General features: G+C 70.8%; 50 protein-coding genes. 11 read left to right on the top strand and 39 right to left on the bottom strand.

Annotated elements, in window-relative coordinates:
* Both IE140_RS34890 and IE140_RS34885 read right to left on the bottom strand, forming a co-directional pair.
* Nucleotides 1-250: carboxyl transferase domain-containing protein (locus tag IE140_RS34890; RefSeq protein ID WP_280118053.1), on the bottom strand; the 250-nt coding region annotated here is incomplete at its 3' end.
* Nucleotides 251-513: 263 nt separating this feature from the next.
* On the bottom strand, nucleotides 514-4389 hold the full coding sequence (locus IE140_RS34885) for an endo-alpha-N-acetylgalactosaminidase family protein (RefSeq protein ID WP_189461035.1): 3876 nt from the start codon (nucleotides 4387-4389) through the stop codon (nucleotides 514-516).
* Between the two features lie 389 nt (nucleotides 4390-4778).
* On the opposite strand from IE140_RS34885, the gene IE140_RS34880 reads away from it, so the two are divergent.
* Nucleotides 4779-5990, top strand: a complete 1212-nt coding sequence (locus IE140_RS34880; RefSeq protein ID WP_189461037.1) for a glycoside hydrolase family 64 protein — start codon at nucleotides 4779-4781, stop codon at nucleotides 5988-5990.
* 176 nt (nucleotides 5991-6166) lie between these two features.
* Nucleotides 6167-6850: a peptidoglycan-binding domain-containing protein gene (locus tag IE140_RS34875; protein ID WP_150193744.1), complete on the top strand. Its 684-nt coding sequence runs from the start codon at nucleotides 6167-6169 to the stop codon at nucleotides 6848-6850.
* 55 nt (nucleotides 6851-6905) lie between these two features.
* Here the strand turns inward: IE140_RS34875 and IE140_RS34870 are convergent, their stop codons facing one another.
* Entirely contained in the window at nucleotides 6906-7430 is a 525-nt protein-coding gene (locus IE140_RS34870; RefSeq protein ID WP_088572828.1) for a hypothetical protein, read from the bottom strand.
* 248 nt (nucleotides 7431-7678) lie between these two features.
* Between IE140_RS34870 and IE140_RS34865 the strand changes: the two genes are divergently transcribed.
* Nucleotides 7679-8302 (top strand): YceI family protein, encoded by a 624-nt coding sequence (locus IE140_RS34865; RefSeq protein ID WP_150193743.1) that lies wholly within the window; start codon nucleotides 7679-7681, stop codon nucleotides 8300-8302.
* An 80-nt stretch (nucleotides 8303-8382) separates the two neighbouring features.
* Here IE140_RS34865 and IE140_RS34860 read toward each other — a convergent pair whose 3' ends face one another.
* The 4 genes from IE140_RS34860 to IE140_RS34845 form a co-directional block, all read right to left on the bottom strand.
* On the bottom strand, nucleotides 8383-9414 hold the full coding sequence (locus IE140_RS34860) for an iron-siderophore ABC transporter substrate-binding protein (protein WP_150193742.1): 1032 nt from the start codon (nucleotides 9412-9414) through the stop codon (nucleotides 8383-8385).
* A gap of 125 nt (nucleotides 9415-9539) precedes the next feature.
* Entirely contained in the window at nucleotides 9540-10394 is an 855-nt protein-coding gene (locus tag IE140_RS34855; protein ID WP_150193748.1) for an ABC transporter ATP-binding protein, read from the bottom strand.
* Nucleotides 10395-10488: 94 nt separating this feature from the next.
* Nucleotides 10489-11574, bottom strand: coding sequence for a FecCD family ABC transporter permease (locus IE140_RS34850; RefSeq protein WP_150193741.1), 1086 nt, complete (start codon nucleotides 11572-11574; stop codon nucleotides 10489-10491).
* A complete protein-coding gene (locus tag IE140_RS34845) occupies nucleotides 11571-12644 on the bottom strand; it encodes a FecCD family ABC transporter permease (protein ID WP_109180237.1) in 1074 nt (357 codons plus the stop codon). Before IE140_RS34845 ends, IE140_RS34850 begins: the two co-directional genes overlap by 4 nt.
* Before the next feature lie 287 nt (nucleotides 12645-12931).
* Here IE140_RS34845 and IE140_RS34840 point away from each other — a divergent pair, with 287 nt between their 5' ends.
* Nucleotides 12932-13510, top strand: a complete 579-nt coding sequence (locus tag IE140_RS34840) for an MSMEG_1061 family FMN-dependent PPOX-type flavoprotein (RefSeq protein ID WP_150193740.1) — start codon at nucleotides 12932-12934, stop codon at nucleotides 13508-13510.
* Here the strand turns inward: IE140_RS34840 and IE140_RS34835 are convergent.
* From IE140_RS34835 to IE140_RS34825, 3 genes are all read right to left on the bottom strand, one after another.
* Complete coding sequence (locus IE140_RS34835; protein WP_150193739.1) at nucleotides 13497-14198, bottom strand: hypothetical protein; 702 nt, start codon at nucleotides 14196-14198, stop codon at nucleotides 13497-13499. The genes IE140_RS34840 and IE140_RS34835 overlap by 14 nt on opposite strands.
* Before the next feature lie 352 nt (nucleotides 14199-14550).
* A complete protein-coding gene (locus IE140_RS34830) occupies nucleotides 14551-15195 on the bottom strand; it encodes an SMI1/KNR4 family protein (protein WP_229827056.1) in 645 nt (214 codons plus the stop codon).
* On the bottom strand, nucleotides 15186-15590 hold the full coding sequence (locus tag IE140_RS34825) for a VOC family protein (RefSeq protein WP_150193738.1): 405 nt from the start codon (nucleotides 15588-15590) through the stop codon (nucleotides 15186-15188). Before IE140_RS34825 ends, IE140_RS34830 begins: the two co-directional genes overlap by 10 nt.
* A 288-nt stretch (nucleotides 15591-15878) precedes the next feature.
* Between IE140_RS34825 and IE140_RS34820 the strand changes: the two genes are divergently transcribed.
* Nucleotides 15879-16175 (top strand): hypothetical protein, encoded by a 297-nt coding sequence (locus tag IE140_RS34820; protein ID WP_150193737.1) that lies wholly within the window; start codon nucleotides 15879-15881, stop codon nucleotides 16173-16175.
* Between the two features lie 30 nt (nucleotides 16176-16205).
* Here IE140_RS34820 and IE140_RS34815 read toward each other — a convergent pair whose 3' ends face one another.
* Nucleotides 16206-16814 carry a GNAT family N-acetyltransferase gene (locus tag IE140_RS34815; RefSeq protein WP_024264019.1) on the bottom strand — a complete coding sequence of 203 codons (609 nt, stop codon included), beginning with the start codon at nucleotides 16812-16814 and terminating at the stop codon, nucleotides 16206-16208.
* 101 nt (nucleotides 16815-16915) lie between these two features.
* Here IE140_RS34815 and IE140_RS34810 point away from each other — a divergent pair, with 101 nt between their 5' ends.
* Nucleotides 16916-17389: an NUDIX hydrolase gene (locus tag IE140_RS34810; RefSeq protein WP_150193736.1), complete on the top strand. Its 474-nt coding sequence runs from the start codon at nucleotides 16916-16918 to the stop codon at nucleotides 17387-17389.
* A 50-nt stretch (nucleotides 17390-17439) separates the two neighbouring features.
* On the opposite strand, the gene IE140_RS34805 is transcribed toward IE140_RS34810, so the two are convergent.
* The 5 genes from IE140_RS34805 to IE140_RS34785 form a co-directional block, all read right to left on the bottom strand.
* Nucleotides 17440-18963 carry a catalase gene (locus tag IE140_RS34805; protein ID WP_150193735.1) on the bottom strand — a complete coding sequence of 508 codons (1524 nt, stop codon included), beginning with the start codon at nucleotides 18961-18963 and terminating at the stop codon, nucleotides 17440-17442.
* A gap of 137 nt (nucleotides 18964-19100) precedes the next feature.
* Nucleotides 19101-19367: a GlsB/YeaQ/YmgE family stress response membrane protein gene (locus tag IE140_RS34800; RefSeq protein ID WP_006127827.1), complete on the bottom strand. Its 267-nt coding sequence runs from the start codon at nucleotides 19365-19367 to the stop codon at nucleotides 19101-19103.
* 190 nt (nucleotides 19368-19557) lie between these two features.
* Complete coding sequence (locus tag IE140_RS34795) at nucleotides 19558-20163, bottom strand: dihydrofolate reductase family protein (RefSeq protein WP_150193734.1); 606 nt, start codon at nucleotides 20161-20163, stop codon at nucleotides 19558-19560.
* Between the two features lie 96 nt (nucleotides 20164-20259).
* Nucleotides 20260-21213, bottom strand: coding sequence for an NAD(P)/FAD-dependent oxidoreductase (locus tag IE140_RS34790; RefSeq protein WP_150193733.1), 954 nt, complete (start codon nucleotides 21211-21213; stop codon nucleotides 20260-20262).
* Between the two features lie 96 nt (nucleotides 21214-21309).
* Complete coding sequence (locus IE140_RS34785) at nucleotides 21310-21723, bottom strand: ATP-binding protein (protein WP_150193732.1); 414 nt, start codon at nucleotides 21721-21723, stop codon at nucleotides 21310-21312.
* 114 nt (nucleotides 21724-21837) lie between these two features.
* Between IE140_RS34785 and IE140_RS34780 the strand changes: the two genes are divergently transcribed.
* Both IE140_RS34780 and IE140_RS34775 read left to right on the top strand, forming a co-directional pair.
* Nucleotides 21838-22677: a helix-turn-helix domain-containing protein gene (locus IE140_RS34780; protein ID WP_109196323.1), complete on the top strand. Its 840-nt coding sequence runs from the start codon at nucleotides 21838-21840 to the stop codon at nucleotides 22675-22677.
* Nucleotides 22674-22886: a DUF397 domain-containing protein gene (locus IE140_RS34775; RefSeq protein WP_150193731.1), complete on the top strand. Its 213-nt coding sequence runs from the start codon at nucleotides 22674-22676 to the stop codon at nucleotides 22884-22886. The genes IE140_RS34780 and IE140_RS34775 overlap by 4 nt, the downstream gene beginning before the upstream one ends.
* A gap of 72 nt (nucleotides 22887-22958) precedes the next feature.
* On the opposite strand, the gene IE140_RS34770 is transcribed toward IE140_RS34775, so the two are convergent.
* The 3 genes from IE140_RS34770 to IE140_RS34760 all read right to left on the bottom strand — a co-directional run bounded on the left by IE140_RS34770 (nucleotide 22959) and on the right by IE140_RS34760 (nucleotide 25244).
* On the bottom strand, nucleotides 22959-23201 hold the full coding sequence (locus tag IE140_RS34770; protein ID WP_150193730.1) for a hypothetical protein: 243 nt from the start codon (nucleotides 23199-23201) through the stop codon (nucleotides 22959-22961).
* Between the two features lie 197 nt (nucleotides 23202-23398).
* Complete coding sequence (locus IE140_RS34765; RefSeq protein ID WP_150193746.1) at nucleotides 23399-24271, bottom strand: AraC family transcriptional regulator; 873 nt, start codon at nucleotides 24269-24271, stop codon at nucleotides 23399-23401.
* Nucleotides 24272-24296: 25 nt separating this feature from the next.
* Nucleotides 24297-25244, bottom strand: a complete 948-nt coding sequence (locus IE140_RS34760; protein ID WP_150193729.1) for an NAD(P)-dependent oxidoreductase — start codon at nucleotides 25242-25244, stop codon at nucleotides 24297-24299.
* Between the two features lie 150 nt (nucleotides 25245-25394).
* Between IE140_RS34760 and IE140_RS34755 the strand changes: the two genes are divergently transcribed.
* A complete protein-coding gene (locus IE140_RS34755; RefSeq protein WP_150193728.1) occupies nucleotides 25395-25982 on the top strand; it encodes a TetR/AcrR family transcriptional regulator in 588 nt (195 codons plus the stop codon).
* A 67-nt stretch (nucleotides 25983-26049) separates the two neighbouring features.
* Here IE140_RS34755 and IE140_RS34750 read toward each other — a convergent pair whose 3' ends face one another.
* Nucleotides 26050-26283, bottom strand: coding sequence for a hypothetical protein (locus tag IE140_RS34750; protein WP_032780529.1), 234 nt, complete (start codon nucleotides 26281-26283; stop codon nucleotides 26050-26052).
* 79 nt (nucleotides 26284-26362) lie between these two features.
* Between IE140_RS34750 and IE140_RS34745 the strand changes: the two genes are divergently transcribed.
* The gene (locus IE140_RS34745; protein WP_150193727.1) at nucleotides 26363-27370 is read left to right on the top strand and encodes a YdcF family protein; all 1008 of its coding nucleotides are present in this window, start codon (nucleotides 26363-26365) and stop codon (nucleotides 27368-27370) included.
* Nucleotides 27371-27468: 98 nt separating this feature from the next.
* Here IE140_RS34745 and IE140_RS34740 read toward each other — a convergent pair whose 3' ends face one another.
* The 19 genes from IE140_RS34740 to IE140_RS34655 all read right to left on the bottom strand — a co-directional run bounded on the left by IE140_RS34740 (nucleotide 27469) and on the right by IE140_RS34655 (nucleotide 52146).
* Nucleotides 27469-28851 carry a hypothetical protein gene (locus IE140_RS34740; protein WP_150193726.1) on the bottom strand — a complete coding sequence of 461 codons (1383 nt, stop codon included), beginning with the start codon at nucleotides 28849-28851 and terminating at the stop codon, nucleotides 27469-27471.
* Between the two features lie 58 nt (nucleotides 28852-28909).
* Nucleotides 28910-32011 carry a glycoside hydrolase family 3 N-terminal domain-containing protein gene (locus IE140_RS34735; RefSeq protein WP_150193725.1) on the bottom strand — a complete coding sequence of 1034 codons (3102 nt, stop codon included), beginning with the start codon at nucleotides 32009-32011 and terminating at the stop codon, nucleotides 28910-28912.
* Between the two features lie 68 nt (nucleotides 32012-32079).
* A complete protein-coding gene (locus tag IE140_RS34730; RefSeq protein WP_150193724.1) occupies nucleotides 32080-33495 on the bottom strand; it encodes a GH1 family beta-glucosidase in 1416 nt (471 codons plus the stop codon).
* Between the two features lie 32 nt (nucleotides 33496-33527).
* Nucleotides 33528-34514: an ABC transporter ATP-binding protein gene (locus IE140_RS34725; protein ID WP_150193723.1), complete on the bottom strand. Its 987-nt coding sequence runs from the start codon at nucleotides 34512-34514 to the stop codon at nucleotides 33528-33530.
* Nucleotides 34511-35515, bottom strand: a complete 1005-nt coding sequence (locus tag IE140_RS34720) for an ABC transporter permease (RefSeq protein ID WP_150193722.1) — start codon at nucleotides 35513-35515, stop codon at nucleotides 34511-34513. The genes IE140_RS34725 and IE140_RS34720 overlap by 4 nt, the downstream gene beginning before the upstream one ends.
* 3 nt (nucleotides 35516-35518) lie before the next feature.
* Entirely contained in the window at nucleotides 35519-36499 is a 981-nt protein-coding gene (locus IE140_RS34715; RefSeq protein ID WP_150193721.1) for an ABC transporter permease, read from the bottom strand.
* Entirely contained in the window at nucleotides 36496-37629 is a 1134-nt protein-coding gene (locus IE140_RS34710) for an ABC transporter ATP-binding protein (RefSeq protein WP_032780540.1), read from the bottom strand. The genes IE140_RS34715 and IE140_RS34710 overlap by 4 nt, the downstream gene beginning before the upstream one ends.
* A 42-nt stretch (nucleotides 37630-37671) precedes the next feature.
* Nucleotides 37672-39348 (bottom strand): ABC transporter substrate-binding protein, encoded by a 1677-nt coding sequence (locus IE140_RS34705; protein WP_150193720.1) that lies wholly within the window; start codon nucleotides 39346-39348, stop codon nucleotides 37672-37674.
* 86 nt (nucleotides 39349-39434) lie between these two features.
* Entirely contained in the window at nucleotides 39435-40409 is a 975-nt protein-coding gene (locus tag IE140_RS34700; protein ID WP_100561670.1) for a LacI family DNA-binding transcriptional regulator, read from the bottom strand.
* Between the two features lie 301 nt (nucleotides 40410-40710).
* A complete protein-coding gene (gene cimA / locus IE140_RS34695; RefSeq protein ID WP_150193719.1) occupies nucleotides 40711-42318 on the bottom strand; it encodes a citramalate synthase in 1608 nt (535 codons plus the stop codon).
* A 308-nt stretch (nucleotides 42319-42626) separates the two neighbouring features.
* The gene (locus IE140_RS34690) at nucleotides 42627-43241 is read right to left on the bottom strand and encodes a TetR/AcrR family transcriptional regulator (RefSeq protein ID WP_150193718.1); all 615 of its coding nucleotides are present in this window, start codon (nucleotides 43239-43241) and stop codon (nucleotides 42627-42629) included.
* Between the two features lie 50 nt (nucleotides 43242-43291).
* Complete coding sequence (locus tag IE140_RS34685; protein WP_189461033.1) at nucleotides 43292-44323, bottom strand: agmatine deiminase family protein; 1032 nt, start codon at nucleotides 44321-44323, stop codon at nucleotides 43292-43294.
* Nucleotides 44324-44488: 165 nt separating this feature from the next.
* Nucleotides 44489-45592, bottom strand: a complete 1104-nt coding sequence (locus tag IE140_RS34680) for a branched-chain amino acid aminotransferase (RefSeq protein WP_030714822.1) — start codon at nucleotides 45590-45592, stop codon at nucleotides 44489-44491.
* A 255-nt stretch (nucleotides 45593-45847) separates the two neighbouring features.
* Nucleotides 45848-46891 carry a 3-isopropylmalate dehydrogenase gene (locus IE140_RS34675; protein WP_150198421.1) on the bottom strand — a complete coding sequence of 348 codons (1044 nt, stop codon included), beginning with the start codon at nucleotides 46889-46891 and terminating at the stop codon, nucleotides 45848-45850.
* A 127-nt stretch (nucleotides 46892-47018) separates the two neighbouring features.
* Entirely contained in the window at nucleotides 47019-47147 is a 129-nt protein-coding gene (locus tag IE140_RS36485) for a hypothetical protein (RefSeq protein WP_010056400.1), read from the bottom strand.
* Nucleotides 47148-47486: 339 nt separating this feature from the next.
* The gene (locus IE140_RS34670) at nucleotides 47487-48035 is read right to left on the bottom strand and encodes a GNAT family N-acetyltransferase (RefSeq protein ID WP_150198424.1); all 549 of its coding nucleotides are present in this window, start codon (nucleotides 48033-48035) and stop codon (nucleotides 47487-47489) included.
* A 184-nt stretch (nucleotides 48036-48219) separates the two neighbouring features.
* Nucleotides 48220-49287 carry a S1 family peptidase gene (locus IE140_RS34665; protein ID WP_189461030.1) on the bottom strand — a complete coding sequence of 356 codons (1068 nt, stop codon included), beginning with the start codon at nucleotides 49285-49287 and terminating at the stop codon, nucleotides 48220-48222.
* A 247-nt stretch (nucleotides 49288-49534) separates the two neighbouring features.
* Complete coding sequence (pruA, locus tag IE140_RS34660; protein ID WP_032783883.1) at nucleotides 49535-51166, bottom strand: L-glutamate gamma-semialdehyde dehydrogenase; 1632 nt, start codon at nucleotides 51164-51166, stop codon at nucleotides 49535-49537.
* Between the two features lie 53 nt (nucleotides 51167-51219).
* Nucleotides 51220-52146 (bottom strand): proline dehydrogenase family protein, encoded by a 927-nt coding sequence (locus tag IE140_RS34655; protein WP_088572859.1) that lies wholly within the window; start codon nucleotides 52144-52146, stop codon nucleotides 51220-51222.
* Nucleotides 52147-52337: 191 nt separating this feature from the next.
* Here IE140_RS34655 and IE140_RS34650 point away from each other — a divergent pair, with 191 nt between their 5' ends.
* Nucleotides 52338-53486: a PucR family transcriptional regulator gene (locus IE140_RS34650; protein ID WP_150197010.1), complete on the top strand. Its 1149-nt coding sequence runs from the start codon at nucleotides 52338-52340 to the stop codon at nucleotides 53484-53486.
* The last annotated feature ends 137 nt before the right edge of the window (nucleotides 53487-53623 follow it).

The following is a 53623-nucleotide window of genomic DNA, read 5'->3' as shown; positions in this document are numbered from 1 at the left end:
TGTAAGGCTTCTTGGCCTCCAGACCGAACCCGGTCGCCCGGTGCCGGCGCAGCTGCTCGACCTCCTTGAACGAACCCGCGTCCAGCAGCAGCTCGATCCGCTCCCGGGCCGTCAGCTTCCCCTTGGCATGCTGCGCCTCGGTCGCCCGCTCGCTCGGTCCGCGCCGCGCCTGCTCGCGCAGGGCCAGCAGTTCGGCCACCCGGCCTCGGGCGTCGGTCGGCTCGCCCTGGGTTTCGTCCACAACGGTCATGCATCGACCCTACGAACCCCGACCCAGAAATGGCGCCGTCGACTCCGTACAGTCTCCTGCCCGGTTTCGTGGTGGGAGTGAACAGAACCATGCCGCCGCGCACGCGATCCACCAGCGAAACGCCGACTCCGGTTGTGGAGACTCCACAAGTGAAGGGTGTGCGGTGGGCCACACGCCCCTGAGGGGGCCCGAAGGCCCCCTCAGTATGGCGCAGCGCGGTCCCCCGACGTCCGCCGCGCCCCGGGAAACTGTCCGGCAGGCGGTCAACCTCCGCAGTGGAAGCGGGCGTTGCCCCAGTCGGCGTGGTCGTTTCCGTTACCGTCGCCGCCGTCCTGGACGACCAGCTCGACGTACTTCGCGCCGGTGACGTCGGCGGTGAGCTCCCAGGCGGGGTCGGCCGCCCCCAGTACGGGCGACGCCACCTTCTCCGTACCGTCGGCGGTGACCGAGAAGCGCACGCTCCCCCGGGTCGTCTGGACGTCGTCCACGCCCACCTCGGCGGTGAAGGAGGTGCACTTCCCGCCCAGGTAGTAGCGGATCTTCGCCGGGGCGTGCGTGCCCAGGCCCTTGTCGTAGGCGATGCCGCCGATCTTCAGCGGTCCGCCGTCCCCGGCCCCGGCCTCCCCGTTGGACCGGTCGCGCTCGACGGGTCCCCAGCCGTTCTGCGAGGCGGTCCAGTCCAGGTCACTGGCCCAGCCGTCCTTCGTGGGCGGCGGCGGGAGCGTACGGACGGTGGTTCCCGCGCCGAGCGTGCGACCGGCTCCCTCGACGGCGTACGTGGCCTTCGCCTCCAGCGCGTACGTGTCGTAGGGGGCGTCCACCGGCGGGGTGACCCGCCAGCTGCCGGTGACCTTCGCGCCCGGGGCGACCGAGTCGAAGGCGACCGGGGCCGCCGGCTCGGCCTGCCAGCCCTCGGGCACGGTCAGCGCGAGCTTCACACCGGTGGCGGCGCTCGCCTCGTCGTTGCCGAAGGTCGCCTTCACGGTGTTCGGGACGCCGGGCTCCAGGGTCTCGGCGTCGGCGGCCACGCCGAGGGTGCCGCAGACGGCCTCCTCGCCCGCCGGGGCGGGGCCGAGGTCGGTGACGGTGAAGCCGTCGAGCACGAAGTCCGCGCCCTCGGGTGCTCCGGGCAGCTTGCGCAGCCCGGTCCAGGTGTCGCCGCAGCCCGCGGTGAGGGTGCGGCTGAACTGTCCCGTGGTGCGCTGCTGCCCGATCGGGGTGGCCCGCGTCTCGGTCGAGGCGCCCTTGCCGTCCGCGACCCGGTCGTAGCCCTCGACCCAGCTGTAGGCCCCGGCGTGGCTGGACTGGTAGGCGAACTCGACCTTGTACCGGTGGCCGTCCTTCATCGGGACGGTCCAGGGGGCGGTGCGGTAGACGAGCCCGGTGTTCTCCTCGTGGGACTTCAGGGACTCCTTGCCCCCGAGCACGTCGTCGATGAGCTTCCCGTTCCAGCCTGACCGGGTGTACGGCGCGTTCAGCTGGGAGATGTGGGTGCGGGGGTCGGTCGAGCCGCCCGCGTCGCCCTTGAGGAAGGGGCCCCAGCCCTGGTCGACGGCCTCGAAGTCCTCGTACGCCACGGTGCCGGTGCGGGTCGCCGGGGCGTTCTCGACGATCCGTACGTCATCCGCGCGGACCTTCACCGCGGAGCCCGCGGCCGCCTCGATGCGCAGGGTGGTGCGGCCGTTCGCGGGGGCGGTGAAGTTCACCTTGGCGCGCTGGAAGGAGGTGCCGTGCCAGTCGGAGGCGGCGACGTAGTCCTTCGCCGTGGACCGCTCGACGGCGACCGACGTCCCGCCGGCGCTGAGGGTGGTGCGGCGGCTCTTGCCGGGCTCGACCTCGATCAGGGCGGAGGCCGTGTAGCGCTTGCCGGGCTTGAGTCCGCGGACGGTCTGGGAGAGCGCGGTGGTGGAGGTCCCCGAGAGCTCGGCGCTGTTGCGGCCCTGGTCGTCGGTGTCGCGGACGGCCGTGCCGGTCTTCGTCCAGCCCTTCAGGTCCCGGTCGTTGAAGCCCGGGTCGGTGACCCCGGACCCCTTGCCCCAGTCGGCGGAGGTCTCCTTCGGCGCCCGGTCGGGGTAGAGGACGTACGCCTGTCCGGCGGTGGCGGTCAGCGTGATCCTCCCGCCCGAGGGACGGACGGTGGAGACCTTCTCACGGCCGTTGTCGGTCAGCTCGTAGAGCGTGTACGCGCCCTTTCCGGGCACCTCCCAGGTGCTGGTCCCGCCGGTCTCGCTGTAGTGGTAGAGCTTCCTGCCGCTGTCCCACGGGAGCAGGTAGTCGGTGCCGCTGAGCACCTTGCGGCCCTGGTCGTAGAAGGTCCTCCTGCCGTCCTCGACCGTGCCGCGCACCCCGCCGGTGAAGGTGATGTCGTTGCCGTCCCAGCGGGTGATCCTCTGCTGCTGGAGGTACTTGGCGGGGAGGTTCTTCTGCCAGATGTTGGCGGTGAAGGCGTTCCAGTCGGTCTCGCCGGTCCAGCCCTCGAAGTCCTCCAGGGCACTCTGGCCGAGGACCGGGTGGTTGTTCCAGATGTCCTTCTCGCCGTTGCGGATGAACCGGATGATCTGCGAGTTGAGGCCCTTGTTGGTGGCCCCGCCGTAGTTGAGGTCGTTGGCCCAGTGCGACCAGAGCGAGGCGCGCTCGAACTTGTCGGCCCACTCGGTGCCGACGGTCCAGCCCTGCTTCTGCACGGCCTGGATGGTCTTGTCGGCGATCCAGCCGTGGCTGTAGTAGACGTCGATGTAGAGGAAGTCGAGGTTCTTGTCGGTCTCGTCGCGCAGCTGCTGGAAGCGCTCGGCCAGGTCGCCGCTGTTGATGTCGCGGCGCTGGTCGATGTAGTAGCTCTGGTTGAGCCAGTTCCAGCCGGGCTTGGTCTTGTCGACGAGCTGCTCGGAGAAGGCCTTGGCCTCGGGGTAGGACTCGGTGGCGTTGACGTGGACGCCGAAGTCGGCACCCCACTTCCCGCCTTCCTTCAGCAGCGTGTTGAGGTCCTTCAAGCCCCCGGCCCGCTTGTTGTAGTTGCCGCCGTAGTCCGGGTGGGCGGAGTCGTGGCCCTCGGAGCCGTACCCCTTGAGGACGGCGAGCTGACCGAGGCCGTCGGTGGCCTTCGAGATCCGCTTGACGTCGTCCAGGGTGCGCAGGAAGGGATGGGTGGCCTGGCTGGCGAAGTTGAACGGGATGTGGGTGACGACCCGCTTCGCGGTGTCCTCGCTGCCGGGCGCGGTGACGCCGATGGAGCGGAAGGCGATGGCCCCGTCCTGCCAGTCGACGGCCTTGTCCCCGTTGGCGTCCGGGGTGACGACGACCTTGGCCCAGGGCAGGTTCTCACCGCTCTCGGGCTTGGGCGCGCCCTCGCCCCGGTAGGTCCACTGGCCGGACCAGACGCCGACCCGGACGCCGCCGTCGTCCTCGGTGCGCGCCTGGTGCCAGAAGCGGGCGTCGTCGCCGCCGATGGCGCCGGAGGGCTTGTCGTACGAGGAGTTGGACTCGATCGCCGCGGCGAGAGACCCGGTGTTGAGGATCGCGTAACTGGCCCCGACGGGCGCGGAGTCGGGCTTCGTCTCCCCGGTGACCTTCGCGAAGACGTCGGCGGTGCGGGTGGAGTCCGGGTCGAGCTTCGTGAACGCGGTGGCGGCGCCGGACTCGGCGGACCCGACGGAGACCAGGTCGTGCCCCGGGATGTCGATGGTCCCGACCCGGAAGGCGGACGTGTCGCGGACGGCGGTCACCTTGAACGTGGTGGCCCGCCCGGACACGGTGAGCGAGGCGTCGATCTCCACGCCCGGCAGGGAGTCGAAGAGGAGGGTGTAACGGGCGGCGGAGCCCGTGACCTTCGGCGCGCCCTTGAGCTTCACCGGGTGGGCGGTCCCGTTGAGGGTGACGGCGGTGACCGGCCGGGTGGAGCCGAGCAGCTGCTCGCCGCTCGCCCGGTCGGTGTACGACAGGACGCGCGGGAAGTCGTCGGCGACGGCGACGGCGAGCCGGTCGGACCGGATGACGGCGGACCCGTCGGCCTTGGCCTCTCCGGCCGGCGTGGTGGGGGGCGAGGGGGCGGCGGCTGCGGCGGGGAGGGCGGCCCCCACGAGCGCCAGGACGGCTGCGGAGGCCGCGGCGACCAGGCCGGGGCGAGGGAATCTTGGCGACATGGCCCCTGAGTAGTCGTCGTGTCCGGACACCGTCAACGAACTTCGAGCCAGGGGGCCGACTCCGTCCAACAACCCCGATGCGTTAGTCCAAGTCGGGTCTGCGCGGTCCGGCACGCGGTCTCGTTCACCTCTTGGCCGGGAATGCCCCTCTCCGGTCACGGTTCGCACCCGCTCGGTTCCGGCAAGTACCGCTTCGGGGCGTCGAGTTGTGAAGACTCGGAATTTTTGAGAGCGCTCTCAGTCACAAGTATTGACGCTCGTGCCGGGCCTCGCGAGAGTGGTGCGCACCCCGCAGGCACCCCCACGGTTCCTGACCCTCCCCGCGCCACCCCCCACCCCCGCCTGCGGCCCCCCACCACCTCGGGAGTCCCCTCGTGATTTCACGCCGAATGTTCCTGACCGGCGCCGCCGCCTCGGCCGCGGCGCTCACGTACCCCGCCTGGGGCACCGCGCTGAGCCCCCGCGCGTCGGCGGCCCCCGCGACCTGCGAAATCGCCCTGGAGAACAAGTCGTTGCCGGGCACGGTGCACGCGTATGTGACCGGCCATGAGCTGGGCACCGACCGCTGGGTGCTGCTGAAGCCGGACGGCGGCGTCTACCGCCCCGACTCCCCCGGCGCGCCGCAGACCCCGCTGCCCGTCGACTGCGCCATCCCGCTCAAGGGCGCGGGCGCGGGGCCGGTCGTGCTGACCCTGCCGCAGATGTACGGGGCGCGGGTCTACTTCGTCCGCGACGACAAGCTGGACTTCTTCCTCAACCCGGGCCCGTCCCTGGTGGAGCCGGCCTTCGCGACGCCGACGGACCCGAACTACGGGCGGACCTGGGCGTTCGCCGAGTTCACCTTCAACACCGAGCAGCTGTACTCCAACATCAGCTACGTGGACCTGATCACCGCGCTGCCGATCGGCATCACGCTGGAGGGGGACGCCACCCATGTCGTGGCCCCGCACCCGGAGGGCGCGGTGGAGCGGATCGCGGAGGATCTCGCCGCCCAGGCGGCCGCCGACGGTCAGCCCTGGGACAAGCTGATCACGCGGGGCGACGACGGCAAGGTGCTGCGGGTCGTCTCGCCGCAGAACATCATGGCCCCGTACTTCGACCGGCCGGACGAGATGCCGTTCCGGGGCCTGTTCGAGGCGCAGATCGACGAGGTCTGGGAGAAGTACCGCTCCGAGGACCTGCGCATCGACCTCCAGGGCGGCCGGGGCACGCTCGCGGGCCGGGTGAGCGGCGACGTCCTCACCTTCGAGGGCGGCCACACCTTCACCAAGCCGCAGACGAAGGACATCTTCACCTGCAACCACGGGCCGTTCACCAACAACCCGGACGACTCCGACGACAAGAAGGCGATCCTGGCCCGGCTGGCCGCGGGGTTCAACCGCTCGATCATGCTGAGCCACCCGAGCCAGCCGAACGGCACGTCCACGGGGGACTACTACAGGACCGCGGTCACCAACCACTGGTCCCGGGTGGTCCACGCGAACAGCCCGATCGGTTACGCGTTCCCGTACGACGACGTACGCCCGGACGGTGAGCCGGACGTCTCGGGCGCGGCGCACGACGGGAACCCGCGCCGCTTCACGGTGAGCGTGGGCTCCTGACGCCTGCCCGGCAGGTCTGCGTGTGCCCCCGCCCCCTGGAATTCGCCCGTCCGGCGGGGGCACACGCATGTCCGCCCTCGGGCCGGTCGCGAGCAGAGAACCGATACCTCATCAATTGACACGATGTGCGGTGTTCTTGACTTCGTCCCACCACCCCGGGACGGTGCCGTATGCGAATGAACCGACTCCCCGGCCGACTCCCCCTCCGGCTGCTCACGGCCGTCGCCGCCGGACTCCTGCTGACCGCCGCGGCCCCGGCGCACGCGGACCCGGCCCCGCCGCCGTCACCCGCCCCGCAGGCCTCCGGCGCACACGGTCTGCGCGCGTTCCAGCAGAGCTACGGCCTGCCCCCGACCGGCCGGGTGGACATCACCACCGCGCACCTGCTCAAGACCGCCCCGGACAGCGAGCTGCGGACGTACTTCGCCGCCCCGTCGGACCTCGGCCCTAAGCAGCTCGCCCACGCCAGGACGGTCATCGGCGTCGGCAAGGGGGCGGAGCTCTCCGAGAAGGCCCAGGTCATCGCCCTGATGACGGCGATGCAGGAGTCGAAGTTCGTCAACTACACGTCGCCGGTCGACCATGACTCGCTCGGCGTCTTCCAGCAGCGCCCCAGCATGGGCTGGGGCACGCCCGCGCAGATCACGCACGTACCGACCGCGTCCAAGTCCTTCTACGGACTGCCCTCGCCCAGCGCCAATCCGGGGCTGCTCCAGATCGACGACTGGGAGTCGATGGAGCCGGGCGATGTATGCCAGGCGGTCCAGCGGTCGGCGTATCCGGACCGGTACGCGCAGTGGGAGGACTTCGCCCGGGACCTGCTGGAGCAGGAGGGCCCGGACGCCGAGCCGATCCCGTAGACCCTGAGGAGCGGGGGCCGCCCCTGCGCGCGACGGCCCCCTCGGCGTCCGGCTCTCAGCAGCCGCCGCAGTTGTAGTACGTGACGTCCCAGTGGTTGCCCTCGTCCGCGTAGATGTTGCCGGAACCGGACTGGTACTGGCGGGCGCCGTCACCGCGGGTGCCGATGTAGGTGAAGGTGCCGGTGACGTAGTTGTTCACGCAGGTGCTCTTGGCGAAGTCGAGTTTGTAGCCGTTCCAGTGGGAGTACGTGCCGCCGGCGTGCCCGGTCTCCGTGCCGCCGGTGATCCTGAGCGCGCAGCCGGTGGCGCTCTTGAGGGTCTGCGCGCCCTGGGCGCTGGTCAGGTTGAGCTGGTCGAACGACGTGCAGGTGGGGTTGTTCCGGTTGGAGCAGCCACCGGAGGACGACCAGGTGATCCCGGACGAGCTGAACCGGGAGGTCGCCTGCGCGTGGGTCAGCTTGGTCACGGCGTGCGCCTCGGTGGCGCCGCTGCCGAGAGCGCCGATCCCGGGCACGAAGAGCGCGCCGAGGACGAGGGCGAGGGCGGTGAGGGCGGAGCGGAGTCGTGGACGGGTCACCATGGGGGGATTCCTCCTGCTCATGACAAATCAGCGGGCGCACGGACACGGGTGTGCGCACCGGGGGCAGAGAGATAGTGCCCGAGTTCTACGCGCGTCGCCAGAGGGCGGAGGCACCCCTGGGCACCCCCGCACCCACCCGCGCCACACCCGCACAGGCCGAAAGGTTGAACTTTGAACAAGATGGAGTTACAGTCAATCTCGTTGAAGGTTAAACAACCTCCATACACCACGTCCCCCGAGGAGGAGCCATGGCTCTGTTCAACCGCAAGTCGACCGCCACCGCCCCGACCGCCGTCGCCGAGGCCCCCGCGGTGGACCCGGCGCTCGCCGCCCTGACCGGCACGTACACCCTGGACCCGGCGCACAGCAGCATCGGCTTCACAGTGCGCCACGCGATGGTCACCAACGTGCGCGGCTCCTTCGGCGAGCACGAGGGCACCCTGGTGCTGGACGGCACGGACCCGGCGAACTCCTCCGCCTCCATCGACGTGAAGATCGCCAGCATCGACACCGGCATCGCCGACCGCGACGGCCACCTGGTCAGCGGCGACTTCTTCGACGCCGAGAAGTTCCCGCTCATGACGTTCCGCTCGACCAAGGCCGAGCAGCTGGGCGGCGAGGCGTACCGGATCACCGGCGACCTCACCATCAAGGACGTCACGCGCCCGCTCTCCATCGACCTGGAGTTCAACGGCTCCGCCACCGACGTCTACGGCAACGAGCGCGTCGGCTTCGAGGGCAGCACCGACATCCTGCGCTCCGACTGGGGCCTGACCTGGAACGCGGCACTGGAGACCGGTGGCGTGATGGTCAGCGACAAGGTGAAGCTGACCTTCGACATCTCGGCGATCAAGGCCGCCCCGGCAGCCTGACCCCCTCCCCGCACACGCGCAGCGCCCCGCACCCGGATCTCCGGGGACGGGGCGCTGCGCGTGTGTGTACGGGCTGCCGACTACTTCGCGACCTTCTCCGCGAAGAGCGGGACGACCTTCTCCAGCGCGTACGAGACGGACAGGATCGAGTCCGTCGCGAACGCCTGCGAGATGCCCTTGTCGTCGAAGACGATGGCGTTGCCCGCCTTCACCGACGGGACGGCCTTGTACAGCGGGTCGTCGCTGATGTCCGTGGCCGGGATGCTGATCGGGGTCATGACCGTCAGATCCGCGTCGAGCAGGTCCAGGTTCTCCTTGGAGACGGACACGGAGAAGCCCTCGCCGGCCTGGGCCTCGGCCTTCGGGTTGTTCTTGAAGCCGAGCCGCTCGACGAAGTCGATGCGCCCGGTGCCACCGACGTAGACGCCGAAGCCCTCGGACGTCCGCGAGCCGACCGTGATGGTCTTGTCCTTGAACTCGGGGTGGGCCTTCGCGGCGGCCTCGAACTTCTTCTCCGTCTCCGCGATCAGCTCCTCGCCCTTCTCCGGTACGCCCATGGCGGCGGCGATCATCGTGGTCTGCTGCTCCCACGAGATCTTGTACTGGTCGCCGCCCTTCGGCACGCCCACGGTCGGGGCGATCTTCTTCAGGGTGTCGTAGCGGGTCTGGTCGCCGCTGGACTTGGTGTCCAGGATCAGATCGGGCTGGAGGGAGGCGATCTTCTCGAACTCCGGCTCCAGCGTGCCGATGAGCTCGGGCTTCTTGTCGTACATGCCCTTGGCCCACGGGCCGACGCCCTCGCCTCCGAACGGCAGCCAGTCGCTGGCCCCGACCGGCTGGCCGCCGAGCGCGAGCACGGTCTCGGCGTCGCCCCAGCCGAGCGCGACGATGCGCTGGGGCTGCTTGTCGACGGTGACCTCGCCGAACTTCGTCGCCACCTTGGCGGGGAAGGCGCCTTCGGACGCGCCGCCGGAGGCGGAGGAGGACGCGGAGCTGTCGGAGTCGTCCGACGAGCCACAGGCCGAGAGGCCGACGAGCAGGGCGGCGACGGCGCCGGCCACCAGGACGGGGGTGCGGCGGGCGCGCCGGGCGCGGGGAGCGGAAGCGTTCATGCCCTTTAGGTTAGCCTCACCTAATGACAACGGTGCCATCGGGTTGACCCGAGTGTTCCGCTCCCCTGTACGCCCGGGTGTCCGCCCCGTACGCCCGAGTGCCTGCTCTCCCGTACGTACGAGGCTCAGGCGGCCGGGTCCTTGATGTGGTGGCGGCCCAGCGGCACGACCATCGGGGTGGCCGACGCCGGGTCCTCGATCACCGAGCAGCGCATCCCGAAGACCTCGCCCACCAGCTCCGCCGTCACGATGTCGACCGGCCGGCCCTCCGCGACGATGCGCCCCGCCTTCATCGCGATCATGTGGTCGGCGTACCGGCAGGCCAGGTTCAGGTCGTGCAGCACGGCCACCATGGTGACGCCCCGCTCGCGGTTGAGGTCGGTGAGCAGGTCGAGGACGTCGAGCTGGTGGCTGGCGTCGAGGAAGGTCGTCGGTTCGTCGAGCAGCAGGATGTCCGTGCGCTGGGCGAGCGCCATCGCGATCCACACCCGCTGGCGCTGGCCGCCGGACAGCTCGTCCACCGACCGGTCGGCGAGCTCCAGGACATCGGTCGACAGCAGCGCCTGCGCGACCGCCCGGTCGTCCTCGGCGCTCCAGCGGCGGAACCAGCCCTGGTGCGGGTAGCGGCCGCGCCCGACCAGGTCGGAGACGGTGATGCCCTCCGGGGCGGTGGGGCTCTGCGGCAGGATGCCGAGCACGGAGGCGACCTCCTTGGTCGGCATCTCCTGGATGGACCGGCCGTCCAGGAGCACCGCACCCGCGGAGGGGGCCAGCAGCCGGGCCATCGCCCGCAACAGGGTCGACTTGCCGCAGGCGTTGGGGCCGACGATGACCGTGATCTTCCCGGGCGGCACGGCCACGCTCAGGCCGGGGACGATCTCGCGTTCGCCGTAGCCGAGCCGGACGTCCCGGGCTTCCAGAGTGTGTTCGGCCACGACAGGGCCACGCCTTTCTTCGTCGTCTTCTCGGTACATCGCCATGTCCTGGGGCTTCTCGTCCCGGGGCCTCTCGTCCCGGAGCCTCTCGTCCCGGAGCCTCTCGTCCTGGGGCTTCTCGTCCTGGGACTTCTCCATGTCAGCCCCCGCTGCCGACACGGTTGGCGCGGGCCAGGAGCAGCAGCAGATACGGGGCCCCGATGATGCTGGTGACCACGCCCACCGGCAGCTGCACCGGGAGCAGGTGCTGCGCCGCGAAGTCCGCGACCAGGACGATCAGCGCCCCGGTCAGGGCGGCCTGTGGCAGCGCCGCGCCCCGGCCCGGCACCAGTCGGCGGGCGATCGGGGCGGCGACGAACGCCACGAACCCGACGGGCCCGGCGGCAGCGGTCGCGACCCCGGCGAGCGCGGTCGCGCAGGCCAGCAGCGCGAGCCGGCCGCTCTCGACCTTCGCGCCGAGCCCGGCAGCCGCGTCGTCCCCGAGCTGGAGGGGGCGCAGCGCGTGGGCGGCGAGAACGGTCAGCGGTACGAGCAGGCCGAGGGCGATGAGAAGCGGCCACACCTGGTTCCAGGAGCGGCCGTTGAGGCTGCCCGCGAGCCAGCGGAACGCCTCCTGCGCGTCGGTGACCTCGGAGCGGGCCATCACGTACCAGACGATGCTGGAGAGCCCCATGCCGACGCCGATGCCGACGAGGACGAGGCGTTGTCCGGCGATGCCCTGTCGCCAGGCGAGCAGATAGATGGCGGCTCCGGCGACCAGGGAGCCGGTGAGGGCGCTCGCGGACAGGGCGAGTCCGCTGACCTGGAAGAGCAGGGCGGCGGTGACGGCGACCGCGCTGGCCCCGGAGCTGATGCCGATGAGGTCGGGGCTGGCGAGGGGGTTGCGCAGCACGGTCTGGAAGACGGCTCCGGAGAGTCCGAACGCGACGCCGACGAGGATCGCGAGGAGGGCGCGGGGCAGCCGCAGTTCCAGCACGACGAACTGCGATCCGCCGTCGCCGCCGCCGAACAGGGTGGCGACGACCTTGCCGATCGGCATCACCATGTCGCCGAAGCTGAGCGAGAGCCCGAACACGACGAGGGTGGCGGCCAGCAGTCCGGCCCCGACGAGGACGGAGCGGCGCAGGCCCCGGCCGCGTACGGCGGAGACCTGGCGAACGGCGTCGGCGAGGCGCTCGTCGTCCGCGTGCGTGGCGCTCTTGGTGACGACGGGTGCCCGGCTCACAGTTCCACCAGCTTCCTGCGCCGGACCAGCCAGATGAAGGGGATGCAGCCGATCGCGGCCGTGATGACGCCGACCTGCACCTCGCCGGGGCGGGCGATCACCCGGCCGACGATGTCGGCGACGAGCAGCATGACCGGGGCGAGCACCATGCTGTACGGGAGCACCCAGCGGTAGTCGGGCCCGGTGATGAGGCGGGCGGCATGCGGTACGGCGAGCCCGACGAAGCCGATGGGCCCGGCGACGACGGTGGCCGCGCCGCAGAGGATCACCACGGCGAGGGCGGAGACCATCCGGATCGCCCCGACGCGCTGGCCGAGACCACGCGCCAGGTCGTCGCCGAGGGAGAGGGCGTTGAGCTGCGGGCCGAGCGCCAGGGCGAGGACGGTGCCGACCAGGATGAACGGCGAGACCTGCCAGAGCACCTCGGAGCTGCGGGCGGTCAGCGCACCGAGCTGCCAGAACCGGAACTGGTCGTAGCTGCCCCGGTCCTGGAGCAGGATCGCGCTGGTGACCGAGGAGAGAACGGCGGCGGTCGCGGCCCCGGCGAGCGCCAGCTTGACCGGCGTCGCGCCTTCCCGCCCGAGCGAGCCGACCCCGTACACGAGGAGGGCGGCGAGCAGCGCGCCGAGGAAGCCGAACCAGATGAACTGGGTGGCGTGGGTGAACCCGAGCAGGGTGATCGAGCAGACGACGGCCACGGAGGCTCCGGCGTTGACGCCGAGGAGCTGGGGGTCGGCGAGGGGGTTACGGGCGACGCCCTGCATCACCGTGCCCGCGAGGCCGAGCGCCGCACCGGCGAGCAGCCCGGCGACGGTGCGCGGGATGCGGACCTCCTGGACGATGAGCTGGCCCTTGACGGAGACGTCCGGGTCGAGCACCCCGTCGACGACATCGCGGAAGGGCACATCGCCCGAGCCGATGGCGAGACTGGCGACGGTGGTGAGGAACAGCACGGCGAGGGCGGCGAGCAGCCCGAGGGCGAGCACGGGCCGGCTGCGCTTGCGCCGCGCCTCCTTGCCGCCGCCGGCCGACGTCTCCCTCCCCTTCTCCAGGAAGGTCGAGCCGCTCACGACCCGGCCGCCGGGGCAGCCGGAATGCGGTGGTGCACTGTTGTTCGTTCCTCACGCTTGTTCGGCGGCGCCGGGGAGCGCCCCTGGGCACGGGAGACGCCCTCGTCACCGGTCCACCCGGGCAGGGAACAGCCGGTCCACCGGGCAGAGGACATGACCGCCACCGAGCAGGGGACATGACCGGTCCACCCCGGACGGGCAACCAAAGGGGGCCCAAAGTAAGGTCACCCTAACAGCGCTTGCCCGCACGGCGCGCTGCCGCACCCCACGAGCTCCGGAGCACCGCCTTGTCGTACACCGCCGACCCCACCGCCCCCGCCACCGATCCGCTGGCCGGGGCCGTGCCTCTGGGCTCGGCGGACGAACTGCGCGAGCTCCTGGGCACCCCGCACCCGATCGTCATCGACAAGGTCCACGACCGGCTCACCGACGACGACCTGGCGCTGCTGGCCCGCTCGCCGTTCTGCACCTTGGCCACGTCGGACGCGGACGGCAACTGCGACGCGACCCCGCGCGGCGACACCCCCGGCTTCACCCATGTCCTGGACCGGGGCACGATCGCGCTGCCCGACCGCCCGGGCAACCGCCGCGCGGACAGCTTCCACAACATCCTGTCGAACCCGCGCGTGGGCCTGCTCTACCTGATACCGGGCGCGATGGACGTCCTGCGCGTCAACGGCCGCGCCCGCATCCTCACGGACGCCCCGTTCTTCGACGCGATGACCCTGAAGGGCCAGCGCCCGAAGCTGGCGCTGGTCGTCGACATCGACGAGATCTTCCGCCACTGCCCGGCGTCGCTGAAGCGGTCGGGGGTGTGGGCGCCGGAGACGTGGGCGGGGGCGGAGGGCCACATCACCGGAGAGTGAGTACCGCTGCCGCGACCAGGCCGGTGACAACGAGCCAGGTGAGGGAACGGAGCGCCACACCCCACCCGCCCATGCGTGGAGGAAGGTCCCCGTTCTTCGCAGGGGCCCGGCGCAGGGAGAACGGCTCCGACCAGAGATGGGCCAGGAATCCCGAGCCGAGCAGAAGCGACGCCGACAGCCAGTGCCCCGGGCTGGGCGCGCGCGTTCTCCTGCGTCCGACCATGGCGACCACACAGACCGCGAGAACCGCCAGGGTCGCCCACTTGAGCCATGCCACCGCGATGAACCGCCAGTACAGAACCGGCACGACGAGCGAAACTCCGCCCAGCCCCGCCAGCGGGTCCCTCATATCGAAATCCACCGCCCCGGCGTGAGTACCGAGGCGCTGCCGGAGGATGTCCACGTACGCGTCGGAGCTGCTCCGCGCCTCGGGAAGAGAGGAAAAGCGGTGAAGGTACGCTTTCTCCCCCAAGTAGCCGGTCGTCCACCGCACCTGAACCTCGCTCGGGGACAGGTAGATGACATGGACCGACGAGACCCGTTCCTCCCGGATGTCGTGCAGGAGCTCCGTCGGACCGGAATCCTTGGGGAAGACGTTGGACGCCCCGCTCAGCACTCCCGCCAGCACGAGCAGCATCGCGGAGAGGCGCAGGGCGCGACTCCACACCGGGCTCAGCACGTTGATCACCTGATGAACCTGATCGCACGCCCCCATGAAGGCCTCCGGGATCCCCGAGCCTTTCTCGCCATTCGTGCACATGCCGCAGAGAAGTCAGCTAAATATCGAGGGCCACAGAGGGTCCGTCAAGCGTGATCCAAATCACCATCGCCACGCATGGCATCAGCAAAGACGGGCGACTTCGACCGATGAGTAACGGTCGGAGCGCCATGAGAAAGCAGGCCGATCGGTTGCACCATTCGGCAACTCGCCGCGAAACGAGCTGACTTGATGCGCTCACGCCCGCTGGGGTCATTTCGTGGCGAGTCAGCATCCATCGCGCCGAATTCCTGAAGGTAAACACCGGGCGACTGCGCGGCCGTCACACCGGCCGCCGGGCCCATTCGTCCGGCGGGAGCAGGTCCCAGGAATCGCGTCCCAGCCATTCGCCGAAGGTCGCGGGGCGGCCGCCGCCCGCGTGGTCCAGGGACAGCGGGACGATCAGGTCGCAGGTGGCCCGGCCGTCCCACCACACAGTGCCGGCCAGCGGGCCGGTGAGGGCCAGCAGGGTGGCGAAGCCGCAGCCGTGCTCCTTGAGGACGATCGCCCCGGCGGTCTTCCGGTCCTCGAACTCACCCGCCTCGTCGTCCCAGGCGGTCCAGGCCCAGGAGAACGCTTCCTCGTCGTCCGGATAGTCCTCGGCCCGGGGTTCGCGTCGCAGGAGCGCGTCGTCGGCCTCGTCGTAGGAGTCGGGGTGCGGGAAGGGCAGTGCCAGCAGGTCGCGTCGCGCGCGGCTGTTGTCCGCCCACCACCAGACGCCCCCGGTCCTCTCCAGCCGGGCGACCGCCGGACCACCGGCGCTCACCTCCAGCAGGTAACGGCGGTACTCCTGGGGGAAGGTGACTCCGAGCTGGGCCTCCGCCTCGGCCGTCTCCGCCTCGGTGAGCGGCGGTGGCCCGGCCGGCCGCTGTACGGAATCCCGGGTGAGGCGGGCGCGTACCGCCTCCAGCAGCCGGATCACGTCCACGTCCGGGTGGAGAGCACCAGCAGGTAGCCGTCCGGGTCCCGGAGTGTGACGCCCCAGGTGTCCCAGTACGGATTGTGCGCGGGCACCCGGGTGCCGCCGTGCTGTTCGAGCCGCTTCACCAAGGCGTCCGGGATCTCCTCGCCGAGGTAGACCACGAGCAAGTCCTCGGGCGTCGGGCTCGGTTCGACCGGGGCCGACGGGTCGTGGACGAGTTCCAGGTGCCAGGCGGCGTCGGGCCAGCCGACCATGAGCAGCGAGTGGTGGCCGGGGGTGCCGTCGGCGTCGTGGCGGTACTGGACGCCGAGGCCGAGCCCCGCGACCCAGAAGCGTTCCGCCGCGGCGAGGTCGCGGGACGGGCGGGCGATACGCACGTGGGCCGTGGCGTCTGCCGGCATCGGGGAACCTCCTGGTGGGGTGCGGGTCCATCGGTCGTGGAAGACCGCTCGTCCCCGGACCTTACGGAGCGCGGTCTCGCCTACGCATCGGGCGGTCGCCCTACGACTCCGGCCGTAGATCGCGGTCTCGCCCGGGCGGCCGACCCGTCGGCGGGAGGCGTGCACCCTCCCCGTACGCGCCGGTGGTCACCTCCCCGCACGCTCACCCGAATGCCGCGTCCCCTCGGCCCGGCCCTGTCGTTGTCGGGATGTGACAGCTGAAGTCTCGCAGAGGAATGTGCCGACCCCATGACTGAAGAAACCATCCTGCTCAGGGACTTCCTCGCCACGATAAACCGTCTGCAGGCGGAGTTCGAACGGCGACTCGACGGCATCGAACGTGACGCCCCGCCGGGCCCGCCACCGCACAATGACTCCCGTGCGATAGCGGACCCCTGGCAGCCCTGGGGCAGTCACGACCTGGGCCGACCCCTCGGACTGGAGGCCATCTGGGCCGATGCCCGCCGGTCGCCGGTGGCGCGAGCGAACGGATCCGGAGCGCACCCCCGGGCGGAGAAAGCATTCTTCACCGCGTACCCCGACTGACCCGCCCTGGCCGGCCGGGCTCCGATTCGGTCAGACGGCACGCGGCTCGCGCCGCATCACCCACAGCGCCGGGCCGCCGCCCGGCAGCGCCGCCTCGCCGAGCACCGTGAAGCCGAAGTGCTCGTAGAACGGCAGATTGTCAGGCTTGGAGGACTCCAGGTAGACCGGCAGGCCCGCCGCGTCGGCCTTGGCCAGCCCGGAGCGCAGCAGCGCCGCCCCGTGCCCCTGGCCCCGGGCGGCCGGGTCCGCGCCCACGACCGCCAGATACCAGTGCGGCTCCTTGGGCCCCTGCTCGGCGGCCGCCGCGACGGCGTCCCGGAAGAGCGGAGCCCGGTCGCCGAGGATCTCCTCCAGCTCCGCGACCGTCTCGGCGTCGGGGACGGTCTTCTCCTGCCCCTCCGGCGCCACCCAGAACGCGGCCGCCGACGCGGTGCGCTCGCACACCCCGTGGCGGCCGTACTGCCGGGTGAAGATCGTCGTGAAGTACCGGACCAGGTCGGGCTCGCGGGAGGCCCCGCCGGGGAAGAACCACTCCATCATCGGGTCGTCGGCGAAGGCGCGGGCCAGGGTGCGGCTGATCTCCGGGGCGTCGTCGAGCGTGGCCGCCTGCGGAGTGTTCGTTATCGACATACGGGTCATTCTGCATGTTGATGATCTTGAGCGGGGAGGGGGGTCCGCCGAGGGAAGGGAGGTCCCCGGCCCCGGACACCGTTTCCGGATACCGGGGATAGCCTCGCGCCATGGACCGACGACTGGCCGCGTACGCGGTGTGCATCGAGGACGGCCGTGTGCTGCTCGCGCTGGCCGTGGGCCCGGACGGCGACCGCACCTGGACCCTCCCGGGCGGTGGGGTCGAGCACGCGGAGGACCCGTACGACACGGTGGTCCGGGAGGTCGCCGAGGAGACGGGCCTGGCGGCCGTGGTCGAGCGCCTGCTCGGCGTGGACTCGCGGGTGATCCCGGCGGACGAGCGCCGCCTGCCCGGCGCACCCGAGCTGCAGAACGTCGGCATCTTCTACCGTGCCCGCGTCACCGGCGGCCGGCTCCGCCCCGAGCCGAACGGCGACACCGCCGTGTCGGTCTGGACGCCCCTGCCTGAGGTCGCCCGCCTGCGCCGGTCGTCGCTGGTGGACATCGGGATCGCCCTGGCGCAGAGCCTCCCGGCCACCGGTCACGTAGAACCCGTCCCGGTCGGCGGGCTCGTCCAGCACTGAGGACGAACCCGGCCGCCGGCCATCTGGCGAGTGGCCGGCGGCCCAGCGGCTCAGGCCTTGCGCTGCATCGACGAGCGGGCCGGGTTGCCCTGCTCGCCCGCCTTCGGGTCCTTCTCGCCCGCCTTCGCGCGGACGCCCTCCTCGATGCGCTTGCCGATGGTGGCGTCGATGTTCGACCAGTACGTGAACGCCCGCTGGAGAACCGGCTCGGTCACGCCGTTCAGCAGGTGGCCCACCACGTTGTCCACCAGCCGGTCCCGCGCCGCGTCGTCGAGCACCTCGCGGACCATCGTGCCCGCCTGGCCCCAGTCGTCGTCCTCGGCGTGGTCGACGTAGGCCGCCCGGGTGATGTCCCCGTCGGCGTACCAGCTCGGCGGGGGCCCGAACAGCGCCGGGTTCGCCTCCGGGCCGCCCTTGGAGTTCGGGGCGTAGACCGGGTCGGAGGTCTTCCGGTACGCCATCGCCCCGTCCTTGGAGTACGTGTGCACCGGCGCGACGGGGGCGTTGACCGGCAGCTGCTGGTAGTTGCCGCCGATGCGGTAGCGGTGCGCGTCCGCGTAACTGAACAGCCGCGCCAACAGCATCCGGTCCGGGCTCGGGCCGATACCAGGAACGAAGTTGTTCGGCTGGAACGCCGCCTGCTCGATCTCGGCGTGGTTGTCCGTGGGGTTGCGGTCCAGCGTCATCCGGCCGACCTCGATCAGCGGGTAGTCGCCGTGCGGCCACACCTTGGTCAGGTCGAACGGGTTGAACCGGTAGTCCTTCGCGTCCTCGAACGGCATGATCTGGACCTTCAGCGTCCAGCTCGGGAAGTCCCCGTCCCGGATGTGCTCGAACAGATCACGCGTGTGGTAATCCGTGTCCGCCGCCGCCATCTGGTCGGCCTCGTGCTGCGTGAACGTCTCGACGCCCTGGTCGGTCTTGAAGTGGTACTTCACCCAGAACCGCTCACCCTCGGCGTTGATCCACATGTACGTGTGCGAGGTGTAGCCGTTCATGTGACGCCAGGTGCGCGGGATGCCCCGGTCCCCCATCAGCCAGGTGACCTGGTGGGCCGACTCCGGCGAGAGGGTCCAGAAGTCCCACTGCATGTCGTGGTCGCGGAGGTTGTTGTCCGCCCGGCGTTTCTGGGACCGGATGAAGTGCTGGAACTTCATCGGGTCCTTCACGAAGAACACGGGGGTGTTGTTGCCCACCATGTCGTAGTTGCCTTCGCTGGTGTAGAACTTCACCGCGAAGCCGCGCGGGTCACGCCAGGTGTCCGGGCTGCCCCGCTCACCCGCGACGGTGGAGAACCTGATGACCAGGTCGGTCGTGGTGCCGGGCTGGAAGAGCGCGGCCTTCGTGTACGCGGAGACGTCCGCGGTCACCTCGAACTTTCCGAAGGCGCCGCTTCCCTTGGCGTGCGGCTGGCGTTCGGGGATGCGTTCGCGGTTGAACTGGGCCATCTGCTCGATCAGGTAGGAGTCCTGGAGCAGGATCGGCCCGCCCGGGCCGACGGTGAGCGAATGCTCGTCGCTCTCCACCGGGGCACCGGAGTCGGAGGTGGTCGGCTTACGGGTCGTGTCCGTCATGTCCTCGTGTCCTCGTGTCCTGTTGTCGGTCGTGCGCGGGAGCGGGGGCCTCGGCTCGGCCCGGCTCGACGGCTACCCTGTCGCACCTCTGCCAATGTAGGCATATGCGGACGAATCGTCCCGTCGAGCCGCCGGGGTCAGCGGGACCTGTTCCCCGCGATCAGGCGGTAGAGGGCGAGGAGGATCACGGAACCGACGACTGCGGCGATCCACGTCGACAGGCTGAAGAACCCGTCGATCGAATCGACCCCGAAGATCACCTTGCCCAGCCAGCCGCCGAGCAGACCGCCCGCGATACCGAGCAGCATCGTGATCAGGCAGCCCCCCGGGTCCTTGCCCGGCATCAACGCCTTGGCGATGGCGCCCGCGAGCAGGCCGATGAGAATCCAGGCGATGATGCCCACGAAAGTCTCCTTCTGTGTTTCCCGCTCCCGGAGTCCTCGTTGCCCCGGGCACCCTCCGCGTATCCCCCCAAACGGAGCTCACACATCCGCCGGGCGAAGTCCGTCACCCCCGCGACCCGTCATCCGCCCGCCGTCGTTACGCCGGACGGGGCGGCGGACCCCGGAGCTGCCGCCCGCGCACGGAACCACGTCACGCGGGGGCGCCGAGCGGCGGGTGCTCCAGCACGCGGGGCTTGTACTCGACCAGCTGGGTGCGACCGTCGAAGGTCCGGTGCTCGATCATGTCGAGGGCGACGTCCGGATAGCCGTCGTAGATGCGTTCCGCCCCCGTGGCCCCGGTGATCACCGGGAACATCACGACCCGGAAGCGGTCGACGAGCCCGGCCCGCAGCAGGGACCGGCACAGGCTGAGGCTGCCGATCGTGCTGAGGAGCCCCGAGCCGTTCTCCTTCATCGCACGGACCGCCCCCACCGCGTCGTCGCGGACGAGCGTGGCGTTGGCCCACGTCAGCGGGGCCTCCAGGGAGGAGGAGAACACCACCTTGGACGCTCGCGTGAGCTGGTCGACGGACTCCTCCTCTTCGGGCCTGAATTCGTCCTGGCCGCTCGGGACCTCGCCGGCGGCGAAGCCGGACATCAGGCGGTAGGTCTTCGCCCCCATGAGGTAGGTGACCTCGGGCTGCTCACCGAGCCAGGCCAGGTACTCCGGGCCCTCCAGGCCCCAGAACCCGGGCCAGCCCTCGCCCGATGCGTAGCCGTCGAGAGAGGTGATGAAGTCGACGAGAAGCTCCGACATGGCGGTGTCCTTCCGTGAATGTCATGAACGGTGAACGTCATGAACCGGGTGTCATGAACTTGGACCGGCGGCGGTTCACAAACTCATCGGACCCGGTTACCCCCGCCGGGCCGCCACCGCCAGCCGGGTCTCCTCGACGGTCAGGTCCCCGTTCACCGCGCCCGCCGCCATGAGCCCGGACGCAGCGGCACCGATCACCTGCTCGGTGAGGCGGGTGACGTTGCCCGCCGCCCAGACCCCGGGGACCTCCGTCGCGCCGGTCGGGTCGGTCGGGATGTACGAACCGATCACCGCCCCGCCCATCTCCTGCGCCACCGGCTTCAGCCCCAGCGACTCCAGGACCGCCGAGCGGGCGACAAACCGGGCCTGGACCACCAGCGCCTCGCGCGGGACGACCCGGCCGGACGCCAGCGTCACGCCGGTGAACCGGTCGTCCGCGACCTCCAGGCCCGTCACCTCGCCGTCCACGACCGCGACGCCCCGAGCGGCCAGCTGCTCGTACTCCTCCTCCGTGGGCTCAGGGCCCGTGTGAAGGAAGAGGGTCACGTCGTCGCTCCACTGCCGCCACATCAGCGCCTGGTGCACGGCGAGCGGGCCGGTGGCGAGCACGCCGATCGGGCGGTCCGCCACCTCGTGGCCGTGGCAGTACGGGCAGTGCAGCACCTCGCGCCCCCACCGCGCCGCCAGTCCCGGCACGGGCGGCAGCTCGTCGACGAGCCCCGTCGTGACCAGGAGCCTGCGCGCCTCGACGGTCCGACCGTCCTCCGTCACCACCCGGAAGCCCTGCTCGGGCAGCTTCTCGGCCGAGGCCACCCGGCCCTCGACGAACTCCGCCCCGTACCCGGCCGCCTCGCCCCGGCCGATCGTCAGCAGCTCGCCGGGCGGGGTCGACTCGCGGCCCAGATAGTTGTGCACATGGGAGGCGGGAGCGTTACGGGGCTCCCCCGCGTCGATCACCAGAACCGAGCGCCGGGCCCGCCCCAGGGCCAGCGCCCCGCTCAGGCCGGCGGCCCCGCCGCCCACGATCACCACGTCGTACCGCTGCTGCATGTCGCTCCTCCTTCGTCACGCGGCATCACCACCGCTCGACGACGAGAGTGCGCCCGCACAGGCCGAAACGACAAACATCCTTGCCGAAACAGCAAGTCATACGACGCTGAACTCGCACCACACGATCTTGCCGGGGTTCCGCTCGGCCACGCCCCACTTGTCGGCCAGCGCCGCGACGAGCAGCAGCCCGCGCCCGCCCTCGTCGTCGTCCTCCGGCGGCCCGTCCGCCGCGCGCACGACACCGCCGCCGCTGTCGTGCATCTCGACGCGGATGATGCTCTCGACCCGCTCCAGGTAGATGTGGAGCTTGAAGCCACGCCCCGGGGGCACGCCGTGCCGGAGCGCGTTGGTCGCCAGCTCGGTCACGCAGAGCAGCACATCGTCGGCCCGCTGCTCACACTCCCACTCGACCAGAGCCTGACGGGCGAACTTGCGTACGACGGGGATCGACCTGCGCTCACGGCAGTAGAAGGCGGCTCGGAAGTACGGGAGTTGGGTTGTCTCGTTCATGCTTCCACGCTCACACGGAGTTACTACGCTGGAGCGGAGCGGAGAGACGTACAAAAGGTTTTGTACGGGTTCTGACGGGTTGACAGCGGGGCCGGAACGGGGAGAAGCCAGGTCATGCAACCGGGAAAGCAGAGCGGCATCAGGCGGGTTACTTCGTGGCAGCTGGTCGGGGCTCAGTTACGCCACTTCCGCAAACTCGCCGGGCTGACACAGGCCGCCCTCGCCGAGCAGGCCGGGGTGGGCGAGGACACGATCGCCTCGATCGAGCAGGGGCGGCGGGCGCTTCAGTTGGACCTGGCCATCCAGCTCGATGAACTGCTGGACACCAAGGGCGTTCTGCGGGTCGCGGTGGAGAAGATCCCACGGAAGGAGCGTTACCAGGCTCTCGTCAAGGACTATGTGCAGTACGAGCAGAACGCGGCGAGCCTGCTCTGGTACGAGTCCCAGCTCGTACCCGGGCTGCTCCAGACCGAGGCGTACGCACGCTTCATCTTCGGCTGCAACTATCCACCGCTCGAAGAGGACGAGATCGAGAAGCGGGTGGCGGACCGGCTGGACCGCCAGAAGATCCTGGAGCGCAAGCCCCGGCCGATCCTCCACTTCATCCTGGAAGAGAGCATCCTGCACGCGGAGTTGGGGGACCCCGAGGTCATGCTCAAGCAGCTTCTTCACCTGCGGCGCTGCATGGATCTGCCGTTCGTCACCATTCAGATCATGCCCCGGAACACACCTCGGCACGCCGGGCTCTCGGGTCCGCTCATTCTGCTGGAGACCCCAGACCACGACGGACTCGCCTACGTCGACGGCCAGCTGCGCGGAGAGCTGTACGACGAACCCTCCGACGTAAGCGCGCTTATGCAGAGGTATGGGATGCTGCGATCGCAGGCGCTGACCGCCGAGGAAAGCGCCCGGCTCCTGGACGCACTGCTCGCAGCCCTGCTTGGAGAGACATGAACCGCGCCGCCCTTCCCGCCTCCCGTTCCGCCGCACTCGACTGGTTCAAGTCGAGCTACAGCAACGGTGACGGCGGAGCCTGCGTCGAAATCGCCACCCACCCCTCCGCCGTCCACATCCGCGACTCCAAGGTGACCGACGGTCCCGTCCTCACCGTCGAACCCGCCACCTGGAGCGCCTTCGTCCACGGCAGCGGCACCGCCCTCTGAGCAGTCCGACAGTGAACCGCCCCGGCCGCCGCCGCAGCCGGGGCGGTTCACTGTCCGCCCGCTACCTCAGCCTCAGTAGCGGATCCACAACTCGTACACGCCCGGCTTCCCGGCGAACGGGTTGCAGATGAAGACACGGCTCCAGAGGCCGTTGTCAGCGCCGGCGTTCCCCACCGCCTGGCACTCCGCCAGGCTCGCGTGGTGGCTGCGGAGCCAGAAGCCGGGGCCGGTGGCGGAGGCAGTCGAGGCGGTGCCGAGGAGCATCGCTCCGGCGGTCGCCACGGTCACCGCGAGTGCGGCAATACGTCTGCGCATGTCGGGAACTCCGTTTTCAGTCAACGCACATGACCGTGCGTCAGTGAATGAATGAGTCGAGCCGATCCGAACAGCGCGCGCCGCCACGAGAAAGCTAGCGAGCCGGGCTCACCCGCACAATAGGTCTGGACCAATAGGTCACCGCATATGCCCCATGGCCGTAAACCTCTGTCGTGCCGCATATTTCGCTCGGTACGTCAGCTTTCGGCCGACCGCTCCACCGGGATCCACAGCTCCGCCTCTGCCCGCTTCCCCTCCTCCGTCAGCCGCACCCGCAGGATCTCCGGGCCGGGCCTCGACGCGTACGGGTTCGACGGGAACCACTGCGTGAACACATCCCGCCAGAGGTACTGGAGGGCCTGCGGGAACGCGCCCTCGCTCTCGAAGACCGCCCACGTGCCTGCCGGTACGTCCAGGGCGTCCAGGCCCTCCGGAGGCTCGGCCGCGCTCACCACCCCGTGCCAGTAGTCGAGTTCGGTGCCCTCCGCGCGGCTGGGGTCGAGCTGGTCGCTCACCCCGACGATGCCCGCCGGCTCCTGGTCGGAGAGGGCCGCGATACGGTCCAGCTCCTCCCGGCCGATGCCCCGGATGAACTCCGCAATGGCCGGATTCGGTCCCTCGTGGATGAGCGGGACGCGGGCCTTCTTTCCGACCACCCGGAACGCGTTCTTCTCCACCAAGCTGTAGCGCATGGCGCTACTCCCTTCGACGACGAGTCGGAAGGTCAGGCGTTGCTGGGACCGCAGAACCGCGCCCGTCCGGCGCGCCTCCCCGGGTCCGATGCCGTGGACGGCCCGGAACGCGCGGGCGAAGCCCTCCCCCGTGTCGTAGCCGTACCGCGTCGCCACGTCCAGCAGCGAACGGTCGCGGTCACCGAGCACCTCCGCCCCCGCGACCGTCATGCGGCGGCGACGGATGTACTCCGACAGCGGGAGCCCCGCCAGTGCGGAGAACATCCGGCGGAAGTGGTACTCCGACGTCATCGCGATCCGGGCGAGGTCCGCCGCCTCGATGCGCTCACCGAGGTGGGCCTCGATGTGCTCCATCGCGTCGTTCAGCCGTTCCAGCAACTCCTGGTTCCCTTCCCTTGCCCGTTCACCGTAGGGAGAGGCCATCCTCCCGGACCCGACCGTCCGTGCCCGGATCGGTCGGGTCGCCGGGCTTCGCCAGCAGCTCCACCAGGGACGAGAAGCTGTCCCCGGCGTGGCCCGCCTCCATGCCCCGCCGGAACAGGTCGACGACCGCCGCCGGGAGGGTGGAGTCGACGCCCGCTTCGGTGTGGGTGTGCAGAACGTGCTCGGCGCTCGCCACCCCCATGGCCAGGCGGTCGACGTCGCCGGCGTGCACTCCGGCGTCGATGCGTTCGGCGTAGAAGGCGAAGAACTGCGCGAGGGAGTCCGCCGTGTCGACGGCGTGCGGCAGGATGTCGGCCGCCTTCAGGCCGTTCGCGCGGGCGAGGGCGACGGCCTGCCAGAAGCTCAGCATCGAGGTCCAGAACATGACCATGCCGAGCTGGTAGAAGAGCGCGGCGAGCCCCGGGTCCTCGCCCTGGTGCTCGGCCCGGCCCGTCAGCGCTTCGAGCACCGGCCGGTGCCGGTCGAACGCCTCGCGCGGCCCGCTGTAGTAGGTGACCGACTCGGGCTGCCCGATGCCGGAGGGCGGCGAGGTGACACCGCCCGTGAGCTGTACGGCACCGTGCTCGGCCGCCCAGCGGGCCCCGGCGCGGGCCTCCTCGGGCGTGGCGGAGGTGAGGTTGAACAGGACCTTGTCACGCAGGGCCTGTGCGGCCGGCTCCAGTACGGCGCGGACCGCCACGTAGTCCGTGAGGCTGAGGATGACCACCTCGTTCGCCGCGACCGCGTCGGCGGGACTGGGCGCGAGAACCGCACCCCGGGCCACCAGGTCGTCCGCCCGGGCCGCGGTGCGGTTCCAGACGGTGACCCCGTAGCCGCGGTCGAGCAGGGCCCCGGCCATCGCCCGACCCATCGGCCCCAGCCCTATGACGGTCACAGAGCCCGGGTGCTCCGTCGTTGTGCTGCTCATTGATTCCTCCAGTGGGTGGGATCGGTCGGGGCGGGCGGAAGCCTTCTCCGCCCGCCGCCTCGACTAAAACGAACGCTCTATTTAGTGCGTGCCGAGAACGTAGCACAGCTCTAGAACGAACGCTCTACCCAATTCCGCTACAGTGACGTCATGCAGACCAGCACCCGGGACCGGATCGTCGTGGCGACCGCGCGCCTTCTCCAGCGGCAGGGGTACGTCGGCACCGGCATCAAGCAGATCGCGAAGGAGTCGCAGGCCACGCTCGGCTCGATCTACCACTTCTTCCCGGGCGGCAAGGAAGCCGTCGCCGTCGCCGCGATCCGGCACAGCGGGCAGGAGTTCGCGGCGCTGCTGAAGGATTCTCTGGACAGCGAGCCCGAGCCGGCGGAGGCCGTGCTCTCCTGCACCCGCGAGTTGGCGGCCGGGCTCAAGGAGTCGGGCTGGGTGGACGGGTGTCCGGTGGCGGCGGCGGCCCTGGAGACGCTCGGCGCCGACTCGGAGCTCCAGCAGGCGTGCGCCGACGCGCTGAACGGCTGGGAGCGGCTCGTCCTCGACAAGCTGCTGGGCTGCGGGTTCCCGGCGGACGACGCCCGGGAGCTGGCGACCACCGTCATCAGCGCCATCGAGGGCGCCGAGGTGACCGCCCAGGTCAACCGGAGCGAGGAGCCGCTCCTGGCGGCGGGCCGCCAACTGGCCCGGCTGATCCGGTCGTACGGGGTCGAAACGGCTCGCCGCTGACCGCGCCCGGCCCGGGAACGCCGACAGGGGCGGCCTTTCGGCCGCCCCTGTCCTTGTCCCAGCCGGTTCAGCTGAGCTTGGCGTCTTCCACGGTGCTGGTGACCGTGCCTGCGGTGGAGGTGGTCGCCCCGGCCGCGCCGTCGACCAGCTTGCCGAGGTCGCCCACCTCGTCCAGCGCGCCCAGGGAGACGGCCGGTTCGGCCGCGTGCGCGGAGTCCGCGCCTCCCGGGTGCGGGGCGATGGCGGCGATGACCGCTCCGGTGGCGAGGGTGACGGCGGCGAGTACGCTTCGCTTCTTCATGCCCTGCTCAACGGCCGGAACCCGCAAAGGGCACGCCCCGATTCCCTGGCGGCTCCCACCCCCTGCCTACTCTGTGCCCATGGTGGTCTACGCCCCCGCGGCGCTCCTCTTTCTCGTCTTCTGTGTGAGCGTGCTGCGCGAGCGCCGTAAGTTCAGCAACGCCGTCGTCCTGGGGCTCGCCGCGCTCTGCGCACTGGCTGCCTCGCTGTACCGGCTGGTCGCGTCCGATTCCGCGGCGGCTCCGGTCGTGCTGTGGTCGCTACTCGTACTGGGCGCGGTTGCCGTACTCGTGCTGACGTGTTTCCTGTTCCTCAACGGCGTACGCATGGTGCGCAAGGAGGGCCGGAGCCCGTCCAACCTGCTGTCCCTGCTGGCCGCGGTGGGCGTTCTCGCCGTCGTCGCCCTGCTGGTCACCGCCGCCGTGCTGCGGACTCCGGTGCTGATCGGGGTGGCGACGGCGGCCGGTGGACTGGCGGTCTACTTCTCGTTCCTGTTCCTGTGCTTCGTCTGTTACGCGTTCCTCTACGGGCGGCTCCGCGTGCGCCGCAAGGCCGACTTCGTGGTGGTGCTGGGCTCGGGCCTGGTCGGCGGCTCCACCGTGCCGCCGCTGCTCGCGAGCCGGCTGAGGCGCGGGCAGGACGTCCATGCGCGGCTCGCCTCGCGCGGCGGGTCGCCCGTCCTCATCACCTCGGGCGGGCAGGGGCCCGACGAGGACCTGCCGGAGTCCCACGCCATGGCCGACCACCTGGTGGCCCAGGGGTTCCCGGCGCACCTCATCGAGCGGGAGGACCGGTCGACGAACACCGAGGAGAACCTGCGGTTCAGCAAGGCGATCATGGAGAAGGCGAAGCCCGACTACCGGTGCGTCGTCGTGACGAACAACTACCACGCCTTCCGCGCCGCGCTCACCGCCCGGCGGGTCCGGATCCGGGGCCAGGTCGTGGGCTCGCCCACCGCCGCGTACTTCTGGCCCAACGCCACGCTCCGCGAGTTCGCCGCGATCCTCGTGGACTACCGGCGGAGCAACGCGGTGATGTGCGTGATCATCGTCCTCGGCGGGGTGGCCGCGTGGTGGGCGGCGGCCTAGCCCGACGTCCACCAGGCGGCCATCCGCGAGCCCCGGGCCCCGGGCCCCGGCTGAGGGTATCCGCCGGAACCCGGGGCGCTCAGAAGCCGCCCGATGCCTCAGAAGCCGCCGCCGTCGAACCCGCCCCCGAAGCCTCCGCCGTCGCCGAAGCCGCCTCCGCCGAAGCCTGAGGAGTCGAAGTCGGAGCCGGAGAAGTCGCCGCCGCCCCAGTCGCCGCCCGCGCCGCCGTCGCCGAAGTCACCGCCGCCGTACTCGGAGGCGTACGCCGGGGTGGCCAGCATCGAGCCGAGCATGGTGCCGACGAGGAGGCCGGGGAGCAGGCCGCCGCCGAAGTAGCCGCCGGCCCAGGGGCCGTACGCCGGGCCCGCTTCCCAGTACGGGCGGCGGTTGCCGTCGCCGGTGTCGACCGTACGGCTCATGGGGTCCTGGCCCCGGCTGAGCCGGATCTCGTCCGCGCCGCAGACCGGGACCTCGCGGGCCGCGCCGCCGGACGGGGTCCAGAGCACGTCGGCGATCGAGGGGCCGTGGCGGGGGTCGAAGAAGCACGGCGGGCGGCGGGCCGGGATCTGCCCGCCCGTGCGTCGGGCTTCCAGGACCGCGAGGGAGTAGCGGCCGTCCTCCAGGGACTGGGTGACGCCGCGGACGTCCGAGGGGTGTGTGGCCCGGTCCATCTTCGTCTTGGCACTCTCGTAGGAGTCCAGGGCCCGCTCGTAGTCGGCGCGCATGGTGTCGTCCGCGCCCTTCTCGGCGGGGTGGAAGTCCAGGCGTTCCAGGGTTTCGCCGTACGCGGTGATGTCCTCGTCGACGACCACCCGGAGCTTGTCGAGCGCGATGCGCTCCTCTTCCTCTTTGCGGCGCTTGTTGCGGCGGGAGATCGCGTACGCGCCCGCGCCGCCCGCCGCCACTAGGGCTCCGAGCGTGATCAGGCCGCCGACCGGGGCTCCGGGGCCGTCCGCCGCGCCTCCTCCGCCGCCGGACCAGGAGGCGGGGGCGGTGCCGCGGGCCTGTTCGACGGCGCGGTCGACGAAGGCGTTGAGCTGGGCGTCGGCGTTGCCGGCGGTGGTGGGGTTCTCCACGGCGGCGGTGAGGTTCTCGACCGCCCGGGTGGGCATGACCTGCGGGTCCGCGCCCGCGTCGAAGCCGTCGCCGAGGCGTATCGCGTAGACGCCGGTGATGCCGGTGTCGCTGCGCAGGGTCTGGAGGAGGCCTTCCTCCGGGAAGGCGGAGGTATCGGGGAGGACGGCGACGAAGACCGGCTTGTCGGCGTCGGTGATCTTGTCTTCCAGGGCCTTCTCGTCAGCGACGGAGAGCTGATCGCGGGCGCCCGGGTCCACGTACACCGGGTCGTCGCGCAGGGCCTGGGCAGCGTCTTGGATCGTGGCGGCCGGGGCCGCCGACGCGGGAGAGGTCAGGGCGAGAGCCGCCGCTGCGATGATGAGCAGCAGGCCCGCCAGCAGCGCGGGGAAGAGCCTTTTCCTCATACTTAACGCTACTCCAGACGGGCGACGAACGCCGTCGCCCGTCCGGAGAGCGGGGTGCCTACGCGGCCCGGTAGGCCGTGCGCAGCTTGGCCACCGCGCCCGTCAGGTCCCCCTTGAGCAGCAGGTGGTCCGCCTCCGCGAAGGGCTTGGCCACCGCCTGGCCGAACTTCCCGTCGATCTTCTGCTGGACCAGCAGCCGGGCCTGGTCCACGATCGCCTTGCCCGCCGGGGTCTTCCCCAGCTTCGCCTTCTCGGCGACCTGGGCGGCGACGGCGAGCGCCGTGAGGGTCAGCTCACCGCCGGCCGGGGGCTTCTTCAGGGTGGTCAGACCCCAGCCGTACGGGAACTGGGGGTCGTACGTCGCGTCCCCGACGTTGATGGGCAGTTGCGTCTCCGACTTCGGCCAGGTCACCGGGAGCTGGCCGGTGAAGGCCCGCTTGCCGTAGAGCACATCGGCCACGCCGTCGCCCTCGGAGCCCGGCAGCCAGGAGGCGACCAGGGCGTTGATCTTCCCGAGCTGGTCGCCGATGAGCTGCGGGCGGCCCGAGACGATGAGGACGGCGCACTTCATGGCCGCGCAGACCTTGTCCACGGCTGCCTTGTCAGCGGCGGTGAGCTCCAGGTCGTGGCCGTTGCCTACGTCGCCGATGCCTTCGGCGTACGGGGTCTCGCCGACGACCACCACTCCTACGTCGTGGCCGTCCGTGGCCGCCGAGGCGTCCTTCGAGTACGTCACGGAGTCGGGGTTCTTCGCCGCCTTCTTCATCCCCTCCAGGATCGTCGTGCCCGGGGTGATCTTGCCGGAGGAACCCTGCCAGCTGATCGTCCAGCCGCCGGCCTGGTTGCCGATGTCGTCGGCGTTGGACCCGGCGACGTACACCTTCTGGTTCGGCTTGAGGGGCAGGACCGCCCCGTCGTTCTTCAGCAGGACCTGGGACTTCGCGACCGCCTCCCGCGCCACCGCGCGGTGCTCGGCCGAGCCGACCTTGTCGAGGTGGGTGGTGTCCGCGTACGGCTTCTCGAAGAGGCCGAGGCGGAACTTCTGGGTGAGGATGCGGGCGACCGCGTCGTCGATCCGGGCCTCGCTGATCCGGCCCGCGGTGACCTCGTCCTTCAGGGTCTTGGTGAAGTCCTGGTACGCGGTCGGGACCATGATCATGTCGAGTCCGGCGTTGACCGACGTACGGACGTCGCTCGGGTAGTCGCCGGGGATCTGGTCGATGGCCTGCCAGTCGCTGATGACGAAGCCCTCGAAGCCCATCCGGTCCTTGAGGACGCCGTTGATCATCTCGGCGTTGGCATGCATCTTCACCGGGCCCTGGTCGTCGCCCAGGATGTCGAGGGAGGAGTACGAGGGCATGATCGTGCCGACGCCCCGCTTCACCGACTCCTCGAACGGCGACAGGTGCACCGCCTCCAGCTCTTGGCGGGTGACCTTGGTGATGCCCTGGTCGGTCGTGTACGAGCCGGTGGTGGAGGAGCCGAATTCGGTGCCGCCGTCGCCGACGAAGTGCTTGGCGCTGCCGAGCACCTTGTCGTTGCGGTGCAGGTCCTTGCCGGACGGGCTGCCCTGCATACCCTGGATGACTGTCTCCATGGCCTCGACCAGGGCCGGGTCCTCGCCGAACGCCTCATACGACCGGCCCCAGCGTTCGTCGCGGGTGACGCAGACGCACGGCGCGAAGTCCCACGGGACGCCGGTGGAGCGGACTTCCTTGGCGGTGATCGCGCCGGTCTTCTCGGCGCTCTTCGGGTCGCGGCCCGCGCCGATGCCGATGTTGTGCGGCATGATCGTCGCGCCGACGACGTTGTTGTGGCCGTGCACCGCGTCCACGCCGTAGATCAGCGGGATCTGGAAGCGGGTGGCCTGGGCGCGCAGCTGGTAGGCGTCGACCATCTTGGCCCAGGCGGCCGCCGTGTTCGGGGTGGGGACCGAGCCGCCGCCGGAGAGCAGCGAGCCGAGGTCGTAGGAGGCGATGTCACCGGGGGCGCGGAGCGCGTTGCGCTCGGCCTGGGTCATCTGGCCGGCCTTCTCGGCGAGCGAGAGGCGTCCCAGCAGATCGGCGACCCGCTGCTTCACCGGCAACTTGGCGTTCTGGTACGGGAGTCCGTGGGCGTCGATGACGACCTGCGGGTTCTCCCGGGGGGCCTTCGCGCCGGTGACGGTCAGCTCCAGCGGGATCGTCTTCGCCTCGGCGGGCTTCGACGCCTTCGCGGTGCGGACGGTGACCTTGTGGGTGGTGCCGGACGCGGTGCCCGCCGGGAAGGTGTGGCTGCCGGCGACCGGGGTGTAGTCCTTGCCGGCCTCCGCCGTGCCGCCCTTGGTGGCGTACGCGACGGTGACCGGCTCCTCGGTGGGGACGGAGCCGGTGGTGGCGACGGACAGCGTCAGCTCCGCGCTGGCACCGTTCTTCACCGGGCGTACGGCCGTGTCGGTGACGACGCTCGCGGTGAGCGCCGGCTCCGCCTTGCCGTACAACTCGACCGCGTCCAGGGCGAATTCGCCGGGCGCTCCGCCGGGGAGGGTGAGGGCGTAGCCCCACATCTCATTGAGGCCGAGGACCTGGTCGATGCCGCCGACGGGCTGGTAGTCGGCCCGGTAGACGAAGTCCGCGAAGGGGATCTCGACGAGGTGCCAGCCCTCCCAGTCGTCGGTGAAGGAGGTCGTCCACAGCTCGGACGCGCCGCCGTTCGCGCCGCCGTCCTTGATCTCGAAGTTGACGCGCTTGCCCGAACCGGGCGGCAGGGGTGCGGTGTTCTGGCCGTACCACCAGAAGCGGATGCCCTTGTGGGCGGTCCAGTTCTGCGGCGGGGTGTCGACGGCGAACTCGTGGCTGAACCCGCCGTACGCGCTGATGTCGTAGGAGCCTTCGAGGACCTGCTCGCCCTCGGGGGCGTCGGCGCGTTCGGCGAGCTTCAGTTGCGGGTGGTCGTCCGCGTCGCCGCCCCAGGTGAAGATGGCGTCGGCGGGCGGGTTGTTGCCGAGCGGCACCTCGCCCTCGAAGCGGTCGATGAGGACGGGGGCGGGTTCGTCGGCGGCTGCCGCGGGGCCGGTGGCCGATCCGGCGAGCAGGGTGGCCAGGACGGCCGCGGCGGCGAAGGCGGCCGTCGCGGGTCTGCTTCTGCCCTTGCGGGGGCGGGTGTACGGAATGCGGGGCATTTTTGGGAGCGCTCTCTTTCGGGGGTTCGAGGTGCCGAACGTCGTGACGGATCAGAGGTGTTGGCGCGTTACGCGGAGTCGGCTTCGCGGGTGAGGCGGATCGTGTCGCGGTACCACTTGGCGCTGTCCTTGAGCGTGCGGGTCTGGGTGTCGTAGTCGACGCGGACGATGCCGAACCGCTTGGCGTAGCCGTACGCCCACTCGAAGTTGTCCATCAGCGACCAGGCGAAGTAGCCCCGGACGTCGGCCCCTTGGGCGCGGGCGGCGACGACCGCGTCGATGTGGTCGGCGAGGTAGGCCGTGCGGTCGGCGTCGGAGACCGAGCCGTCGGCGGCAACGGTGTCGTCGAAGGCCGCGCCGTTCTCCGTGATGACGGTCGGCAGCCCGTAGTCGCGCTCCAACCGCACCAGCAGGTCGGTGAGTTCGGCCGGGGTGATCTCCCAGTCCATCGCGGTGCGCGGCAGGTCGCGGTCCACGGCCCGGACGACCGGCAGGCCCTCGGCGTCGAGCGGTGAGCCGTCCTCGGTGACGCCGGAGAACTGCATGCCCCGGTAGAAGTTGACGCCGAGCACGTCGAGCGGGGTGGCGATGGCGGCCAGGTCGCCTTCCCTGACCGGGAGTTCGATGTGCTGGGCGGCCAGGTCCGCGACGATGTCCTCGGGGTAGCGGCCGTGGACGAGCGGGTCGAGGTAGAGCCGGGTGCCCGTGCCGTCGGCGCGGCGGCACGCCTCGCGGTCGGCCTCGCTGTCGGTCTCGGGGGTCGCGGTGCCGAGGTTGAGGGTGATGCCCAGCTCCAGCGGGTTCGCCCCGGCCGCGTCCCGCAGCGCGCGGGCGGCGAGGCCGTGGCCCAGGAGCAGGTGGTGGACGGCGGCCATGGCGTCGCCCGGGTCGCGGCGGCCGGGGGCGTGCAGCCCGTAGGCGTAACCGAGCATCGCCGAGCACCAGGGCTCGTTCAGCGTGGTCCAGTGCTCGACCCGGTCGCCGAGGGCCTCGTACGCGAGGGAGGCGTACTCCGCGAAGCGCAGGGCGGTGTCGCGCTCGGGCCAGCCGCCCGCGTCCTCCAGCTCCTGCGGCAGGTCCCAGTGGTACAGGGTGATCCAGGGGGTGACGCCGCGCCCCCGGAGCTCGTCGATCAGCCGCTTGTAGAAGTCCAGCCCCTTCTGGTTGGCGGGACCCCGGCCGCCCGGCTGGATGCGGGGCCAGGCGAGCGAGAAGCGGTACGTGTCGACGCCGAGGCCCGCGATCAGCTCCACGTCCTCGGGCATCCGGTGGTAGTGGTCGCAGGCCGTGTCGCCGTGCTCGCCGCCCTCCACCGCCCCGGGCACCCGGCAGAAGGTGTCCCAGATGGACGGGGTGCGGCCGTCCTCGGCGGCGGCCCCCTCGATCTGGTACGAGGAGGTGGCGACGCCCCAGCGGAAATCGGCCGGGAGTCCGCGTACCGGGGCCGGAGAGAGGAGTCGCTGAGGTGGGGTGGCGAGGTTCATCGGTCTCCGTACGTAGGAGGGGAGGGACCTGTTCAGGCGTGCAGATGGCAGGCGACCGCCCGGCCCGGTCCGTCGGCGGGCGGGGCGAGCGGCGGGATCTGCCCGGCGCACGGCGCGAAGGCCTTGCCGCAGCGCGGGTGGAAGGCGCAGCCGGTGGGCATCGCGGAGAGGTGCGGCGGGGAGCCCGGGATGCCGGTCAGCTCGCGGCGCGGGCCGTGGAGCGCGGGGAAGGAGTGCAGGAGCCCGTCGCTGTAGGGGTGGCGGGGGTCGCGGTAGATCTCCGCCGCACCCGCCTGCTCCACGATGCGGCCCCCGTACATGATCGCGATCCGGTCCGAGAATTCGATCAGGAGGGAGATGTCGTGGGTGATGAACACGACCGAGAAGTTCAGCTGTTCCCTCAACTGGACCAGCCGTCGCAGGATCTGGCGCTGCATCACCACGTCGAGCGCGGTGGTCGGCTCGTCCATGACGACGATCTCGGGTTCCAGGGCGAGCGCCATGGCGATCATCACGCGCTGCCGCATCCCGCCGGAGAGCTGGTGCGGGTAGGCGGCGAGCCGGTCGGCGGAGATGCCGACGAGATCCAGCAACTCCTCCGCCCGGTCCGTGCGTTGGCGCTTCTTCAGCTCGGGGCGGTGGGCGGCGAGGACGTCGGTGAGCTGGCTGTGGACGGTGTGCACGGGGTTGAGGGAGTTCATCGCTCCCTGGAAGACGATGGACAGCTCCTGCCAGCGGAAGGCGCGCAGCTGCTGCGGGGCGAGGGAGAGGATGTCGACGCGGTCGCCGCCGGGGCGGTGGTAGTGGACCTCTCCCCCGGTGATGACGCCGGGCGGGGAGAGCAGCCGGGTCACGGCGTAGGCGAGCGTCGACTTGCCCGAGCCCGACTCCCCTGCCAGGCCGAGGACTTCGCCCCGGTTCAGGGTGAGGTCGATGTCGCGCAGGGCGTGGACGGCGCCCGCGTCGGTGCCGTAGTCGACGTTGAGTCCGCTGATGGTCAGGACCGGATCGGCGCTCATGTGCGCGGCTCCTTGCTGCTGTGCTCGCGGGGTCCGTCGCCGGTGGACTTCCGGGCGACCGGGGTGAAGCCGACGCGCATCTTCACCTTCCGGGAGGAGCCGGTGGCGGTGCGCAGGCGGGGGTTGACGAACTCGTCGATGCCGAAGTTGATGAGGGCGAGCGCGGTGCCGAGCAGGGCGATGCACAGGCCGGCCGGGACGAACCACCACCAGGCTCCCTGGGCGAGGGCCTGGTTGGACTGGGCCCAGAAGAGGACGGTGCCCCAGTTCCAGTGGGAGATGTCGGCGACGCCGATGAAGGCGAGGGTGATCTCGGTGAGGACGGCGAAGATGACCGTGCCGACGAAGCCGGAGGCGATGACGGCGGTGAGGTTCGGCAGGATCTCGAAGAGGATGATGCGCGGGGTCGACTCGCCGGTGGCGCGGGCGGCCTCCACGTAGTCGCGGCGGCGCAGCGACAGGGTCTGGGCGCGCAGGATCCTCGATCCCCAGGCCCAGGAGGTCAGGGCGATGGCGACGGCGATGACGAGGTCGCCGGTGTCGGGGACGAAGCTGGCGACGATGATGATCAGCGGGAGTCCGGGCAGCACCAGGAAGATGTTGGAGAGCGCGGAGAGGATCTCGTCGACCGCTCCGCCGAGGAATCCGGCGCTGACCCCGATCAGGACGGACAGGGCGGTGGCGATGGCGGCGGCGAGCAGTCCGACGACGAGGACGCCCCGGGTGCCGACGAGGATCTGTGAGAAGACGTCCTGCCCGGTGTGCGTGGTGCCGAACCAGTGGTCGCCGGAGGGCGGTTGGAGCAGCTGGTCGCTCATGGCGTCGGGGTCGTACGGGGCGAGCCAGGGTCCGGCGACGGCCAGCAGGACGAAGAACGCCAGGATGATCAGGCCGGTGCGGGTCTTCCCGCCGCGCAGGAACCGGAGCCGGGCCCGTCGCGTGGGGGCCGTGGGCGGGGGCGCGCCGTCGAGGACGACGACGTCGGTGGCGGTGATGGACATGCCCTATGCCTCCTTCCGGGTACGGGGGTCGAGGGCGGCGTAGACGAGGTCGGCGAGCAGGTTCGCGGCGAGGACCGAGAGCGTGATGATGAGGAAGACGCCCTGCATCAGGGGGTAGTCCTTGGCGCCGACCGCCTGGAGCAGCTGGAAGCCGATGCCCGGGTAGGTGAAGACCATCTCGACGAGCAGCGTGCCGCCGACGATGAAGCCGAGCGAGAGCGCGAAGCCGGAGATGTTGGGGAGGACCGCGTTGCGGGCCGCGTAGCCGAACATCACGCGCCGCTCGGACAGCCCCTTGGCCTGGGCGACCATCACGTAGTCCTCGGAGGAGACGGTGACCATCATGTTCCGCATGCCGAGGATCCAGCCGGCGACCGCGCTGAGCACGATCGTCACGCCGGGCAGGACCGCGTGGTAGAGGGCGCTGGAGATGAACGGCCAGTCGAAGGCCGGGACCAGGGCGTTGTCGTAGCCACCGGAGTTGGGGAAGAGCGCCCACTTCTCGGCGAACACGGCGATGGCGACGAGGCCCAGCCAGAAGTACGGGATGGAGGAGATGAAGGTGGTGACCGGGAGCAGCCCGTCCAGCCAGCAGCCGCGCTTCCAGCCGCTGTAGACGCCGATGCCGGTGCCGAGGACGAAGCTGATGAGCGTGGTCGTGCCGACCAGGGCCAGGGTCCAGGGCAGGGACTGGCCGATGACCTCGCTGACCGGGGTGGGGAAGAAGGTGAAGGAGAGGCCCAGGTCGCCGTCGAGGAGGTGGGCCCAGTAGTCGGTGTACTGCTGCCACATCGACTGCTGTTCGTCGAGTCCGAACAGGGCTTTGAGCGAGTCGATGGCCTTGGTGTCGAGCTGCCCCTGGTAGCGGCTGAGGAGGGCCTGGATGGGGTCGCCCGGCATGAGGCGGGGGATGAGGAAGTTGATGGTGATCGCGGCCCACGCGGTGACGGCGTAGAAGGCGAGGCGCTGGAGGAGGTACTTCACCGGGTGGCCTCCTTCACGGCCGCGCGGTCCGCCGCCGGTGCCGTGCCGTTCGCGGCCGCCCCGTCGTACAGCCAGCAGGCCGCCCACTGCCCGTCCGGCAGGTCGAAGCGCGGCGGGAGTTCGGTGCGGCAGCGCTCCATCGCCTGCGGGCAGCGGGGGTGGAAGCGGCAGCCGGCGGGCGGGGTGATCAGCGAGGGCGGTTCACCCGTGCCGGTCTCCTCCTGCTCCTCGTCGGCGACGATCCGGTCCGGGTCCGGCGCGGAGGCGATCAGGAGCTGGGTGTAGGGGTGGGCGGGGTGCTGGGTGACGCGCTCGCTGTCGCCGCCCTCGACGATCCGGCCCGCGTACATGACGAGGGTGGTGTCGGCGAAGTAGCGGGCGGAGGCGATGTCGTGGGTGATGTAGAGGATCGCCAGGTGCAGGCGTTCCTTGAGGTCGCGCAGGAGGTTGAGGACGCCGAGCCGGATCGATACGTCGAGCATCGAGACGGGTTCGTCGGCGAGGAGGACCTGCGGGTCGGCGCCGAGCGCCCGGGCGATGGCGACGCGCTGGCGCTGCCCGCCCGACAGCTCGTGCGGGAACCTGTCCAGGAACTGCTGCGGCGGGGTCAGCTGGACCCGGTTCAGCAGGGCGGCCAGGTTCTCCTCCAGCTCCGCCTCCCCGCTGCCCGCCCGGCCGTGGATCTTCAGGGCGCGGGTCAGGTGGTAGCGCACGGTGTGCACGGGGTTCAGCGAGGCGAAGGGGTCCTGGAAGATCAGCTGGACCCGGCGTACGTAACGGCGGAAGGACCGGCCGCGACCGGCGGTCACCGGCTCGCCGCCCAGCCGTATCTCGCCCGAGGTGAGCGGATACAGCTGGGCCAGCAGGCGGGCGACGGTGGACTTGCCCGAGCCGGACTCCCCCACCAGAGCCGTGACGGTGCCGCGTCTCAGCCGGAGCGAGACGTCGTCGACGGCGTGGACGCTGCGGCGCTCGCGGGCGAACAGGTCGCGGGCGGTGCGGCGCAGGGGAAAGTGTTTGGTGACTCCGCGGGCTTCCAGCACCACGTCGGTGCCGGTGGGCGCGGGCCCGGAGCCGGTCCGCGGGGTCGCGGAGCCGGTCCGTGCGTGCTCGGGCTGATCGCTGGTCATGGCCGGTTTCCCGTCTTCTTCCCGTCCGGTCTTTCCCCGTGCCTACTTGGAAGAGGGCTTGAGGTTGAGCACGATCTCCAGCGCGGTCCGCTGGGTGTGCTGCGGCGGGGCGTAGGGGTTGGCCTCGGAGGGCCAGCCGATCCAGTTCTTCGTGGAGAACTCGGCCCCGATGGGCGCGGCGGCCGTCGGGATCATGGGGGCCTGCTCGACGAAGATCTTCTGGAGGGTGTTGAGGGCCTTGGTGCGGGCGGCGTCGTTGGTGGCGTTCGCGTACTCCTTGAGCGCGGCGGTCGCCTCGGCGTTCTTGAAGCGGCCGAAGTTGCCCGCCTGGGAGCTCTTGCCGATGGGCTGGGCGATCGCCCCGTCCATGATGTTCTGGTACATGTCGTAGGGGGTGGCGCCGCTGTTGGTCCAGTGCAGGGTGGCGTCGAAGTTGCCGTTGGCCACGTCGGTGCCCCAGGCCTCGGCGGTCTGGGTCTTGACCTTGGCCTCGATGCCGATCTCCTTGATGTTGTCCTTGATGATCGCGAGCCCGGTGATGTAGTCGTTCCACCCGGCCGGGTCGGTGAGGGTGAGCTTCACCGGCTTGCCGCTCGGGTCCTTGAGCACTCCGCCGCTGAGCTTGAACCCGGCGTCGGCGAGCACCTTCTTGGCGCCGGCGACATCGGGCTTGGTGGTGGCGTTCTCGTACTCGGGGGCGAGGAAGGGCTCACCGGCGGGGAGCGGGATGCCGGTGGGGTTCGTGATCTCCGGGTAGAGCGTGGCCTGCGCCTGGATGTGGATGGCCTTGCGGTCGACGACCATCGCCATCGCCTTGCGCAGGGCCGGGTTGTCGAAGGGCTTGCGCGTGGTGTTGAACCACAGTCCGTGGATGCCGAGGCCGGAGGGGAACCAGAGCTGGTGGTTCTTGGGGTCCTTGTCGATGAACAGCTGCTTGTGGTTCGGCATGAAGACGAAGGACCACTCCATCTTGCCGGTGGCCAGGGCGGTGGTGGCGGCGCTGTTGTCGTTGTACGCGGTGTAGCGCAGCTCCTTGACCTTCGTGTCTCCGTTCCAGTAGGTGGGCGTGGCGGTCAGGGTGGTGGTCTGCGGGGTGAACGTCTTGAGCTTGTACGGTCCGGAGCCGACCGGGTTGCGGTTGGGCCAGGTCTCCGGGTTGTCGACCTTCTCCCAGATGTGCTTGGGCACGATGAAGGTCTGAATGATCTTGTTCTGGTTGACGAACTGGCTCTCCTCGAAGGTCAGGACGACCTGCTTGCCCTTGACGGCGACCCCGTCGAAGGGCACCCCGTCGCCGTTGAGGGCGGGGTGCTTCTTCAGCAGGTTGAAGGTGAACTCCACGTCGGCGGCGGTCAGGGGCTTGCCGTCGGCCCACTTGGCCCGGTCGTCCAGGGTGAAGGTGACCTTGGTGAAGTTGTCCTCCCAGGCCCACTCGGTGGCGAGCCAGGGGTCGGCCTTCTCGGTGGGCCGGATCATGTTCGTCATCGCGAGCGGCTCGTAGATCATGTGCCGGTAGCCGAGGACCGCTCCGGCCGAGGTCGTCAGGAACGGGTTGCTGTTGTTCGTCTGCGGCCCGTCCGGCTTGCCGAGGGTCAGTACACCGGCGGCCCCGCCGCCCTTGTTGGCGCCCGAGTTGGCGTTCGAGCAACCGGCGGCGAGCGCCACCACGACGGTGGCTGCGGCGACCGCTCTGAGGGTGGTGCGACGGCGTACGGACATGGCGACTCCAGGAAGGGGCTGCCGGGTGTGAGAGATCCCGGCGGGCGGAAGGTGCGAGGCGGGGCGCGGCCGGGCGGCCGGGTCCGTTACGGCGCCGAGTGGCGCACGACCAGTTCGGTGGGCAGCACGGCCGGTCCGTCGGGTACGGGCGTGCCGCCGAGGTGGGAGAGCAGCATCCGGGCCGCCGTCTCGCCCATGCGGCGGGTGGGCTGGCGCACGGTGGTCAGCGGTGGTTCGGTGTGTTCGGCCATCGGGATGTCGTCGAAGCCGACGACGGCGATGTCGTCCGGGACCCGGCGTCCGGCGGCCCGCAGGGCGCGGAGCACGCCCGCGGCGCTGATGTCGTTGTGCGCGAAGACCGAGTCGAACGTGACGTCCCGCGCGAGGAGTTCCTCGACGGCGAGCCGGCCGCCGCGTTCGGTGAAGTCCCCCTCGACGACCAGATCGGTGGGCAGGACGGAGCGGAAGCCGTTCAGCCGGTCCCGTACGCAGCCGAAGTGCTGGGGGCCGGTCAGGACCAGGGGCCGGGTGCGTCCGGCGGCGAGCAGGTGGCGGGCCGCGGACGCGCCTCCCTCGTGGTTGGTGGTCACGACGGAGGGAAATTCGGGGTGGTGGCCGCGGTCGTCGATGAGCACGATCGGCAGGCCGTCGCGGTGCAGTTCGGTGAGATGGCCGAGGGTGTTCTCGGGTTCCACGACGACGAGCCCGTCGAAGGCGCGCGCGGACACCTGGCTGGTGAAGCGCTGGACGGACTCGGCCCCGCGGTTGCAGGTGAACAGCAGCAGCCCGTAGTCGGCGGCCTCGACGGTGTCGACGACGCCCTGGAGCAGTTCGCCCATCCACGGCCAGGTCAGCGAGGGCACGAGCATGCCGACCGTACGGCTGGAGCCGCGGGCGAGACCGACGGCGCCGGAGCTGGGTACGTAGCCGAGCTGTGCGATCACTTCACGAACACGGGCGGCCGTGGCACGGTCCACCTCGCCCTTGGTGTTGATGACCCGGGACACGGTCGTCTTGCTGACGCCGGCCTCACGGGCGACATCGGCGATGGTGACGCGCATCCGGTCCTCCAGGGGGCCAGGCGGGGCGGAAGAGGGCAGGCGGGGGCAGGGCGCGGGCATGCGGGGAGGTGCTTCGGTACCGGTTCCGGAACCGGTACCGGCGTTGCGGCGTGAGTTAACCGCGCCGACACAGGGCCGTCAATACTTCACGTCGAGATTGGGCGGGTCTCATCTGCGGGGCGGGCATGCGGGGTTGTGCGTTCATTTATTGAATGCCCGGGGAACGTACGAGAGCCGCCGCCCGGCGAGGGGCGGCGGCTCGGTGACGAAGGTGACGAGACGACGAAGGGGCCGTGGCGGGCTACTCCGTGGGCTCCACGCCCGCGCGCAGCAGTCCGTAGGTGTACGCGTCCTCCAGGGCCTGCCAGGAGGCGGCGATGACGTTCTCGGCGACCCCCACGGTCGCCCAGTCGCCGGTGCCGTCGCCCGTGGTGATGAGGACGCGGGTGGTGGACTCGGTGCCGGTGCGGCCCTCCAGGATGCGGACCTTGTAGTCGATCAGCTCCAGCTTGGCGAGCTGCGGGTAGATCCGTTCCAGGGCGACACGCAGCGCCCGGTCCAGGGCGTTGACCGGGCCGTTGCCCTCAGCAGTCGCGACGATGCGCTCGCCCTTGGCCCAGAGCTTGACCGTGGCCTCGTTGGCGTGGGTGCCGTCGGGGCGGTCCTCGACGATCGCCCGCCAGGACTCGGTGCGGAAGTAGCGGCGGGCCCGGCTCTCGACCTCGCCGCGCAGCAGGAGTTCGAAGGAGGCGTCGGCGGCCTCGTAGGTGTAGCCCTGGAGTTCGCGCTCCTTGACCCGCTCGACGACCCGGCCGACCAGGGCACGGTCGTCGCCGAGGTCGACGCCGAGCTCCTTGCCCTTCAGCTCGATGGAGGCGCGGCCCGCCATGTCGGAGACCAGCATCCGCATGGTGTTGCCGACCAGCTCCGGGTCGATGTGCTGGTAGAGGTCCGGGTCGACCTTGATCGCGGAGGCGTGCAGCCCGGCCTTGTGGGCGAAGGCCGAGACGCCCACGTACGGCTGGTGGGTGGAGGGGGTGAGGTTGACGACCTCGGCGATGGCGTGCGAGATCCGGGTCATCTCGGCGAGGGCGCCCTCGGGGAGCACCTTCATGCCGTACTTGAGTTCCAGGGCGGCGACGACGGGGAAGAGGTTGGCGTTGCCGACCCGTTCGCCGTAGCCGTTGGCCGTGCACTGGACGTGGGTGGCACCCGCGTCGACGGCGGCCAGGGTGTTGGCGACGGCGCAGCCGGTGTCGTCCTGGGCGTGGATGCCGAGCCGGGCGCCGGTGTCGGCGATGACGGTGGCTACGACGGCCTGGACCTGGGCGGGGAGCATGCCGCCGTTGGTGTCGCAGAGGATGACGACCTCGGCGCCCGCCTCGTGGGCGGTGCGGACGACGGACTTGGCGTACTCGGCGTCGGCCCGGTAGCCGTCGAAGAAGTGCTCGCAGTCCACGAAGACCCGGCGGCCCTGTTCGCGCAGGTGGGAGACGGTGTCCCGGACCATCTCCAGGTTCTCCTCCAGGGTGGTGCGCAGGGCCAGTTCCACATGGCGGTCGTGGGACTTGGCCACCAGGGTGATCACCGGGGCCCCGGAGTTCAGGAGCGCTTTGACCTGCGGGTCGTCGGCCGCGCTGCCACCGGCTCTGCGGGTCGCGCCGAACGCCACGAGCTGGGCGTTCTCGAACGTGATCTCCTTCTGGGCGCGGGCGAAGAACTCCGTGTCGCGGGGGTTGGCCCCCGGCCAGCCGCCCTCGATGTACCCCACACCGAAGGTGTCCAGATGACGGGCGATGGTCAGCTTGTCGGCGACCGTCAGGTTGATGCCCTCACGCTGAGCACCGTCGCGCAGTGTGGTGTCGAAGACATGGAAACTGTCGTCGGTGGCGTTGGCCTTGGTGGTCATGCTGATCTGGCTCCTGTCGGATGAGTGGATCCGGACGATCGGGTTCCACTTGCCCCCATCATCCCGCTTGCCTCGTTCCGACCCGGGTGCGGGCCGGAAAACGAAAAAACCCCTCGCGGGTGCGAGAGGTCTGCGCGCGGGTCTGGGGCACGGTGGCCGTGCCGTACGGGGTGGTACGGGACGGTCACTGCGGACCGGCGCGCCTGCTGCCAATAATCATGACGAACGAGGACACGGCAGCAGTCTCGCACAGCACGGGCCGCCTGACGCCGGTGTCTCAGGATGCGGTCGTGACGCCGGTCGCATCTTCACGCGGCGCCCGGGGTCAGCGTCTCGTCCAGGAACTCCGCCGCCTGGGCGAGCACCTGCTCGCGGCCCGCCCCCGGGATCCCGACGGTGACGTGGATGCTGAACCCGTCCAGGAGCGCCCGCAGCCGGGCGGCGGACCGGTCGGCGTCCACCGGCCGGAACTCACCGCGCGAGATCCCCTCGGCGAGCAGCGCCACCAGGTCGCGGTGCCAGGCGCCCTCGATGGCGGCCTGCCGGGCGCGGGCGTCGTCGTCGGCGTTCTGCGAGCGGCCCCACACCTCCAGCCAGAGCGTCCAGTGGGGGTCGCGGTGCCCGGCGGGGAGGTAGAGGCCGATGTACGCCTCCAGCCGTTCGCGGGCGCTTCCCGGCCGGGCGAGCAGGGCGCGGCGCTCGGCCCCGAGGCGGCTCTCGCTCCACTCCAGGGTCCGGAGCAGCAGTTCGTCCTTGGTGCGGAAGTAGTAGAGCAGGTGCCCGCTGCTCATCCCGACGTCCCGCCCGAGCCCGGCCATGGTCAGCCCGTCGAGCCCGCGCTCGGCGATGGTGGCCATGGCGGCGGCGAGGACGTCCTCGCGGGGCGGGGCGGCGTGGTGGGTGCGACGGGGTGCGGGGGTCATGGGCGCGGGCTCTCGGCTTTCGGCTTTCGGCTTCTGAGGACCGGGATGCGTCAGATCTTCGGCTGCTGCTGGGTGATGCAGTGGATGCCTCCACCGCCGGCGAAGATCGTACGGGCGTCGACGAGGGTCACCGTACGGTCCGGGAAGAGGTCCCGGAAGATCGCGGCGGCCTCCTCGTCGCGCGGGTCGTCGAAGGCGCAGAGGACCACGCCGTCGTTGCAGAGGTAGTGGTTGATGTAGGAGTAGTCGACCCATTCGCCGTCCTCGTCGCGCAGCACGGTGGGCGCGGGCACCTCGACGACCTCCAGGGCGCGGCCCCTGGCGTCCGTGGCGGCGCGCAGGACGGCCAGGAGTTCGCGGGAGACCTCGTGGTCGGGGTGGGCCGGGTCGGGCTGGACGTGGACGAGGACGGTGCCCGGGCGGGCGAAGGCGGCGACGATGTCGACATGGCCGAGCGTGCCGTACGTCCCGTAGTCGCCGGTCAGCCCGCGCGGCAGCCAGATCGCCTTCTCGGTGCCGAGGTGGGCGTGGATCTCCGCCTCCACCTGCTCACGGCTCCAGCCGGGGTTGCGCTCCTTGCCGAGCTGGACGGTCTCGGTGAGCAGGACGGTGCCCTCGCCGTCCACGTGGATCGCTCCGCCCTCGTTGACGAGCGACGAGCTGTGGGCGGGTACGCCGGTGAGCTCGGCGACGGCCCGGGCGATGTGCTGGTCGTTCTCCCAGCGGGCCCAGCCCTGGGCGCCCCAGCCGTTGAACGTCCAGTCGACGGCGGCGAGCGTGCGGCCGTCGGTGACGAAGGTGGGGCCGATGTCCCGCATCCAGGCGTCGTCGAGCGGCCGCACGACCAGCTCGACGTCGGGCCCGAGCAGCGCCGCCGCCCCCTCCTCCTGGCCCGGCCCGACCACCATCGTGACCGGCTCGAAGCGGCGTACGGCCAGGGCGACGGCGGCCCAGGCGCGGCGGGCCTCCGCCAGCTCGGCGGCGGAGGCGAAGGTGGGGTTGGGCCCCGGCCAGGCCATCCAGGTGCGCTCGTGCGGAGCCCACTCGGGGGGCATGCGGAAGGGGGCGGGGGTGGTGGGCATGAGGGCTCCTGGGACGACTGCTTTAGAACACCACTCTAACCATGTTGGCACGCCATACAACAGGAACTTCGGCCCATTCTTTGAGCAGCGTTCAATGCCTCGGGTACGGAAAAGGCCGCACCGGCAGCGGAGCCGGTGCGGCCTTCTCGAGGGGCCCGGGTGGGACTAGCCGAGCGGGTGCATCCAGCCGTGGGTGTCCTCGACGACACCGCGCTGGATGTCGAGGAGGCGCTCCCGCAGCTTCATGGTGACCTCGCCGGGCTCACCGCCGCTCTGGGTCCACTCGCCGCCCTCGGACTTCACCAGGCCGACGGGGGTGATGACGGCGGCGGTACCGCAGGCGAAGACCTCCAGGAGAGTGCCGTTCGCGGAGTCGTCGCGCCACTGGTCGATGGAGACCCGGCCCTCCTCGGAGCCGTAACCGAGGTCCTGGGCGACCTTGAGGAGGGAGTCGCGGGTGACGCCGGCGAGCAGGGAGCCGGTGAGGGACGGGGTGACGATCTTCTTCGAGCCGTCCTCCTGGGCGTACACGAAGTAGAGGTTCATGCCGCCGAGCTCCTCGACCCACTTGTGCTCGACCGCGTCGAGGTACGCGACCTGGGCGCAGCCGTGCTCGGCGGCCTCGGCCTGGGCGAGGAGGGAGGCGGCGTAGTTGCCGCCGGTCTTGGCGTCGCCCATGCCACCGGGGACGGCGCGGACGCGGTTCTCGGAGAGCCAGATGGAGACCGGCTTCACGCCGCCGGGGAAGTAGGCGCCGGCGGGCGAGGCGATGACCAGGAAGAGGTACTCGTTGGCCGGCTTCACACCGAGGCCGACCTCGGTGGCGATCATGAACGGGCGCAGGTAAAGGGACTCCTCGCCGCCGTGGGCCGGGACCCACGCCTTGTCCTGCTGGACCAGCGCGTCGCACGCCGCGATGAACGTCTCGACGGGCAGCTCGGGCATGGCGAGCCGGGCGGCCGAGCGCTGGAAGCGGCGGGCGTTGGCGTCGGGGCGGAAGGAGGCGACCGTTCCGTCGGGCTGGCGGTAGGCCTTGAGCCCTTCGAAGATCTCCTGCGCGTAGTGCAGGGTCATGTTGGCCGGGTCCAGCGACAGCGGGCCGTAGGGGACCAGCTGGGCGTCGTGCCAGCCGCGGCCCTCGGTCCAGCGGATGGTCACCATGTGGTCGGTGAAGTGCCGGCCGAATCCGGGGCTGGCCAGGATCGCCGCGCGCTCCGCGTCGGACAGCGGGTTCGAGGAGGGCTTGAGCTCGATCGTGGGCGTCGTCATGAGTGCGTGTCCTTCACCGGTCTTGTGTGTGATGGACCGCGCTCACGCCACCTCGGCCCGACGTTTTCCGGTCAGGTCCTAGGACGTCCGAGCTTCACCGCGAGCCACGGCCCCGCGTTCGATTATCACTTGCGGGGGGCCGTGCACGAAATGGTGTGAATGCGGTCCAGAGGTCGATGGTGGCACCCGGGGGCCGCACAGGAGAAGCCGCCGGGCGCTGATGCGACCCGGCGGCTTCGAAGTGGAGTCGTCGGGTCAGCTCGCTACGCGTACCGCGAGGGCGTCGCCGATCTCGTCGGTCGTACGCGCAGTGACCCCGTCGCGCTCCGCGAGATCGGCGGAGACGGCGTCCTCGATGCGCGCGGCCTCGGTGTCGTAGCCGAGGTGACGGAGCAGGAGGGCGACGGAGAGGATCGTGGCGGTCGGGTCGGCCTTGCCCTGCCCGGCGATGTCGGGGGCGGAGCCGTGGACCGGCTCGAACATCGACGGGAACGCGCCCGTCGGGTTGATGTTGCCGGAGGCGGCCAGGCCGATTCCGCCGGTGACGGCGGCGGCCAGGTCGGTGAGGATGTCGCCGAAGAGGTTGTCGGTGACGATGACGTCGAAGCGCTCCGGCTGGGTGACGAAGAAGATCGTCGCGGCGTCGACGTGCAGGTAGTCGGTGCTGACCTGCGGGTATTCGGCGGCGACCCGGTCGAAGGTGTTCTTCCACAGGTGGCCGGCGTAGACGAGGACGTTGTTCTTGTGGACCAGCGTCAGCTTCTTGCGGGGCCGGGCGGCCGCGCGCTCGAAGGCGTCCCGGACCACGCGCTCGACGCCGTAGGCCGTGTTGACGCTGACCTCGGTGGCGACCTCGGCGGGGGTGCCGGTGCGCAGCGAGCCGCCGTTGCCGGTGTACGGGCCCTCGGTGCCCTCGCGGACGACGACGAAGTCGATGTCGGGGCGGCCGGCGAGCGGGGTCGCGGTGTTCGGGAAGAGCTTGGAGGGGCGCAGGTTGATGAAGTGGTCGCAGGCGAAACGCAGCTTCAGCAGCAGCCCGCGCTCCAGGACGCCCGACGGCACGGACGGGTCGCCGATCGCGCCGAGGAGGATGGCGTCGTGGTTCTTGAGGGCTTCCAGCTCCGCGTCCGGGAGGGTGTCGCCGGTGCGGTGCCAGCGCTGGGCGCCGAGGTCGTACTCCTTGGTCTCCAGCTTCACATCCTGCGGGAGGACAGCGTTGAGGACCTTGAGGCCCTGGGCCACGACTTCCTGGCCGATTCCGTCACCGGGGATCACTGCGAGATCGATGCTGCGAGACATGCCGGGAGCCTAACGGTGCGTCCCACCCCATGACATCCGACGTCCACCATATGGACGGACGCAAGGATGTTCGGGGTGGAGTGGGTGGTGCGGCGGAAGGGGCGGATACGGCTGCGGGGACGCCGGCTCAGTGGCCGGTCTCGCCGCCGTTGTCGCGGCGGTCCAGGGCGCGCTGGAGAGCGGCGGCGGCGTTGCGGCGCTCGGCCTCGGCCTGGCGGGAGGTGTGACGGACGCGGCGGACAGTGGTCTCGGCCATGATGGATCGACTCCTTGAGATTCCTGAGATCGCGTGGCACCGGCGCGGGCAGCACAGCGCCGCGCGGTGGTGGGGAACGGGATCGGATTTCGAGGTGCCGGAAGGGGCGGGGAGCGTACGCGGCAGGGGTTACCTGCTTCGGGCGTGCGCCACCATCCGCCGGTCGCTCGATCGAGCGATGCGTTCGGCTTCTACCAAGTTAGGACAGTCGGGCCGTCCTGTCTCCACAGTTAGTCGGACTTCCTACTATCTGAGACGGCTTATTGGATCGATGCAGGTCACAGCCCTGGAGGCAGTCCGTCCGCGAGCGGCCCCGTCAGCTCCGAGCGGCCCGGCGGCTCAGAGGAGGTCGCCGTTCCGCCAGTCGAAGGCCAGCGCGTGGGCGGGCTCGGGCAGCGGGTGTCCGGCGGCCGGGCGGACGTAGGTGCTGCCCTCCTCCTCCGGGAGCGGGAGCGGGCCGTCCGGGCCGAGGGCGGTGAGCCGGCCCGGCCAGACCTGCCAGCCGCGCGCGGCGTACAGGGCCGCGCCCGCGTCGGAGGCGGAGAGGGCCCCGAAGTCGTGGGCCGCGTCGATGACGTGCTCCAGGGCGGCCATGATCCGGTGGCCGAGGCCGCCCCGCCGGTGGTCGGCGTGGACGGCGACGCCTTCGACGTAACCGGCGCGGTAGGAGCGGTCCGCGTGCAGGACCCGGCGCTGGACGACGGAGCCGTGGGCGATCAGGAGGCCGTCCGCGTCCCGGATCAGGGCGTGTACGCCACCGAGGGCGTGCTCCCAGTCCTCGTCGGCGAAGTCGCCCTCGAAGGCGGTGTCGAGCAGTTCGCGGATCTCCGCACGCTCGGCGGCGGTCAGCTCGAAGGTGGGGGCGGTACGCACGGCGGGCTCGGTCATGGGGCCCATCCTCGCGCCCGGGCTGCGGCGGGCGCACATGGATAACCCGCCCGGACCGGGGGCACGGCGGTCCGGGCGGGTATCGGTTCACTGCGGTACGGGAGCGCCGGCGGCTCGGCCGGCCGTCACGCCGTACGGGGCGTGGCTCGGCCGGTCTTCACCGTCGTACGGGAGCGCCGGTGGCTCAGTACACCGTCACGCCGTACGCGGAGAGCGCCTCGGTGACCGGCTGGTGGATGGCCGAGCCCGCGGTGCCCGAGCAGCCGGAGCTGCCGGAGTGGATGCCGAGGGCGACGGATCCGGCGAAGTGGGCGCCGCCGCTGTCTCCGCCGGCCGAGCAGGCGGTGGTGCGGACCATGTTGTAGACAGGCCCGTCGCTGTAGTTGACGGTGACGTTGACGGCGGTGACCGTGCCGGAGGTCACCTTGGTCGTGGAGCCGCTCTTCTGGATCGCCTGGCCCACGACGGCGTTGGCCGCGGAGGTGATGTCGCGGGTGGAGCCGTTGTAGAGGTCGACGGTTCCGGCGGGCGAGGAGCCGTCGGTGTAGCGGACGATGCCGTAGTCGTTGGTCGGGAAGCTGCTGCCCTCCCGGACCCCGATGACCGAACCGCCGGAGCTGGCCGACCAGTTGGCGGAGATGTTGGTGCAGTGCCCGGCGGTCACGAAGTAACGGGCCCCGCCCTTGGTGACGTTGAAGGCGGCCGAGCAGCGGCTGCCGCCGCCGTAGATCGCGCCGCCGCCCAGCACCTCGCGGCGGAACTCACCGGGGACGCGCTGGATGTCGACCGCACCGCCGAGCCGTTCGGCGACGGCTTCGAGGCGGGCCATGTCCCGGGCGGAGACGGAGGAGTCGGCCTCGACGGCGACCTTGTTGGTGCGCGGGTCGATGCCCCAGGAGGTGCCGGTGATCTTCGCCTCGGCCTCCAGGGTCTCCATGGCGGCGTCGAGCTGGGCGGCGCTGCGGGCCACCCGGCGGACGGTGGCGCCGGTGGCGCGGGCCTGCTCCTCGGCCCGGTCGGTGGTGACGGTGACGACCAGCTTTCCGGTCTTCGCGTCGAGGTAGGTTCCTGCGGTGGCGGCGCCGAGCGCGCGGTCGACCTTGGCGTCGAGGGCGTACGCGGACGGGGCGGGGATCGCCGAGGGGGCGGCGGCGGGGGCGTCCGCGGCAGTGGAGGGGGCGGCTCCGAGGCCGAGGGCGCCGGCGACGAGCAGCAGGGAAACGCCGAGGCGCGCGCGGGAGTTGCGTCTCATGGGGGAACTCCTTCTCGGGTGACGTGTGGGGACGTACCGAGAAGGAATTTGACATGCTCATTACCTAAACCACAAGACCGCGTGACCCGGGGGCCGTTGGGCCTCCGCACGAGCGAGCCCGCATGCCCCCGCACATGGAAACCGCCCCCCGGCCGGCAGGGGGGCCGGTCGGGGGGCGGTGCTCAGGGGGGCCTCCGTGCCGGAGGCCCCGGTCCGGGGCGTCGTGCTGCGGCGCCCCGGGAGGGCGTCAGCCCTGGTGGGGGTAGGTGTAGTCGGTCGGCGGGACCAGCGTCTCCTTGATGGCCCGGGTCAGGGTCCAGCGCTGGAGGTTCTGCGGGGCGCCCGCCTTGTCGTTGGTGCCGGAGGCACGGCCGCCGCCGAAGGGCTGCTGGCCGACGACGGCGCCGGTCGACTTGTCGTTGATGTAGAAGTTGCCCGCGGCGTAGCGGAGCTTGTCCATCGTGTACGCGGCGGCCGCGCGGTCGCCCGCGATGACCGAGCCGGTCAGCGCGTAGTCGGAGACCGACTCCATCTGCGCGAGCATGGCGTCGTAGTTCTCGTCCTCGTAGACGTGGATCGCGAGGATCGGGCCGAAGTACTCGGTCGTGAAGACCTCGTTCTCGGGGTCGGTGCACACGATGACGGTCGGGCGGACGAAGTAGCCCACCGAGTCGTCGTAGGTGCCGCCCGCGATGACCGTGCAGGTCGGGTCGGACTTGGCGCGGTCGATCGCGGCCTTGTTCTTGGCGAACGAGCGGTCGTCGATGACGGCCCCGATGAAGTTGCTCAGGTCGGTGACGTCACCCATCGTGATGCCGTCGACCTCGGCCGCGAACTCCTCCTTGAAGCCGGAGTTCCAGATGGAGGCCGGGACGTACGCCCGCGAGGACGCGGAGCACTTCTGGCCCTGGAACTCGAACGAACCACGGGTCAGCGCGGTCTTCAGGATGGCGCGGTCGGCGCTGGGGTGCGCGACGACGAAGTCCTTGCCGCCGGTCTCGCCGACGAGCCGGGGGTAGGTGCGGTAGTTGGCGATGTTGTTGCCGACCGTCTTCCACAGGTGCTGGAAGGTGGGGGTCGAGCCGGTGAAGTGGATACCGGCCAGGTCGCGGTGGTTCAGCGCCACCTCGGAGACGGCGATGCCGTCACCGGTGACCAGGTTGATGACGCCCTTGGGCAGCCCGGCCTCCTCCAGGAGCTGCATCAGCAGCACGGCGGCGTGGGTCTGCGTCGGGGACGGCTTCCACACCACGACGTTGCCCATGAGGGCGGGGGCGGTGGGGAGGTTGCCCGCGATGGCCGTGAAGTTGAACGGCGTGATCGCGTAGACGAAGCCCTCCAGCGGGCGGTGGTCCATGCGGTTCCACACGCCCGGCGAGTTGGCCGGGGGCTGCTCGGCGAGGATCTGGCGCGCGTAGTGCACGTTGAAACGCCAGAAGTCGATGAGCTCGCAGGGGGTGTCGATCTCGGCCTGCTGGGCGGTCTTGGACTGGCCGAGCATCGTGGAGGCGGCCAGCGTCTCGCGCCAGGGGCCCGAGAGCAGCTCGGCGGCGCGCAGGATGATCGCGGCGCGGTCGTCGAAGGACATCGCGCGCCAGGCCGGAGCGGCGGCGAGGGCCGCGTCGATGGCGTCCTGGGCGTCCTGCTCGGTGGCCCCGGCGAAGGTGCCGATGACGGCCTTGTGGTTGTGCGGCTGTACGACGTTGACCCGCTCGCCGCCGCCCATCCGCTTCTCGCCGCCGATGGTCATCGGCAGGTCGATCGGGTTGTCGGCGAGCTCCTTGAGCTTCACCTCCAGGCGGGCTCGCTCCGGGGAGCCGGGCGCGTAGGAGTGGACCGGCTCGTTGACCGGCGCGGGGACCTGGGTGACGGCGTCCATGAGTGCCTTGTCTCCTTGATGTCGGCGGGGGTGTGGGTCAGCCCGGGGGCCGCTCAGCCCTTGGTGAGGATCGAGCGGCCGAAGAACAGCAGGTTGGCCGGCTTCTCCGCGAGGCGGCGCATGAAGTATCCGTACCAGTCGGTGCCGTACGCCGTGTAGACGCGCATCCGGTGGCCCTCGGCCGCGAGCCGGACGTGCTCGTCGCTGCGGATGCCGTACAGCATCTGGAACTCGTACTCGTCCAGTTTGCGCCCGGCCTGGCGGCCCAGCTCCTGGGCGATGGCGATGAGACGGGGATCGTGCGACCCGATCATCGGGTAGCCCTCGCCCTCCATCAGGATCCGGGTGATGCGGACGTACGCCTTGTCGATCTCGGCCTTGTCCTGGTACGCGACGGAGGCGGGCTCCTTGTAGGCGCCCTTCACGATGCGCACGCGGCTGCCGGCCTCGGCCAGGCGGCGGGCGTCGTCCTCGGTGCGGAAGAGGTAGGACTGGATGACACAGCCGGTCTGCGGGAAGTCCTTCCGCAGCTCCTCGTGGATGGCGAACATCGAGTCGAGGGTGGTGTGGTCCTCGGCGTCCAGGGTGACCGTGGTGCCGATGGCGGCGGCCGCCTCGACGACCGGGCGGACGTTGGCGAGGGCCAGCTCGTGGCCGTTCTCCAGCGCCTGGCCGAACATCGACAGCTTGACGGACATCTCGGCGCGCGGGCCCAGGTCCAGGACCTTCAGGCGCTCGATGAGCTCCAGGTAGGCGTCGCGGGCGGCCTCGGCCTGCGCGGGGGTGGTGATGTCCTCGCCGACGACGTCGAGCGTGACTTCCAGGCCCTTGTCCGCGGCGTCCTCGACGATCGGGACGACCTGGTCGACGGTCTCGCCGGCGATGAAGCGGTCGACGACCTGCTTGGTGCCGGGCGCGGCCGAGATGAACCGGCGCATCTTGTCGCTGCGCGATGCGGCGAGAATCACGGGACCCAGCACGGGGCACCTCCACGAATGTACGGACGAGGGGCCGTAACGGTACGAACATGAACGAACCGGTACGGCACGGATAACCACTGTGAAATCTAGGTACCCCGTGCGGGCTGTGCCATCGACACCTGTCACGCATCCGCGGCCGCCATCTCAGACATCTGTATGAGGAAGGCCGCGAAGGGGTGCAGAATGGCCGGGTGACAGGCGATTACCAGGAACTGGTCGACGAGATCTCCTCCCTCCTCGACGCCCCGGCCACCCTGGAGAACCGCGACTTCGGCCTGGTCGCCTTCGGAGCCCACGACAGCGACGACGACACGGCCATGGACCCGGTCCGCACCCGCTCGATCCTGACCCGCCGCTCCACGCCCGCCGTCCGCGCCTGGTTCGAGGGGTTCGGCATCACCCGGGCCACCGGGCCCGTCCGCATCCCCGCCGCACCCGAGGCCGGGGTGTTCCGGGATCGCATCTGCCTTCCGGTACGCCATCGGGGTGTCGTCCTCGGTTACGTCTGGCTGCTCGACGCGGACCCGGGCCCGACCGAGGAGCAGCTGGCCGCCGCCATGGAGGTGGCCGCCCGGATCGGGGCGCTGCTCTTCGACGAGGCGCGGGCGGGCGCGGACCTCTCGCGGGAGTTCGGCGCGGTGCTCACGGCGGGCCCCGGCCGGCAGCACGACACCGCCGTCGCCGCGCTGGGCGAGGCCCTGGGCCGGGACGCGGAGGGGCTGCACACGGTGGTGTGCGTGACGCCGTGGGCCGACGACACCCCGTCGGTACGGGGCGTGGCGTCGGCGGCCGCGCTGGCGACGGTCCCCGCGCCGGGGGGAGCCGGGCCCCTGTCGCTGGCCGCGCTCGTCCGGCTGCGCTCGCCGGACCGCCTGGACCCGGCCCTGAGCGCCGCGGACCGGCTGCGCACCGGCGCGGACCCGGCCGTCACCGGGGGGATCGCCACGCCGCGCCGGGGCCTGGACACATTGCCGGTCTCCTGGCGCGAGGCGACGGCGGCGGCCCGCGCGGCCCGGGCCGAACCCCGTCTCGGCCCGGTCGCCCGGTGGTCGTCGATCGGCCCGTACCGCCTGCTGACGGCGCTCCCGGGCACCGGCACGGACCCCGGGGACCCGGCCATCGCCTCCCTGCTGACCCCGTTGCACCGGGAGCTGGCACACACGACGGAGGTGTTCCTGGACTGCGCGGGCCAGGCGAGCCGGACGGCCGCCGCCCTGGGCATCCACCGCCAGACGCTGTACTACCGGCTCTCCCGGATCCAGCAGATCACCGGCCTCGACCTGAACGACGGGGAGGACCGGCTGCTGCTGCACATGGCGGTGAAGCGGGCGCGGCTCTAGGTCCTGTCGTCAAACTGCCGTCGTCGCCCGAAGGGCGGCCGCGCGGCGTCTGGTGCGTGCGATCGCAAGGCGCCGGAATGGTCTTGTAGCGGAGCTACCAGGGCATTTCGGTAACGCAGCGAGCGTGCGTGCCAGGC

The organism is Streptomyces parvus (assembly GCF_014648875.1).
GTDB lineage: Bacteria > Actinomycetota > Actinomycetes > Streptomycetales > Streptomycetaceae > Streptomyces > Streptomyces parvus.
Note: the sequence above shows the minus strand (reverse complement) of the source record. Positions and strands in the feature narration are given on the sequence as shown.

Excerpts from the sequence above, each read along its gene's own strand:
- IE140_RS34805 (WP_150193735.1), bottom strand. The coding sequence starts at position 18,963 with ATGACGGACACGACCCGTAAGCCGACCACCTCCGACTCCGGTGCCCCG.
- IE140_RS34795 (WP_150193734.1), bottom strand. The coding sequence starts at position 20,163 with ATGTCGGAGCTTCTCGTCGACTTCATCACCTCTCTCGACGGCTACGCA.
- IE140_RS34710 (WP_032780540.1), bottom strand. The coding sequence starts at position 37,629 with ATGACCAGCGATCAGCCCGAGCACGCACGGACCGGCTCCGCGACCCCG.
- IE140_RS34665 (WP_189461030.1), bottom strand. The coding sequence starts at position 49,287 with ATGAGACGCAACTCCCGCGCGCGCCTCGGCGTTTCCCTGCTGCTCGTC.
- IE140_RS34855 (WP_150193748.1), bottom strand. The coding sequence starts at position 10,394 with ATGGCGATGTACCGAGAAGACGACGAAGAAAGGCGTGGCCCTGTCGTG.
- cimA (WP_150193719.1), bottom strand. The coding sequence starts at position 42,318 with ATGACCACCAAGGCCAACGCCACCGACGACAGTTTCCATGTCTTCGAC.
- IE140_RS34785 (WP_150193732.1), bottom strand. The coding sequence starts at position 21,723 with ATGAACGAGACAACCCAACTCCCGTACTTCCGAGCCGCCTTCTACTGC.
- IE140_RS34775 (WP_150193731.1), top strand. The coding sequence starts at position 22,674 with ATGAACCGCGCCGCCCTTCCCGCCTCCCGTTCCGCCGCACTCGACTGG.
- IE140_RS34675 (WP_150198421.1), bottom strand. The coding sequence starts at position 46,891 with ATGTCTCGCAGCATCGATCTCGCAGTGATCCCCGGTGACGGAATCGGC.
- IE140_RS34700 (WP_100561670.1), bottom strand. The coding sequence starts at position 40,409 with ATGCGCGTCACCATCGCCGATGTCGCCCGTGAGGCCGGCGTCAGCAAG.
- IE140_RS34860 (WP_150193742.1), bottom strand. The coding sequence starts at position 9,414 with ATGAACGCTTCCGCTCCCCGCGCCCGGCGCGCCCGCCGCACCCCCGTC.
- IE140_RS34685 (WP_189461033.1), bottom strand. The coding sequence starts at position 44,323 with ATGCCCACCACCCCCGCCCCCTTCCGCATGCCCCCCGAGTGGGCTCCG.
- IE140_RS34790 (WP_150193733.1), bottom strand. The coding sequence starts at position 21,213 with ATGCAGCAGCGGTACGACGTGGTGATCGTGGGCGGCGGGGCCGCCGGC.
- IE140_RS34740 (WP_150193726.1), bottom strand. The coding sequence starts at position 28,851 with ATGAGGAAAAGGCTCTTCCCCGCGCTGCTGGCGGGCCTGCTGCTCATC.
- IE140_RS34725 (WP_150193723.1), bottom strand. The coding sequence starts at position 34,514 with ATGAGCGCCGATCCGGTCCTGACCATCAGCGGACTCAACGTCGACTAC.
- IE140_RS34680 (WP_030714822.1), bottom strand. The coding sequence starts at position 45,592 with ATGACGACGCCCACGATCGAGCTCAAGCCCTCCTCGAACCCGCTGTCC.
- IE140_RS34780 (WP_109196323.1), top strand. The coding sequence starts at position 21,838 with ATGCAACCGGGAAAGCAGAGCGGCATCAGGCGGGTTACTTCGTGGCAG.
- IE140_RS34815 (WP_024264019.1), bottom strand. The coding sequence starts at position 16,814 with ATGACCCGTATGTCGATAACGAACACTCCGCAGGCGGCCACGCTCGAC.
- IE140_RS34705 (WP_150193720.1), bottom strand. The coding sequence starts at position 39,348 with ATGTCCGTACGCCGTCGCACCACCCTCAGAGCGGTCGCCGCAGCCACC.
- IE140_RS34735 (WP_150193725.1), bottom strand. The coding sequence starts at position 32,011 with ATGCCCCGCATTCCGTACACCCGCCCCCGCAAGGGCAGAAGCAGACCC.
- IE140_RS34690 (WP_150193718.1), bottom strand. The coding sequence starts at position 43,241 with ATGACCCCCGCACCCCGTCGCACCCACCACGCCGCCCCGCCCCGCGAG.
- IE140_RS34885 (WP_189461035.1), bottom strand. The coding sequence starts at position 4,389 with ATGTCGCCAAGATTCCCTCGCCCCGGCCTGGTCGCCGCGGCCTCCGCA.
- IE140_RS34870 (WP_088572828.1), bottom strand. The coding sequence starts at position 7,430 with ATGGTGACCCGTCCACGACTCCGCTCCGCCCTCACCGCCCTCGCCCTC.
- IE140_RS34750 (WP_032780529.1), bottom strand. The coding sequence starts at position 26,283 with ATGAAGAAGCGAAGCGTACTCGCCGCCGTCACCCTCGCCACCGGAGCG.
- IE140_RS34770 (WP_150193730.1), bottom strand. The coding sequence starts at position 23,201 with ATGCGCAGACGTATTGCCGCACTCGCGGTGACCGTGGCGACCGCCGGA.
- IE140_RS34875 (WP_150193744.1), top strand. The coding sequence starts at position 6,167 with ATGAACCGACTCCCCGGCCGACTCCCCCTCCGGCTGCTCACGGCCGTC.
- pruA (WP_032783883.1), bottom strand. The coding sequence starts at position 51,166 with ATGGACGCCGTCACCCAGGTCCCCGCGCCGGTCAACGAGCCGGTCCAC.
- IE140_RS34720 (WP_150193722.1), bottom strand. The coding sequence starts at position 35,515 with ATGTCCATCACCGCCACCGACGTCGTCGTCCTCGACGGCGCGCCCCCG.
- IE140_RS34865 (WP_150193743.1), top strand. The coding sequence starts at position 7,679 with ATGGCTCTGTTCAACCGCAAGTCGACCGCCACCGCCCCGACCGCCGTC.
- IE140_RS34670 (WP_150198424.1), bottom strand. The coding sequence starts at position 48,035 with ATGACCGAGCCCGCCGTGCGTACCGCCCCCACCTTCGAGCTGACCGCC.
- IE140_RS34760 (WP_150193729.1), bottom strand. The coding sequence starts at position 25,244 with ATGAGCAGCACAACGACGGAGCACCCGGGCTCTGTGACCGTCATAGGG.
- IE140_RS34820 (WP_150193737.1), top strand. The coding sequence starts at position 15,879 with ATGACTGAAGAAACCATCCTGCTCAGGGACTTCCTCGCCACGATAAAC.
- IE140_RS34755 (WP_150193728.1), top strand. The coding sequence starts at position 25,395 with ATGCAGACCAGCACCCGGGACCGGATCGTCGTGGCGACCGCGCGCCTT.
- IE140_RS34825 (WP_150193738.1), bottom strand. The coding sequence starts at position 15,590 with ATGCCGGCAGACGCCACGGCCCACGTGCGTATCGCCCGCCCGTCCCGC.
- IE140_RS36485 (WP_010056400.1), bottom strand. The coding sequence starts at position 47,147 with ATGGCCGAGACCACTGTCCGCCGCGTCCGTCACACCTCCCGCCAGGCC.
- IE140_RS34745 (WP_150193727.1), top strand. The coding sequence starts at position 26,363 with ATGGTGGTCTACGCCCCCGCGGCGCTCCTCTTTCTCGTCTTCTGTGTG.
- IE140_RS34810 (WP_150193736.1), top strand. The coding sequence starts at position 16,916 with ATGGACCGACGACTGGCCGCGTACGCGGTGTGCATCGAGGACGGCCGT.
- IE140_RS34730 (WP_150193724.1), bottom strand. The coding sequence starts at position 33,495 with ATGAACCTCGCCACCCCACCTCAGCGACTCCTCTCTCCGGCCCCGGTA.
- IE140_RS34880 (WP_189461037.1), top strand. The coding sequence starts at position 4,779 with ATGTTCCTGACCGGCGCCGCCGCCTCGGCCGCGGCGCTCACGTACCCC.